Raw genomic sequence first — 57,380 nt, 5'->3', positions numbered from 1 at the left:
GGCCACGAACTCATCGGCGTGGTCGAGGCCACCGGCGACGCGGTGCAGGCGCTGTCCACCGGCGACTTCGTCATTGCCCCGTGGGCCATCAGCTGCGGGGAGTGCCCACCCTGCCGCAACGGCGTGCAAACCTCCTGCGAACGCCGGGCCAGTTGGGGAGGCCGGGACGAACACGGCCTGCCGGTCGACGGCGGGCAGGGCGAAGCCGTGCGGGTGCCCCACGCCGACGCCACTCTGGTTGCGGTGCCCGGCGTGACCGAACCGGGGGAGGAGTTGGCCAAGAGCCTGCTCACGCTCTCCGACGTGATGGGGACCGGACACCACGCGGCCATCAGCGCCAAGGTCGGCCCGGGACGCACCGTCGTCGTCGTGGGTGACGGCGCCGTCGGGCTGTGCGGAGTGCTGGCAGCCCGGCGGCTGGGCGCCGAGCGGATCATCGCGATGTCCCGCTACGACGACCGGGCGGCACTGGCGCGCGAATTCGGGGCGACCGATGTGGTGGCGGAACGCGGGAAGGCCGCCGCCGAAAAGGTCAAGGGGCTGCTCGGCGGCGTGCTGGCCGACTCCGTGCTCGAGTGCGTGGGCACGGCGGAGTCCATGGACCAGGCGTTGCGCTGCACCAGGCCCGGCGGTTCCGTCGGGTTCGTGGGGGTCCCCGCCGGCGGCGCCGAACTGCCCATCGGCGTGCTGTTCTCGAAGAACATTGCCGTCGCCGGCGGCGCCGCGCCCACCCGCGAATACCTTCCGGAACTCCTCGAGGACGTCTTGGCCGGGAAGATCAACCCCGGCAAGGTCTTCGACGCGGTCATGCCCCTCGGCGACGCCGCGGAAGCCTACCGGGCCATGGACGAGCGCCGCGCGATCAAGGTGATGCTGCGGCCCTAGCCGCGGCCGGGCGTCCCGCCAGCGCGGACGGCCGGCCGCGCCGGGCTTCCCGCCAGCGCGGGCCTAGCCGCGCAGGCGTTCCATGCCGGGGTCGACCAGCGGCTCGGCGGCGACGGTGGCCGGGATGCGGCGGCCGAAGTATTCGATCTCGACGCCGTCTCCCTCCCCGATGTCCGCAGGAAGCCAGGCGTACGCGATCGGCCGTCCCACCGTGTGGCCGAAGGCCGCGCTGGTGACGTAGCCGGACGGGACGTCGTCCACGTATACCGGCTCCTTGCCCAGCACCACCGACCGGCCGTCGTCGATGGTCAGGCAGCGCAGCCGGCGGGCCGGCGCGCCCGCGGCGGCCAGCGCGGCGGCGCCGACGAATTCGCCCTTGTCGGCCTTGACCGCGAACCCGAGGCCCGCCTCCTCCGGCGTGTGCTCGGTGGTCATGTCGGTGCCCCAGAGCCGGTAGCCCTTTTCCAGCCGCAGGCTGTTGAATGCGGCCCGGCCGGCTGGGACGATCCCGTGCTCCTGCCCGGCGTCGAACAGCGCGTCCCAGAGCCTGAGCCCCTGGTCGGCCGTGGTGTACAGCTCCCAGCCCAGCTCGCCCACATAGGAGAGCTGCATCGCAGTGACGGAGAGGCCGGCAATGCGCACCTGGGCCGTTCGGAAGTACTTGAGCGAGTTGTTGCTGAAGTCGTCGCTGCTGACCTTGGCCATCACGCCGCGCGCCGAGGGGCCCCAAAGCCCGATGCAGCAGGTGCCGGCGGTGATGTCCTTGACCCGGACCCACTGGGCCGGGTCGGCCTGCGATTGTGCGGCCACCTCGCCGCGCAGGTACTCGTAGTCGGCGTTGTTGTTGATGCCGGCTTGGAACCGCTCGGGCGCCAGCCGCGCCACCGTGATGTCGCTGCGGATGCCGCCGCCGGAATCCAGCAACAGGCAGTAAGTCACCGCCCCCGGTTTCTTGTTGAGCTGCCCGGTGCCCAGCCGCTGCAGCAGGGCCAGGGCGCCCGGCCCGGACACCTCCACCCGCTTCAGCGGCGTCATGTCGTACATGGCGACGGCGGTGCGCGTCTTCCACGCTTCGGCCGCGGCGATGGGGGAGTGGTATCGGGCGGCCCAGGCGTCGCGCTCCGGTTCCCGCCAGTCCTGCGGCAGCGCCGCCAGCAGCGCCGCGTTGGCCTCGTACCAGTGCGGGCGCTCCCAGCCGCCGGATTCCAGGAAGACCGCGCCGAGCTCTTGCTGGCGGCCGAAGAAGGGGCTGGTGCGCAGGTTCCGCGGGGATTCGCGCGGTTGCAGCGGGTGCAGCACGTCGTAGATCTCCACGAAGTTCTGCTGCGACGTCTCGCTGATGTATTCCGGGGCCAGCTGCACGTCTTCGAACCGGCGCACATCGCCTTCGTGCAGATCCGTCTGCGACCGCCCGTCCACCAGCAGCTCTGCAACCGCCTTGGCCACTCCCGCCGAATGGGTGACCCACACGGCTTCGGCCAGGTAAAAGCCGGCGACGTCCGGGGACTCCCCGATCACCGGGGCGCCGTCGGGGGTGAAGGAAAAAACGCCGTTGAAGCCGTCGGTGATGCCCGCGCCGCGGAGGGCCGGCAGCAGCCGCTGGCTTTCCCGCCAGGACGGTTCGAAGTCCGCCGGCGTGAAGCCCAGCCGCGAGGGCATGCGGTCGTCGGAAACGTCCGCCGGCGCGACAGCCGGCAGCCCGTCCAGGTCCACCGGCATGGGCCGGTGCGCGTAGGAACCGATGCCCAGCCGGTCGCCGTGCTCGCGGAAGTACAGGTCCGCGTCCTGGTGGCGCAGGATCGGCAGCCGGGCGCCGTTGGGCAGTTCGTTCCGGCCGGCCAGCACCGGCAGCGCCGAGGTCTTGACGTACTGGTGAGCCAGCGGAAGCAGCGGCACCGTCATGCCGACCATGGCGCCGATCTTCGGCCCCCAGAACCCGGCACAGCAGACCACGACGTCGGCGGGCACCCTCCCTGTGTCGGTCTCCACCGCGGTGACCCGCCCGCCGTCGTGCTCAATGCCCGTCACGGTGGTGGAACCGCGGAACTCGACGCCGGCGGCGGAGGCGCGGGCGATCAGCAGCCGGACGGCGCGGGCCGCGAGGGCCAGCCCGTCGGAGGGGATGTGCAGGCCGCCGAGCACGTTGCCGGCCGGCAGCAGCGGATGGTGCTTTTCGCATTCATCCGGGTCGATCAGCCGGGCCTCCACGCCCCAGGAGGCGGCGAAGCCGGCCCTGCGCTTGAGCTCTTCGAACCGGGCGGGCGTGGTGGCCACCTCCAGCCCGCCCACCTGGTTGAAGCAGGAGCTGCCGTCGGCCGTGAGCGAGCGCATTTTGCCCACGGTGTAACGGGCGAATGCGGTCATGGTCTTGGACGGATTGGTTTGGAAGACCAGCCCGGGTGCGTGCGAACTCGACCCGCCGGCCAGGTGCAGCGGGCCCTGCTCCAGGACGGTCACGTTCGTGCGGCCGCGGGCGGCCAGTTCGTCCGCCAGATTGGCGCCGACGATCCCTGCTCCGATGATGACGATGCGCGGGGAAGTGCTCATGCGGTAATGCTCCTTCAGGTAGCAGGGCGGGGCAAGAGATGCGGGGCCATGCGTTGTGGGGCGGTGAGTTTGGGGTGCGGCGGGTGGCCCGGTTGCCCCGGCCGCCCGCCGCAGGGCGGCCTAGGCGGGCGGTGGAGCAGCTGCCGGGCACTTCCCTTCGGGACAGGTGTCGTCGCATTCGTGTTTGGTGACCAGGTCGAACCTGCTGCCGCCGTGCTGGCCCACCCCGGATCGGATGGCGCGTTCCACGACGGAGTCGGCCAACCGGCGGCGCAGCGCCAGCGGATCACGGCGCAGGTCCTTGGCCAGCGCAATGCACATCAGCAGCATCACCAGGACGAACGGCAGCGCGACCACGATGGTGATGTTCTTGAGCCCGTTCAGGGCCTCGGCCGGCTGGTCCCCGCCGGCCAGCAACATCACCGCAGCGACTCCGCCGGTCAGCGCGCCCCAAAAGATCACGACGCCGCGGGAGGGCTCTTCGGCCCCGTTGGAACTGAGGGAAGCCATCACCAGCGAGGCCGAATCGGCGCCCGTGACGAAGAAGATCCCTACCAGAACCATCGCCAGGATCGCCACCGCGCCGGCCAGGATGTTCGGCAACGGCAGGTTTTGCAGCAGATCGAAGAGGGCGCCGTCGAAGGAGATGGTCGGTTCGCCGTCGACCATGTCGACCAGCCCGTCGCCGGTATCCGGTGTGGCGTCTGCCGCGGCCTGCACTCCAAAGCTGGCGCCGCCGAAGATCGCGAACCACGCGACGCTCACAACGCTTGGCACCAGCAGCACGCCGGTGACGAACTGGCGGATGGTGCGGCCGCGGCTGATCCGGGCAATGAACATGCCGACGAACGGTGTCCAGGACACCCACCAGGCCCAGTAGAAGACCGTCCAGCCGGACATCCAGCTGCGCAGCGCCTCGTCGCCCACCGCTTCGGTGCGGGAGGCCATCTCGGCCAGGTCGCGGGCGTAATCCCCGACGGCGGCCGGCACCAGGTTCAGGATGAACAGCGTGGGGCCGGCAAGGAACACGATCAGCGCCAGAAGAACGGCCAGCACCATGTTGATGTTGGCCAGCCACTGAATGCCGCGGCGGATTCCGGAGACGGCCGAGGCGATGAAGCAGGCCGTGAGCACGGCGATGATGACCACGAGCACGCCGGTGGCCAGCTCGCCCACCCACCCGTTGAACGCCAAGCCGCTGCCGATTTGCAGGGCGCCGAGGCCGAGCGACGCGGCCGTGCCGAAGAGGGTGGCGAAGATGGCCAGGATGTTGATGAACTTCCCGGCCGGTCCCTCCACCGTCTTGCTGCCGAACAGGGAGGTGAAGATTGCCGAGATCAGCTGTTTGCGGCCCAGCCGGTAGGTGCCGTAGGCCATGGCGATGCCGACGACGGCGTACATCGCCCACGGGTGCAGCGTCCAGTGGAACAGCGAGGTTGCCATCGCCGTCTGGATTGCCTCCGGCGTCTGCCCGTCCACGGTGCCGGGCGGCGGGGCGATGTAGTGGTACATCGGTTCTGCCACGCCGTAGAACATCAGGCCGATGCCCATGCCGGCGGCGAACATCATGGAGATCCAGGAGATGGTGCGGAACTCCGGCTTTTCGCCGTCCTTGGACAGCGGGATGTTGCCGAACCGGCCGATCGCCAGCCACAGCACGAAAACCACGAAGAGCGAGGCCAGCAGGATGAAGAGCCAACCGGTATTCTCCATCACCCAGTTCAGTACGGTGACCGAGGTGGTGCCGAGATGCTCGGTGGCCAGGAAACCCCAGGCCACGAAAGCGACGGCGAGGGCGCCGGCCACGGCGAAGACTGTCTTGTCCAAGCCTCCGCTCGTCCGCTGGCGGCCCGCCAGCGCCTGCTCGTTCTCGCTCTCCCGAAGCTCGGCCAGGATCCGGGCGTCCTCCTCGGTGCCCGCTTGATCCGGCGGCGCATTGGCCGGTCTGTCGGAGGGCTCCTGGGCCAGCACCCGCTGCACCTCGTGGTCGGGTGGGCCATCATCAACTGCAAGATCGTTGTTCACTGACATCTGGTTCCTTTGGTGGATGACGAAGGCCCGGCTACACGAACCCGTCGACCTGCAGGCCGGGCGGGAGATTCGGGGCCTCTTCTGATTCCTGGACCATGATGATGCCGTCCACGACGGAGACACCGTGGACGCGGACCGGGAGTTTTGCCGGCGGCGCGTCAACGACGCCGGTACGCAGATTGAACTTCGACGCGTGCAGCGGGCACTCGACTTCGCAGCCCTCTACCCAGCCGTCCGCCAGCGAGGCGTCCTGGTGGGTGCACGTGTCGTCAATGGCAAAGAGCTCGCCCTCTTCCGTGTGGAAGACGGCGATGGGAGGCGAAGTGTCAAGCCGGATGGCGTCGCCGGGGGTTAGCTGGCTTAAGGGGCAGGCCTGATGCATGGGGGCGCCTTCTTTCGCAACGACACAGCGTGCCAAGTTCCGTCGTGAACAACGGCGTTCACGATAGGCAACAGTGTGCCGGGTCACATTCCGTTGTCAAGGGTTTGGAGAAATTCTTTTCTGCGGGTCCTTACCCCTTGACACACGCGGAATCCGTCTTCACGCTGTTTCACATAGCGCGTCGTGTTGCGTCAGGCGCTGCTTCTTCGGAAAACGTGGACCCTCATGCTGTGAAAGGCCCTATCCATGCAGACCCTTGTTGTCATCGGAGCTTCGCTGTCCGGGCTTTCTGCGGCCCGGGCGGCACGGAACCAAGGTTTTGCCGGCCGCCTGATCGTCGTTGGAGCGGAAGTGCATCCGCCCTACGACCGTCCGCCGCTGTCCAAGGACTTCCTGGCGGGCCGGGTCTCGGAGGCGGACCTGGCATTAGTCGACGGGGACGACGAGTTGGCCGCGGAATGGATTTTGGGTGTGACGGCCATAGGCCTCGACCCGGAGTCGATGACCGTGTCGCTCAGCGACGGACGGAGCCTCGCCGCGGACGGACTGGTCCTGGCCACCGGGTCCTCCGCCCGGGTACTCCCCGAAGTCGATGGCTGCGCGAACGTTTTCACCCTCCGCACGTTGGACGATGCCCGTGCGCTCCGCGGTCATCTGCTTCCCGGCCGGAAAATGGTGGTGATCGGGGCAGGCTTCATCGGCGCCGAGACCGCTTCGACCGCCCGTGACGCGGGCCTCGACGTCACCGTGGTGGAGCGGTCTCCTGCCCCACTGTCCGGCGCCCTGGGCGTCGAGATGGGTGCGGCCGTCGCCGGGCTGCACTTGGCCGGCGGGGTGGAGATGCTGTGCGGCACATCTGTCCGGTCCTTCCGCACCAGCGGCGGAAACGTCAGCCACGTGGTGCTCGACGACGGGCGGGAACTTCCCGCCGACATCGTCTTGGTGGGCATCGGCGGGCAACCGAACACCGACTGGCTGCTCGGCTCCGGAATAGAGTTGGGCAACGGCGTGCTCTGCGACTCGGCGGGCCGCACCAGCGTCTCCTCGGTGGTGGCCGTCGGGGACTGCGCGGCCTGGTGGGACCCGCGGGCAGGGGCGCACCAGCGGGATGAGCACTGGACCGGGGCCTTGGAGCAACCTGCCGTTGCAGTGGCAGCGCTGTTGCAGGACACCGCGACCCTGCCGCCGGTCAATCCGCCCTATTTCTGGTCCGACCAATACGGCTCGCGCATTCAGTTTGCCGGCCACGTGCACGGCCACGACCGGGTTGAAATTGAACACGGCTGCCTCGAAGACAACAGCTTCCTCGCCGTCTACTATGCCGGAGCCGACCCCGTTGCCGTGCTGGGTGTCAACCAGGTCCGCCAGTTCACCAGGTGGCGCAAATTCCTCAACCGGGAAGCCGAACGGCACCTGGGCGTACTTTCAGCCGAATTCGCCGCCGCATCCTGAGCAACGCACCCATTCTCCCGCTGCCAGTTCTGTTCAAAGGAGTTCGCATGACCGCCGAAATGGTTTCGGATAGCCTGATCGCCACCCTGCCCGGCCATACCTATGTTGACGATGACGTCTTTCGGGCCGAGCAGGAACGCATCTTCGAGCAGATGTGGTTCTGTGCGGTCAGGTCCGCCGACCTTGACAAAGCCGGCGCCTATCGGACGGTGCAGGTTGGCCGCGAATCGGTCATCGTGACCCGCAACCGCAAAGGCACCGTCCGTGCGTACTACAACATCTGCCGGCACCGCGGCGTCAAACTTTGCATGGAAGAGAGCGGTGAGGCGGGACGTTCGTTCCAATGTCCCTACCACGCCTGGACATACGACTTCGATGGCAAGCTCATCGCGGCGCCCAATCTCACCAAGATGCCCGATATCGACCGGCAAAAGTACGGGTTGGTGGATGTTCCGGTGCGCGAATACCTGGGTTACGTGTGGTTGTGCCTCGCGGAGGAACCGCCGTCGTTCGACGACGACGTGGTGGGGGCGATCGAAGAGCGCCTGGGCGACGCCGGCGCGATCGACGGCTACGACATCGCCAACCTCAGCCTGGGCCGGCGGATCAGGTACGACGTGAAGGCCAACTGGAAGCTGATTATCGAGAACTTCATGGAGTGCTATCACTGCGCGACCATCCATCCGGAGCTGACGGAAGTGCTGCCGGAGTTCGCCGATGGACTGGCCGCGCAGTATTTTGTGGGCCACGGCGCCGAATTCGGCGAGGACGTTAAGGGCTTCACGGTGGACGGGTCGGAAGGCCTGGAACGGATTCCGGGCATCGCCGACGACCAGGACCGGCGCTATTACGCGGTGACCATCAGACCCACGGTCTTCCTGAACCTGGTGCCGGACCACGTGATCATCCACCGGATGTTTCCGTTGGCCGCGGACCGGACAGTGGTGGAGTGCGACTGGCTGTACATGCCCGGCGTGGTGGAAGCCGGAAAGGACCTCACGGCCTCCGTCGAGCTCTTTCACCGGGTGAACCAGCAGGACTTCGACGCGTGCGAACGCTGCCAGCCGGCGATGGGCTCCAAGATCTACGCCAACGGCGGCGTGCTGGTTCCCAGCGAACACCACATCAGCGCGTTCCACGAGTGGGTCACGGCCCGACTGGCCGGAGAGCCCGCCGCCGCCGTCGTCAAATGACAGCCGGGCGCCGGCGTCGTCATTGGGTAGCCGGCGGCGGTCAGCTGTCCCGGGAGTAGCCCATCCGGGCGCTGATGTCCTGCCCGGCCTGCTTGATGTCCTCGACCAGCCCGTCAATCTGCTCGGGCTTGAACCGGAAGGCCGGGCCCGAAATGCTGACGGATCCGATAACGGTTCCCAGGTGGTCCCATACCGGAACAGCAATGGAATTCAGGCCGATCTCGAATTCTTCCTTGACGACGGCGTAGCCCTGGGCGGAGACCTGGAGCAGCTCCTTTTCCAGTTTCTGCCGGGAGGTGATCGTGTTCGCGGTCTGCGCCGGCAACCGGGTTTGCTTCACGATCTTGAGCCGGTCTTCGGAGGTGAGCCCCGCCAGCAGGACCTTACCGCTGGACGTGGCGTGGAGGGGCGTCAGACTGCCGATCCAGTCGGACATCGCCAGAGTGGAGGTGCCCCGCGCCTGGTCCACGTTGACGGCATAGTTGGAACGCAGGACTGCCAGGTTCACGGTCTCCTTGTACTGTTCCGCCAGTCGTTCCAGCACGGGCCGTGCCTCGCGCACCAGGCTCAGGTTCCCCGGGATCGAGTTCGCGAGCCGCAGGATGCTAAAGCCGAGCTGGTATTTGCCGCGCTCGCTGTTCTGCTGCACCATGCCGCGCTGGTCCAAGGACGCCAGCAGCCGCGACGCGGTGGACTTGTGCACGCCCATTTCCTCGGCGATGTCGCTGACGCCGGCGGCGCCACGGCGCGCCAGGATCTCGAGCACGGTGATGGCGCGGTCCACAGACTGCACACCGCGGTTCAGGTTCTCAGGCGACGCCTCGTCGTCGAACTCTTCAGGATCGGCCATAGGACCATAATCTCATTGCGGCAGGGCGCGGTGGGCCCGCACGGCGAAGCTGGTCCTACAGTGCCGCGACGGATTCAGGGTCGGCGGCGCGTGCCTGCGCCACGGTAGGGGAGAATTCGCGGGACAGGGCGGCAGCCATGCCGGCCGATGCCCGCTCGAGGAGGATTTTGCCCTTGCCGGCGGTCGCCTCGGCCGCGGAGGAAAGGCAGCCGGAGGCCGGTGTCAGTTCGGGGTTGACGGGCAGGACATCGTAGTTCGGCAGGACGGCGGGGGGAGCGTCGACGACCTTGTCCATGCGGACGCGCTCCGGGTAGAGGTGCAGCATGAGCGAGGTTTCCAGCACGCCGCCGTGCTCCAGGTCCCAGCCGGTGAAGCCATCCGGGTACAGCTCGGTGATGGTCCGCTCGTCAACGAAGTCCCAGTAGGAGAGCAGCACTACCTTGACGTCCTGGACGCCGCTTTGGTGCAGTTCGCGGAGCGCCAGGTCGACGCCTTCGTACAGGAACTGGTAGTTCTCGAAATGGCCGTTGATGAAGGCAATGTTCCGGGCACCGTGCCGGGCAAATTCCAGGGTGAGCGTCTTGGCGATGGAAATGACCGTCGCGGCGTCGAGGCTGGTGGTGCCGGGGAGGTGGTTGCCGCCCCCGGAGCGTTGCTGGGACTTGTACCCGTAGACGACGGGAGCGGCGACAACACCGCCGATGGATGACGCCGTCGCACCGGCCAACGCCGTAGACAGGAGAACATCCACGTTGAGCGGCATATGCGGCCCGTGCTGCTCAATGGAGCCGACCGGGATCAGCACGACGGCGTTGTCGTCGGCGATGCGTTCCCGATAGGTAAAGGCGTCGAGTTCTTCCATGTACACGCTGGCAGGCATGCTTGCTCCAAACGATCGTTGTGCGGCTCATTCGCGATGGGCGGTGGATTGCAGGTGGCGCTGCCGGGGCGGGACCAAACGGCCCCGCCCCGGCAGGTCGGGTCAGGCCTGGATGATGTTGTTCTCGGGGCCGAAACCGAACTTAGTGATGTTTTCCACGCTGTCTTCGCCGATGACGAGGATGTCGTGTTCGCGGTAGCCGCCGGCACCGGGTTCGCCGTCGGCGACGGTGATCATCGGCTCCATGGAAACGACCATGCCCGGTTCCAGGACGGTGTCGATGTCCTCGCGCAGTTCCAGGCCTGCCTCGCGTCCGTAGTAATGCGAGAGGACGCCGAACGAGTGGCCGTACCCGAACGTGCGGTTCGCCAGCAGCCCGTGGCCGATGTAGATCTCGTTCAGCTCGGCGGCGATGTCCTTGCAGACGGCGCCGGGCTTGATCAGTTCCAGCCCGCGGCGGTGCACCTCTACGTTGATGTTCCACAGCTCGAGCGAGCGTTCGTCCGGCTCGCCCAGGAACAGGGTCCGTTCCAGCGCGGTGTAGTAACCGGAGGTCATCGGGAAGCAGTTCAGGGACAGGATGTCCCCGCGCTGCAGCTTGCGGGTGGTGGCCCAGTTGTGCGCACCGTCGGTGTTGATGCCGGACTGGAACCAGACCCAGGTGTCACGGACTTCGCGGTGCGGGAAGGTGCGGGCGATCTCGTGGACCATGGCCTCGGTGCCGATCAGTGCCACTTCGTACTCGCTGATGCCTTCCCGGATGGCCGCCTTGATGGCCTCGCCGCCCAGGTCGCCGATCCGTGCACCGTGCTTGATGACCTCGATTTCCTCGGCCGACTTAATCATCCGCTGGCGCATCGCGTCCTGCGAGACGTCGAGCAGTTCGGCGCCGTCGAAGGCGGCCTGGATACGCTGGCGGGTCATCAGCGGCAGGGCATCGTCTTCGACACCGAGGCGGCGTGCGCTGACGCCGCGCTGGCGCAGGGCTTCCTGGAGTCCGAAGTAGAAGTTGTCGCGCTTCCAGTCCGTATAGACGATGTTCTCGCCGTAGCTGGTGCGCCACGGCATGCCGGCGTCGATGTTGGCGGTGACCGTGACCGAGTCGTCTGCGGTGACGACCAGGGCGTAGTTGCGGCCAAACGTCGTGTACAGGAAGTCCGAGTAGTACTTGATGCCGTGGTAGCTGGTCAGGATGACCGCGTCGAGCTCCTTGGCGGCCATAATCTGCCGCAGCCCGGCCAGGCGGCGTTCGAATTCCGCGTCGGAGAAGGTCAGCTGCTGCTTCTCACCGTTGTGCAGAACCTTCAGACGCTCGAGCTCGGACACGCTGTTGGCGGAGGGGGAGGCGGGGGCGATGGTCATTGGATCTCCTTCGTGGTGTTTCTGTGTGCGGGAAAGGTGGCTTTGAGGTTGGTGCGGCCACGCATGTTGATGCGTCGGTCCGCCGGCTAGGCCGTGGGTGCGGGGGTGCGGTCCTCCGGGGCATCCGGGGCCTCCGGTGCCAGCGCGGCAACGGAGCCTGCGGGATGGTCGGCCTCGACCAACGCTGTTTCGCAGTCGCCGTGGTCCTTCAGGAATTCCTCGTCGGAGCTGTCCTGCTTGAGGCCGAGCGGAATGCCGGCGGCAATCCGAGAACGGAACCGGGAGTATCCGAGCAGGAAGTACACCGTGGCCGAGGTGATGGTCCCGCCCAGCCACGAGAAATCGATGCCTCCGACCGCGGTCGCGATGGGTCCCTGGAGGACCGGAACCGAGCCGTACATGCACATCCAGGTCATGAAAATGCCGGCGAAGAAGGCGATGAAAGCCGCCGGGTTGAAGGCCTTGAGCTGGGTGTCGGACGGCGAGCGGAAGAGGTAGCTGAAGTTCTTATGGTGGCGCTCAAAGACGAAGTAATGAACGGCCATGATCCCGCCCCAGGTCGCGACCCACGCTGCAATCGCGATGATCCAGTTGTGCAGCATGTGGGCAAAGTCAGTCGCGAACATGAAACCGATGACCGCCGCCATTGCCAGGCCGCCGACGACGATGGACAGCTTCTTGCGGGAGATCTGGATGTCCAGGGCCTGTGTGGCGACGCCGAACGTGTACATGTTGATGATGTTGGTTGCGATGGGTCCGTGGATGACCAGCAGGATCACCGGAATGGCGAACGCTCCGTAGCTTTCCACGATCAGCTGGCCGGGATCGGCCGTGCCGTTCTTTGTCGCCAGGCTGGCGCCCAGGACGCCGAGCCAGACCACCGGGAGGAACTGCCCGAGGACGCTGACGACATAAAGCTTTGCGGGCCGGATCTTCTTGCTCACGAAGCGGGAGTAATCGGGAGCGTAGGTAAACCAGCCGATGCCCCAGCCGATGCCGATGGCGGTCATGATCGAGGACATGGCAGCGATCCTCGGCATGCCGGTGAGAACCTCGCCCACGGGTCCCTGGTAGCTCCAGTCGATGTCCAGCTGCGTCCAGGCCACGATTGACATGGCAATGAGGACCAGGACGGTGGGCGGCATGGTGATCCGCTCGAAGCGGGAAATGGCGCGGTAGCCGCGGTAGCAAATGGCCACCTGGATCGACATGATGACGGCAGCCGTGCCGATGCGCCACCCCAAGTTGGTGGCCGCAGGATCAACCCAGCCGATCATTCCGAACAGCGCCATGATCAGGTCCAGGATGACCCACGTGTTGACGGCGGACCATCCGATGGCGATCACGGCCTGGATGGCTGCGGGTAGGTAGGCGCCCCTGCGGCCGAACGCTCCGCGGGCCAGCAACATGCCGGTAGCTCCGGTGCGCTGCCCGAGGATTACGAAGAAGCCGAAGCCAAGCATGCCGATGACGTTGCCGGCAATGAGCACGGTGAGGGTATCGGCAAGGCTCAATCCGAGGTGGATGCCCAGGGCACCCAGGATCCAGTTGATCGGGGCGACGTTGGCGCCTGCCCAGATCCAGAACTGGCCGGACAGCTTTGTGGTACGGGCCGATTCGGGAACCGGCTGCAGGATGTCTTCTACGTGTTGGGTGGCCTGTTCGGATTTCGTGGCGGATCTCTGGCTCATGGCGGGTCTCCTGATGATTTGCAACGCGAGGCGGAGCAGGACTTCACCCAGACTAGGAGGTGATGCAGCTCACAGCGTATAGTCGGACCGTAACCACTTAGGTGCACGGAGGGTGACGGACTGTCCCCCCTACACCGGTCGGGCTGCTCAGAGGCGGGATTATCCATGGTCGTGATGTTGTCGGATGTGCTTGGGCTTGAACTGATGCAGCGCGCCAGTCCGTTGGTCCGGGCCGGCAAAAGCCAGATTCCCGGCGGCAAGGTCAGATGGGTGCATTCGAGCGAAGTTTTGGAAATAGCGCCGCTGCTGCGCGGCCAGGAGCTGCTGCTGAGCGGCGGGGACGCCTTGTTGAACCTCCGGCCCGCCGCACAACACGAGTACATCCGCAGCCTGGCGGCCCGGCACGTGACGGCCTTGGCGATCCAGACCGCAGGCTCCGGCCGCTCCCTCTCGGCCGAGCTTGTGGAGGCAGCCGAAGAGGTGGGGCTGCCGCTGATCGAGCTGCGGCGCGTGGTCCCGTTCGTGGAGATTGCGGAAGAAGTCAATCGGAAAGTCGTGTCTGAACATGTCACGGCCCTGCAAACCGCCGATTCCATCTCGCAGCGCTTGGCGGAACACCTGGCTTCTTCCGGTCCGGCACTGAGCCCCCTGATCGAGATTGTCTCGCAGTCGCTGCGGATCGAGGCGGCGCTGCTGGACCCCAGCGGGACCGTCTTGGAGTTCGCCGGCGGCTTCCCGCCCGACCCCACCTCCGTGAATGTGGAATCGGACATTTTCGTTGGCAGCCTGGTGTCGGCGCGCCTGCGGCTGCAAAGCCGCCGGGATGTTGCCCCGGAGCTGCTGAGGACGGTGGGGGAGCGGATCGGCGGCATTCTGGCGCTCGCCGTGTCGCAGCAGCACAGGCCGACGGCGCAGCAGATTGCCCACACCGCCCTGATGCGGGCCGTCATCAGCGGCGCCGGCGCCTCCCACATCCACGAGTTGTGCACCGCCGCGGGCCTCTCGACAGTGCAACCGGCCTTCGTCATGGTGTTTCGCCGGATTGGGCTGACCAGCGTACGCGGAGTGGCCGAAAGGATCCTCAAAAACCGGTGTCCCGACGCCCGGACCTATCTGGACGGCGAGAGCCTGTGCGCCCTGGTCCAGCTCAGCATCAGCGGCACGCGCCAGGAGCGGCGGGAAATCCTGGCCGGATTGCGTGAGGACTTCCGCGGCCTGGCGGTGGCGGGTGCGATCGGGCCGACGGTTGCCACGCCGTTGCACGCCCACTCGTCCCTGGTCGAGGCCAGGCTGACCCAAGCGGTGGGGCCCCCGGACGACCTGGAAAGCAACATCCGCGACTGCGAGGACTTTGTCCTGGAGCGGCTGGCGGCCCGCGAGCTCTCCGGACCGGTCGCCGGACGAATCACCCAGGAACTGCTCGGCGAGCTGTTGGACTACGACCGGAAGCGGGGGACGCGGCTGCTGGACACCCTCGACGCCTGGCTCATGAGCGGCTGCAATTCCGCAGAGACTGCGCGGATCCTGTTCGTGGAACGCCAAACGCTGCATAAGCGGCTGCGCAAGATTTTCGATCTCATCGGCGAAGACCCCCGGGGCACGCCCAAGATGTCCGGGCTCAACCTGGCGGTCCGCCTGGCCAAGAACCCCTCGCCCGCCGAAATCGGCGGCTGAACGTTCCGCCAAAGACACCTTCCCCGCGCTACAACACCGCGCGGATGGCCTTTTCGAAGCCGGTGATGTGCTCGAGGGCCAGGCCGGCAGCGTGGTCCGCGTCGCCGTCGACAATTGAGTCCAGCAGTTCCACGTGCTCGGTGATGTGGCCGGCGACGGACGGCACCTTATCCAGCACGAGGCACCAGATGCGGGTGGCCAGGTTGTCCAGCCTGATCAGGGTGTCCTCGAGGTAGGGATTGCCCGCGGCGCGATAGATGGCGCGGTGCACGCTGAGGTCGTAACGCATCAGGTCGTGTTTGGCGGGCCGGGCGTCGTTGAGCTTCCCGATGTCCCGCGCCAGCTGCGACAGTTCTGCGCGCATGGCCTCCCCGGCCGACTCCGCTGCCTTGCGGGCCGCCAGGGGTTCCAGCACGCGGCGCAGTTCCGACACGGCGGCCAGCTCGGTGATGTCCACGATGGTCGCGAAGGTCCCGCGGCGCGGATAGGAGACGACCAGGTGGTCGATCTCCAGTTTCTTCAGGGCCTCGCGCACCGGGGTGCGGCCGAAGCCGAGTTCCGCCGCCAGTTGCCCGTCATTGATGGGCGCGCCGGGGCGGATATCCAACATGATCAGCTTGTCCCGCAGCGCCCGGTAGGCCTGCTCGGCCAGCGACAGGTGCTCGGTCCCGGCATCGGTTTCCGCGGTGATGCTCATGATGCTCCTAATGGTCCGCTGACCTGGTCGGGGTCCTGCCGGCCGAAAACTGGATGCCGGAAGGAACCTCTTGACGGGGTGTGATCTCCCCCATACTATTGCAATCAGTTCTGATATATCAGTCACACATTAGTTGTGATTGATCACGTTCTTCGAAGGAGAAGTCGGATGGTGAACACGCTGACAACCGGATTGGCTGCGGCCGATCCCGAGGTGGCCGGTGCCATTGCGCGGGAGCTGGAACGCCAGCAGTCCACGCTGGAGATGATCGCGTCGGAAAACTTCGCCCCCACCGCGGTGATGGAGGCCCAGGGGTCGGTGCTGACCAACAAGTACGCCGAGGGCTACCCGGGCCGGCGCTACTACGGCGGCTGCGAGCACGTGGACGTGATCGAGCAGCTGGCCATCGACCGGGTCAAGGCACTGTTCGGCGCGGAAGCCGCCAACGTCCAGCCCCACTCGGGTGCCCAGGCCAACGCCGCGGCCATGTTCGCGCTGCTGTCCCCGGGTGACACCATCCTGGGCCTGAACCTGGCACACGGCGGGCACCTGACCCACGGCATGAAGATCAACTTCTCCGGCAAGCTCTACAACGTCGTGCCCTACGGGGTCTCGGAGTCCGACCACCGGATCGACATGGCAGAGGTGGAGCGCCTCGCCGTCGAGCACAAGCCCAAGCTGATCGTGGCCGGCTGGTCCGCCTACACCCGCCAGCTGGACTTCGCGGAGTTCCGCCGCATCGCCGACAAGGTCGGCGCCTACCTGATGGTGGACATGGCGCACTTCGCCGGCCTGGTGGCCGCCGGACTGCACCCGAACCCGGTGCCGTACGCCGACGTCGTCACGACCACCACGCACAAGACGCTCGGCGGCCCGCGCGGTGGCGTGATCCTGTCCAGGCAGGAGCTTGCCAAGAAGATCAACTCCGCGGTGTTCCCCGGCCAGCAGGGCGGCCCGCTGGAACACGTGGTGGCAGCCAAGGCGGTGGCCTTCAAGTTTGCCGCCTCCGACGAGTTCGCGGACCGCCAGCAGCGGACCCTCGAGGGCTCGCGGCTGTTGGCCCAGCGGCTGCTGGCCGACGACGTGGCGGCCGCCGGCATCAGCCTGGTCAGCGGCGGCACCGACGTGCACCTGGTCCTGGTGGACCTGCGCAACTCGGAACTGGACGGCCAGCAGGCCGAGGACCGGCTGCACTCCATCGGCATCACGGTCAACCGCAACGCCGTGCCGTTCGATCCGCGCCCGCCGATGGTTTCCTCCGGCCTGCGGATCGGCACCCCTGCCTTGGCCACCCGCGGCTTTGGCGCCGCCGAATTCGCCGAGGTGGCAGACATCATTGCCGCCGCGCTGACCCGTGCACCGGACGAGGAGCTGCTCACCGAGCTCCGCGGCCGCGTGGCCCTGCTGGCGGAGAAGTTCCCGCTGTACCCCAACCTGAACGCCGAGCCGAACGGAGCCGAATAATGGCCGATCTGCTGCCCGAGCACCCGGACTTCCTCTGGCGGAATCCGGAGCCGAAATCCTCGTACGACGCCGTGATCGTCGGCGGCGGCGGCCACGGCCTGGCCACCGCCTACTACCTGGCCAAAAACCACGGCATGACCAACATCGCGGTGCTGGAGCGCGGCTGGCTGGCCGGCGGCAACATGGCCCGCAACACCACGATCATCCGCTCCAACTACCTCTGGGACGAGAGCGCGGGAATCTACGAGCACTCGCTCAAACTCTGGGAGCAGCTGCCGGAGGAACTCGAATACGATTTCCTCTTCTCCCAGCGCGGCGTGATGAACCTTGCCCACACCCTGCAGGACGTGCGCGAGAGCATCCGCCGGGTGAACGCCAACCAGCTCAACGGCGTGGACGCCGAGTGGATCACCCCGGACCAGATCAAGGAACTGTGCCCCATCATCAACACCGGGGACGACATTCGCTACCCGGTGATGGGGGCGACCTATCAGCCCCGCGCCGGCATCGCCAAGCACGACCACGTGGCCTGGGCCTTCGCCCGCAAGTGCGACGAGATGGGCGTGGACATCATCCAAAACTGCGAGGTCACCGGATTTATCAAGGACGGCGACCGTGTGGTCGGCGTCGACACCAGCCGCGGCCGGATCAACGCCGGCAAGGTCGGCCTGGCCGGCGCGGGACACAGCTCGGTGCTCGCCGAACTGGCCGGCTTCGAGCTGCCCATCCAGTCGCACCCGCTGCAGGCGCTGGTCTCCGAGCTGCACGAGCCGGTCCACCCCACGGTGGTCATGTCCAACCACGTCCACGTCTACGTCTCCCAGGCACACAAGGGCGAACTGGTCATGGGCGCGGGCATCGACACCTACAACGGCTACGGCCAGCGCGGCGCCTTCCACGTCATCGAGGAACAGATGGCGGCCGCCGTCGAGCTCTTCCCGATCTTCGCCCGCGCCCACGTGCTGCGGACCTGGGGCGGCATCGTCGACACCACGATGGACGCCTCGCCGATCGTGTCCAAGACGCCGATTGACCAGCTCTACGTGAACTGCGGCTGGGGAACCGGCGGCTTCAAGGGAACGCCGGGCGCCGGCTACACCTTCGCCCACACCATCGCCACGGACGAACCGCACCCGCTGAACGCCCCGTTTGCCCTGGACCGGTTCGAGACCGGACACCTCATCGACGAACACGGCGCCGCCGCCGTGGCCCACTAGGAAGGAAGACCGAGATGCTTCTGATCGAATGCCCCTGGTGCGGGCCGCGCGACGAGACCGAATACCACTACGGCGGTCAGGCCCACGTCGCCTACCCGGCGGACCCGAACCAGCTGAGCGACGCGGAATGGGCGAAGTTCCTCTTCTACCGCGCCAACCCCAAGGGCCTCTTCGCCGAACGCTGGGTGCACAGCACCGGCTGCAGGCGCTGGTTCAACGCGGTGCGCGATACCGTCAGCTACGAATTCAAAGCCGTGTACAAGCCCGGCGAGAAACCACCGATCGAACTCGGCAGCCTCGCGGGTGCCAAGGCCCAGCCGGCCGAAGGAGGAGCGAAATGACCGCCACCGGCAACATCGCCAACCAGTCCCAGCGGCTTGCCGCCCCCGCCGCTGCCCGGATCGACCGAAACAAGCCGCTGAACTTCACGCTCGACGGCGACACCTACACCGGCTACGCCGGGGACACGCTGGCCTCCGCGCTGCTCGCGGCCGGGAAGGTCACGGTGGGCGACTCGCTCTATCTCGGCCGCCCGCGCGGCATCATGTCGGCCGGCGTGGAAGAGCCCAACGCACTGGTCAAGGTCAGTGCCCGCTACGCCGGGCACGTTGACGAGTCCATGCTGCCGGCGACGGCCCTGGAGCTGACGGACGGCATGGACGCCAGGCTGCTGAGCGGCCTGGGCCAGCTGGACCCCCGCACCGACGAGGCCGTCTACGACCGCAAGTACGTGCATACCGACGTGCTGGTGGTCGGTGCCGGCCCGGCCGGCCTGGCCGCGGCACGCGAGGCAGCCAGGAGCGGTGCGCGCGTGATCCTGATGGACGAGCAGCTGGAGGCCGGCGGCTCCCTGCTGTCGGGCCGCGGCGAGACCATCGACGGCCTGCCCGCGCAGGAGTGGGTGGAGCGGACCGCCGCGGAGTTGTCCGCCGCCGAAGAGCTCACCTACCTGGCCCGCACCACGGCATTCGGCAGCTACGACAGCAACTTCATCGTCGCCGTCCAGCGCCGCACCGACCATTTGGCCGGCGAGCTGGGAGCCGGCGTCTCCCGCGAGCGCATCTGGCACGTCCGCGCCAAGCAGGTGGTGCTCGCCACCGGTGCGCACGAACGTCCCATCGTCTTCGCGAACAACGACCGCCCCGGCATCATGCTGGCCTCCGCCGTCCGCAGCTACCTCAACCGATACGCGGTGGCCGCCGGCAACCAAGTGGTCGTCGCCACCAACAACGACTCGGCGTACCAACTGGTCGCCGACCTGACCGCGGCCGGCATCACCGTCGCCGCCGTGGTGGACGCACGTCCCGCTATCGGCGGCGCCGCGGCCGAGACGGTCCGCGCGGCCGGCACCCGCCTGATCACGGGTAGTGCCGTGGTGGACACCGAAGGCCGGAACGACGGCGGACGGATCAGCGCCGTCGTCGTCAGCGGTTTGGATGCCGAGGGGCAGCTGACCGGGGAACCGGAAACCATCGAGACGGACCTGCTGGCCGTCTCCGGCGGCTGGAGCCCGGTGGTGCACCTGCACAGCCAACGCGAACGCCGCCTGTCCTGGAACGACGACCTGGCGGCCTTCGTGCCCGGCCACGCGGTCAAGGACCAGCAGACCGCCGGCGCCTGCAACGGAACCCTGGATCTGGCCGGCAGCCTGCGCGAAGGCGCCGCCGCCGGCGCTGAAGCGGCCACCCGCGCCGGCTTCGGCGTGGACCCGCAGGTCCCCGCGGCCGCCGCCGAAACCGTCTCCCCGATCCGGCCGCTGTGGCTGGTTCCCGCACTCGACGGCGAGGCCGCCGGCTGGAAGAACCACTTCGTGGACTTCCAACGCGACCAGACGGTCGCCGACGTGCTGCGTTCGACCGGGGCCGGGATGCGCAGCGTGGAGCATGTGAAGCGGTACACCTCGATCAGCACCGCCAACGACCAGGGCAAGACCTCCGGCGTCAACGCCATCGGCGTCATCGCCGCGGCGCTGAACAACCCGGACGTCGGCAGCATCGGCACCACCGCCTACCGCGCCCCCTACACGCCGGTGGCATTCGCCGCACTGGCGGGCCGGCAGCGCGGGGAGCTCTTCGACCCGGCGCGGCTAACCTCGATCCACCCCTGGCACGTCGCCCACGGCGCGCTGTTCGAGGACGTCGGGCAGTGGAAGCGGCCCTGGTACTTCCCGCAGCCGGGCGAGGACATGGACGCCGCGGTCCTGCGCGAATGCGCCGCCGTCCGCGAATCCGTCGGCTTCATGGACGCGACCACCCTGGGCAAGATCGAGATCCGCGGCAAGGACGCCGGCGAATTCCTGAACCGGATGTACACCAACGCGTTCAAGAAACTGAAGCCCGGCCTGGGCCGCTACGGGCTGATGTGCACCCCGGACGGCATGATCTTCGACGACGGCGTGACGCTGCGCCTGGACGAGGACCGCTACTTCATGACGACCACCACCGGCGGCGCCGCCAAGGTGCTGGACTGGCTGGAGGAGTGGCTGCAGACCGAATGGCCGGAACTGGACGTCGTGTGCAACTCGGTCACCGAGCAGTACACCACCGTCGCCGTCGTGGGCCCGAAGTCCCGCGCGGTCATCGCCAAGCTGGCGCCCGAGCTGGACCTGGACAACGACGCCTTCCCCTTCATGGCGTTCCGGGAGACCACGCTGGCCTCCGGCATCCCGGCCCGCATCTGCCGGATCTCGTTCTCCGGCGAGCTGGCGTTCGAGATCAACGTGTCCTCCTGGTACGGCCTGAAGGTCTGGGAAGACGTGGCCGAGGCCGGCGCGGAGTTCAACATCACCCCGTACGGCACCGAGACCATGCACGTGCTGCGCGCCGAGAAGGGCTTCATCATCGTCGGCCAGGACACGGACGGCACGGTCACCCCGCAGGACGCCGGGATGGACTGGGTGGTCTCCAAGGCCAAGGACTTCGTGGGCAAGCGCTCCTACACCCGCGCCGACAACCTGCGCGAGGACCGCAAGCAGCTGGTCGGGGTCCTGCCGGTGGACAAGTCGTTCCGCCTGCCGGAGGGCGCACAGCTGGTCAACCAAGGCACGCGGATCGCGCCGGCCGAGGCGCCGGTGCCGATGGAGGGGCACGTGACCTCCAGTTACCACAGCGCCGCGCTGGGCCGCAGTTTCGGCCTGGCCCTGATCAAAAACGGCCGCAACCGCATCGGCGAGACGCTGCAGGCACCCCTCAACGGGCAGCTGGTGGACGTCGTCATCGCAGAACCCGTACTCTACGACCCCGAAGGGAGCCGTCGTGATGGCTGAACAGGTCTTGACCAACATCGAAGCACTGCGCCGCAGCCCGCTGGCGCACCTGACCGAGGCAATCAGCCAGGGCGCCGTGGCCGGCGAACGCGGCGTCAGCCTGCGTGAAATCCCGTTCCTGAACATGGTCGCCCTGCGGGCGGAGCCCGGATCGGCCGGCGCCAAGGCGCTGGAGGCCGCCGCCGGGCTGCCGTTGCCGGCCGGCCACGGCCAGGTTTCCGGTAGCGCGGACTCGACCGCCATCCTGTGGCTGGGGCCGGACGAGTTCCTGCTGGTCGGGCCCGAAGGCACGGACGCCACGGCGGACCTGACCGCCGCGCTCGGCGGTGAGCCGGGCGCCGTCGTCGACCTGTCCGCGAACCGCACCACGCTGGAACTTGCCGGACCCTCGGCCCGGCTGGTGCTGGAGAAGGGCTGCCACGCGGACCTGCACCCGCGGGCGTTCGGTCCGGGCACGGCGATCACCACCCAGCTGGGCCCGGTGCCGGTGCTGCTGTGGCAGACCGCGGACCACGACGGCGGCCAGGTCTACCGGATCATGCCGCGGGCCTCGTTCGCGGACTACACCGCCCGCTGGCTGCTGGACGCCATGACGGAGTTCGCCGCGCCCGAGGTGGACTGAGATGGCACTGAGCGCGCTGGACCTGTTTTCGATCGGCATCGGGCCGTCGTCGTCTCACACGGTGGGCCCCATGCGGGCCGCCCGGCAGTTTGCCGCGTCGCTGGCCGGCGACGGGCTGCTGGAGTCGGTGGCCCGGGTGAAGTCGGAGCTGTTCGGCTCGCTCGGTGCCACCGGGGCCGGCCACGGGTCGGACAAGGCCGTGATCCTGGGCCTGCAGGGCGAGGACCCGGAAACCGTTGATCCGGATGCCGCGGACGCGCAGGTGCAGGAGGCGGCGGCCGCGCGGAAGCTGAGCCTCGCCGGCACGCACCCGGTGGAGTTCGACCTGGCGTCGGACGTGGTGCTGCACCGCCGCCGCTCGCTGCCGGCGCATCCCAACGGGATGACCTTCACCGCGTACGACGCCGGCGGCTCACCGCTGCGCGCATCCTCCTATTACTCGGTGGGCGGCGGGTTCGTGGTGACGGCCGAGGAGGCTGAACGTGCGGCGGAAGAGACTGCGCGAGCCGCCGGCGCAGGGGAGCGCGACGACGGCTCCACCGCGCGCGACGCCGGTGCGGCGAGCTCTGCCGGGGAGGGGGAACGGCTCCCGTACCCGTTCTCCAGTGCCGCGGAACTGCTCGCCCGTTGCCGCGAGGCCGGAACGTCGATAGCCGGCGTGATGCTGGCCAACGAGCTCACTTGGCGCAGCGAAGCCGAACTGCGGGCAGACCTCCTGCGGATCTGGGCAGTGATGCAGGAGTGTGTGGAAAACGGCTGCACCCGCACCGAGGAGACCCTGCCCGGGTCGCTGCTGGTCCGCCGTCGCGCCCCGGGGCTGCGGCGAAGGTTGCGTGCCGCCGAGGAGGCACGGGCGGCGGACGGCACGCCCAACGCCGACCCGCTCTGGGCGATGGAATGGGTCAACCTGTACGCGCTGGCGGTCAACGAGGAAAACGCCTCCGGCGGGCGGATCGTCACGGCGCCCACCAACGGGGCGGCCGGGATCCTGCCCGCCGTGCTGCACTACTACACGAGGTTCGTGCCCGGCGCGGACGACGACGCAGTGGTGGATTTTCTGCTCACCGCGGCAGCCATCGGCATCCTGTTCAAGACCAACGCCTCGATTTCCGGGGCCGAGGTCGGCTGCCAGGGCGAAGTCGGGTCAGCCTGCTCGATGGCGGCCGGTGCACTGTGCGCGGTGCTCGGCGGGACACCGGAGCAGGTGGAAAACGCCGCCGAGGTCGGAATCGAGCACAATTTGGGCCTGACCTGTGATCCGGTGGGCGGCCTGGTGCAGATTCCCTGCATCGAACGCAACGCCATCGCCAGCGTCAAGGCGATCAACGCCGCCCGGCTGGCACTGGCCGGCGACGGCGACCACCGCGTGTCCCTGGACATGGCCATCAAGACCATGCGGGAGACCGGGGCGGACATGATGTCCAAGTACAAGGAGACGTCGCGCGGCGGCCTGGCCGTCAACGTCGTCGAATGCTGAACAGCCAGCGCTGAACAGCCAGCGCTGAACCGCCAGGCGCACGGCAGTCCCGACGAGACCGCCGCACGAAAAGCCAGACCGAAACGGGGTAGCAACCATGCCGATCCACCACGAGCACATCCTGACCCTCGACTGCCCGGAGCGGTTGGGGATCGTCCACGCGGTCTCCGGTTTCCTGGTCGAGCACCGCCAGAGCATCCAGGAGCTCAAGCAGTTCGACGACCGGGGGGCCGGGCATTTCTTCATGCGCACCGACTTCGCCGGGGAGAACGGCGGAACCAACTCCACGGAGCGGCTGCGCGAGGCGTTTGCCCCGTTGGCCGAGCAGTACGGCATGGCGTGGCAGCTGGAACCCAAGGGCCGCAGGCGGCGGGTGCTGGTGATGGTGTCGAAGTTCGGGCACTGCCTGAACGACCTGCTCTTCCGCTCCCGGATGGGGGAGCTGCCGGTGGAGATTGTCGCCGTCGTGTCCAACCATCTGGACCACAAGGGGCTGGTGGAATGGCATGAGGTCCCGTATTACCACGTGCCGGTCACGCCGGACACGAAACCGGCCGCCGAGGCCGAGCTGCTGCAACTGATCGATGCCCACAACGTGGAGCTGGTAGTGCTGGCCCGCTACATGCAGGTCCTCAGCGACCACCTGAGCCGCGAGCTGACCGGGCGCACCATCAACATCCATCACTCCTTCCTGCCCAGCTTCAAGGGGGCCAAGCCCTATCACCAGGCCTACGAAAAAGGAGTGAAAACCGTGGGGGCCACCGCGCACTACGTCAACGCCGAACTCGACGAAGGCCCGATCATCGCCCAGCAGACGGTGGAAGTCGACCACACCTTCGGGCCGGAGGACCTGGTCGCCGCCGGCCGCGACACCGAGTGCAAGGCCCTGACCAACGCGGTCAAGTGGCACTGCGAGGGCCGGGTCATCCTGCACGGCAACCGCACCGTGGTGCTGCGGTAGGAGCGCGCGGTTGGTTGGTTTCTTACCGCTGAGCTGCCACGGATGCCACCGATCCTCTCCTTCGTTTGCCGGTGTGACGTTGCTCAACTTCTTGCAGGAATGAATGTTTGCACTTGTGCAAAGAGCGGGAGCGCTGGCACACTGGTTCGGTGAGTCAACTAATTTCCCTGCGTGAGCGCAAGCGGGCCGAGTGCTGGGCCGCCCTGCACGACGCCGCGGCGGAAGCGGCTCTGGAAGACGGAATCGAGGCCGTCACCGTGGATGCGGTGGCGGTCTCCGCCGGAGTTTCCCCGCGCACCTTCTTCAACTACTTCACGTGCAAAGAAGACGCGGTGCTGGGCCTCCGCGAGCCGGTGCTTGACGATGCCATGCTGGCCGAATTCGACGTCCACGCCAATCTGCTGGACGAAGTCGGCAAGTTGATGCTGGCGGTCACCCGCTCCATCCACGGCGGAGACGATGCCACCCGCCACCTGATCCTGCGCAAGCACCCGCACCTGCTGCACCGCCGCGTCCAGTACATCGTCAAGGTGGAGCAATTGGTCACCACCGCAGTCACCGAACTGCTCGCCGGCTCCGACCGGCTCGCGGACGCTGAACGAATCCTGGCCGCCCATCCCGTCGGCGGGCAGTACACCGCCGAAGACGCCGCCCGCATGCTGGTCATGACGGCAGGCGCAGCAATCCGCTTTGCCATGCAAAAAACCATGTCCCAACCCACCCTGGAATCGCAGACCGAGGCCCTGGAACACAGCCTGGCCTTGCTGCGCGCAGTTCTGAAGGAATCCGAATGAACAACGAAAGCCGACAGGCGCTACAGCGCCCACCGGCATCCGCGACGTCCCGGCCGGAGCACCATGGCCACAGCCATGGCAACCTGCTGCTGGTATTCGTTGCGCTGATGATGGCCATGTTGCTGGCCGCCCTGAACCAGACCATCCTGGCCACCGCACTGCCCACCATCGTGGGCGAGCTCAACGGCGCCAACCTGATGCTCTGGGTGATCACCGCCTACATCCTGGCCGCCACGGTCATGATGCCCATCTACGGCAAGCTGGGCGATCAGATCGGCCGCAAATACCTGCTGGTCGCGGCGATCATTATGTTCCTGATCGGCTCGGTCATCGGCGCCCTGGCGCCGGACATGGGCTGGCTCATTGCTTCCCGTGTGGTGCAGGGGCTGGGCGGCGGCGGACTGATGATCCTGTCGCAGGCCATCATTGCCGATGTGGTTCCCGCCCGCGAACGCGGCAAGTACATGGGCGCCATGGGCGGAGTCTTTGCGTTCTCCTCCGTGGTCGGACCGCTGCTGGGCGGCTGGTTCACCGAGGGACCGGGCTGGCGCTGGGCCTTCTGGTTCAACCTTCCCGTGGGCGTCTTGGCCTTGATTGGCGCGCTGTTCTTCCTGAAGTCCCGTCCCGTCAAGGTGCGGCCGAAGCTCGACCTCTGGGGCATGCTGCTGATGGCGGCCGCGACCACCGGCCTGGTCCTGGTGAGCAGCTGGGGCGGCAGCACCTTCGCCTGGTCCGACCCGGTGCTCATCGCCCTCATTGCAGGCACCGTGCTGGCCGCCGTCGGGTTCGTGCTGGTGGAGCGCAAGACCGCCGAACCCATCATTCCCATGTCCATGTTCCGTGACCGCAACTTCATCATGACCACCATCGCGGGCCTGCTGATCTCCGTGGCCATGTTCGGGGCCCTCGGCTACATGCCCACCTACTTCCAGATGGCTGCCGGCGTGTCGGCGACGGCGGCCGGGATGCTGATGATTCCCATGATGGCCGCGCTGCTCGCGTCGTCCATGATCTCCGGAATCCTGGTCTCAAGGACCGGCCGTTACAAGTGGATGCCGGTGGCCGGTTCGGCGGTGATGGCCGTGGCCCTGCTGCTGATGTACTTCGTGCGCGCGGACACGCCCGTCTGGGTGCTCTGCGTTTATCTGGGCCTGCTGGGCCTTGGCCTGGGCCTGAACATGCAGATCCTGGTGCTGATCGTGCAGAACTCCTTCCCGCTGCGGCAGGTGGGCACGGCGACGGCGGCCAACAACTTCTTCCGCCAGATCGGCGCCACGCTCGGCTCGGCCGTCGTGGGAAGCCTGTTCGCCCACCGCCTGGTCGACCTCCTCAATGACCGCCTGCCGGCAGCCGCCGTCGCGGCCACCGGAGGCGGGAACTCGCTGACGCCGGACATGGTCGCCGGCCTGCCCGCACCGGTACACGACGTTATTGTCGAGTCCTACAACGAAGCCCTGATGCCGCTGTTCCTGTTCATGGTGCCGATGGCCATTGCCGCCACCGTGTTGTGCATGTTCGTGGTGGAAAAGCCGTTGGCCACCTCGCTGGAGCCGGACGTCCTGGCCGAGGCGGCCTCGGAGGGGAATCTCGCGATCACCTCCGCGACCGAGGGCAACCCGCCGGCGCACACGGACCTGCGCCAAACCGAAGCCAGCAACAGGTAGCGCCGCGACCGCCGCGGGCAGCTTCGAGTCGACGGTTATGCTGGCTGCATGGGAGCGTCAGCGGCACTGCACAAGGAACCGCGCGTCGTCGAGATTGAGTCGCTCGAGCACTTCGACCGGCTCGTCGCCCAGGCTCCTCGAGCCGGGGCAGCGGGCGACGGCGGACGCCGGCCCGCCAGCCATGCGAGGCCTTCCGGCGAACCACAGCCAGGCGGGGGACCGGACGGCCTGAGGCCAGACCGCCGGCCGCGGCCCGAGCGGCGGTCGGCGACGGACGGCGGGCCGCCGTCGATGAACGGCTGGCACTTCCAATCGGTGGATCTCAGCGGCCGCACGGAGGCCCTGCTCAGCATGGACCCGGCCGGCTCGGTGTTCCTTGGGTGCACGTTCGAGGCCGCCACGGAGGACTGGCTGCACCGCAACGGCGCGCTGATCTTCCCCACGCTGCCCGGCGTCCCGTTCGACCCGTACCGCGGCCAGGTTTACACCGCCGCCGAGCTCTACAGCGGGCTGGACACCGGACCCTACGAAGGGACGCTGGACGCGCAGGTCTACGCCTGGTCGTCGCGGTCCGCCACCCGCCATGACCTGGACTCCACCCTCGCGGCAAGCCTGCACGACCATGCCATCGGCGACGCCATGGAGGCGCTGTTCTCCACCGTGTTCGCCGGCCGGAGGATGGTGGGGGTGATGGGCGGGCACGCTGCCGAGCGGGGCAGCACCCTTTACGACGGCGCCGCCCGGCTGGGCAGGCTGCTCGCCAGGGAGGGGTATGCCGTGGCGACCGGCGGCGGCCCGGGCGCGATGGAGGCCGCCAACCTGGGCGCGCGACTCTCCGCGTCCGGCGACGACGAGTTTGCCGACGCGCTGGACCGGCTGGCCGGGGTCCCCGGCTTCCGGCCGTCCGTCACCGACTGGGCCCGCGCGGCGGCCGACGTGCTCGCCGAAGCCGGACCCGGCGTCGCGAATCTGGGCATCCCCACCTGGCACTACGGGCACGAGCCGCCGAACCTATTTGCCACCCACATCGCCAAGTACTTCGGCAACGCCCTGCGCGAGGCCGTGCTGCTGCAGCGCTGCGACGGCGGAATCGTGTTCCTGCCCGGCGCCGGCGGCACGGTGCAGGAAATTTTCCAGGACGCCTGCGAAAACTACTACGCCACCCCGGAAGCGCTCTCGCCGATGGTGCTGGTCGGGCGCACGTACTGGACCGAGGAAATGCCGGCCTGGCCGTTGCTGCAGGCGCTGGCGCGCGGGCGGTCCATGGAAGGCTCCGTGCACCTCGTGGACACCGTGGAACAGGCCCTCGAGGTTCTATAGCTCGGGCACGCACTCGCCCTGGCCCAGCAACGCCAGGCCGGTGAGGTCGCCGTCGGTAAAGGTGAGGATGTCGTGCGAGGCCTGCGCGTACATCAGCTGGCTGGGATCCTCAACGTGGTCCAGGCCGATCAGGTGACCCAGCTCGTGCATGATGATCGCCCGGGCGGCGCCTTTGCCATCGGGGGCACCCAGCAGCTGGCGGAACTGCGGGGTGTCCAGTTCGATCTGACCCGATACGTAAGCGGAAACCCCGCCCCGCGATGCCCAGCCGCTGCCGCCCAAGCCGATGGTCGGACCGGCCAGGGAGGGGCTCTGCTCCGGGTCCGACCAAGCGATCAGCACCGGCGCCCAGCGCTCGCCGTAGCGTTCTGGCTGGTAGGACCGGCGCCGCTCGGCGGGCCGTTCGGTCGTGGTTCCTTCGTAAATGAACTGCAGGCCGGTGGCCTCCGAGACGTGGTCCACCGCCTCATGGACCAGCTCGATGTTGCCCGCGGGGGAGTCGGCAGTGCGGACCACATACCGGATCGGGCGGCACGGGTCGTAGGCGAGGTAGTCCTGCTTGGACGGCGAGGGCAGGAATCGGTAGGAACTGCTCTCCTCATTGAGGGGTGCGGGCACTCCCAGCGGTTCGTCCGCGGCGTCGACTCCCGACGGCGGAAAGCCGCCATGGCCCGGACCCTTGACAGTGGAGCCGGCATCGAACGGTACCCCATTCAGGGCGGCGGCCCCGCCGGATTGCACAGCCGGGGCTGGCCCCGGTTGGGCCATCCAGATGAAGGCCCACGCCGCCAGTGACGCAGCGGCGGCCAGCAGGATGAATTTGCCGAACGGTGACGGGCCCCGGTGGTCCGGTTCCCTCCGGGCGGCCGGGGCCTGCGGGACCCGTGTCAGTGTGGGCATCTGCACGGGAGCGCGCGCCGGCCGCGCTGTCGGGTTGATCCAGACCTGCCCCTGGTCGGGCTGCGGCTTCCGGGGCTCGGCGGCGTCGGTGGCGACCCGCTGGGGGTCCTGCCCCGTCCCGGCTTCCGGCACAGGCCGGGCCCCGCCCGGCGCATGGCCCGGGCCCTCGGTCGGCGGCCAATTCATGGTCCCCCTCGGCATGGCGGACGGCGGTGCATCGTTGCCCCGCTTGCCTCAGGGTAACCAAGCCGTGAGACAAACGGTAGGGGTCTGTCCGGTGGCCCGCGGGTGAACAGGACGGGCGGCCGGCGGGGTCAGAGCGCTGTGGTGCCGAACAAGGAACCCAGCAGGTAGGTGGCCAGCGCCGCACCGAAGCCGATCGCCAGCTGCCGCAGGGCCCGCTTGAGCGGCGAGGCCCCGGACAGCAGCCCCACGATTCCGCCGGTGACAAGCAGTGCCACGCCGACCAGCACGAGCGCGACTACCACGGCCGCGGTACCCTGCATGCCGAAGATGTAGGGCAGGATCGGAATCAGCGCCCCGCTCGAGAAGAACAGGAAACTGGACAGGGCGGCATTCCAGCCGGTGCCGATCTCCTGATAATCGTTAATGTACGTTTCCGGCGGCTGCAGGGAGAGGCTCGGATCGCAGTCGCAGTCCAGGTAGCCCATCCGTTCGGCGGCACGGTGTTCGGCTGCTTCTTGGGTCATGCCCCGCGCACGGTACACGAGCACGAGTTCATTCGCGTTCAGGTCCAGGTCCGGCGCTGCCTGCAGGGTGATCTGGGTGGGGCGGGTGGCGGAGAGCAACTCGCGCTGGGAGCGCACGGACACGTACTCACCGGCGCCCATGGACAGTGCGCCGGCGAGGAGGCCGGCGAAGCCGCTGAACAGGATGAATCCACTGGAGACCCCGGTGGCACCGATGCCCATGATCAGGGCAAGGTTCGAGACCAGTCCGTCGTTCGCGCCGAAGACCGCCGCACGGAAGTTGCCGGAGAGCCGGGCTCGGCCGCGGGTGGCCAGGCCGCGGATGACCTCTTCGTGAATCAGTTCATCGGCGGCCATGGCCTCGGTCGCCGCAGGCTCACTGCCGTAGGGGGAGCGGCTCTCGGCCCGTTGCGCCAGGGCCAGCACGAACACCGAGCCGAAGCTGCGGGCCAGGAACCGCAGCACCGTCCGGCGCAACGAGGGCCGCAGCCTTTGTCCGGCGTGCTTGCCCAGCAGATCGCGCCAGTGTTTTTCGTGCCGGCCCTCGGCGTCGGCCAGGGCCAGCAGGATCTCGCGTTCCTCGCCCTCGCGGCGCCTTGCCAGATCGCGGTAGATGGCGGCTTCGGCGCGTTCGTCGGCGAGATAGCGGCGCCACAGCCGGATGTCGGATTTCGTCGGCGATGCCTTGCCGTCGGTGTGGGCGTCCATAGGGTCGGGGCCGGCTGGATCGGGGCTCGTTGTCACGCTGCTCCTGAGTCGGACCGGAGACGGTTCGATGATCTCCGGTCAGTTAACCATCAACTGACCGAAGGTCTCGCTCGCCCGGGCGCAGCGGAACAGGCGGTACCTGCCCTGCGCTCAGGTGGACTGCCGGGCCGCTAACGCTGGCCAGTGTGTCGACAGGCCTCCACGCCCAGTGCGCGTTAACCGCGCGGCGGTGGAGCTACTCCCCTTCGCAACCTCCATTGTAGCCGGTCGGGGCGGTCCCTTGAGGACCGCCCCGCCGTCACCGTCTCCTAGCCGGACCCAGGCACCAGCGTCAGCAGCCGTTCGGGCAAGGCGCCAGCCTCAGCTGCCGTTCGGGGCAGAGCCCACGCCAGCAGACGTAGGTGGCAGCGCACCGCGTCAGCGCGTGGCGACCTCGTCGGGGCCCTCGACCGGGACTTCCTCCGTTGCCTGCCCCGCCACCCGGCGGTCCCACGCCTGGCGCACGGCGGCATCGGTGGGCTTCGTGAGCAGCGACACTCCCACGTAGACCAGCGCGGAGGCGATCAGGCCGTAGTAGATCGGCTCGTTGGCGTAAACGCCGGCATATTGTTCCTCGGCGTTAATCTCCAGCACGATCATGGTGGTCAGCGTGACGATGGTGCCGGCCGCCATGGACCACGCGGCGCCCAGGCCGGTGCCGCGCTTCCAGACCAGGCCGCCCAGGATCGCGACCAGTAGGCCGCCCACCAGGATGTCGTACGCAATGGTCAGCGCGGCGACCACGTCCTGCACCACGATGGCCAGCAGGATGGAGACAGCACCCAGGCCGAAGACCCACCACCGGTTGCCGGCCACATCGTGTTCGGTGTTCTCGTGGTCGTAATGGACGTGCTTGCCGAACCAGGAGGCCACGAACGGCACCACGTCGGCGCGGGCCACCGTCGCCGCGGCAATCAGGCAGCCGGACGCCGTCGACATCATCGCGGCCACGGCCGCGGCCAGCACAATGCCGCCGATGCCGATGGGCAGCAGGTTCATGGCCACGTCCGCGTAGACGTCGTCCTCGACTTCGATGGCCGGCAGCGCCACGGAGGCCGCCATGCCGATCAGGGCGCCGGCTGCTCCGTAGAGGATGCAGTAGATGCCGGCCGTCGCGCCGCCCCAGCGGGCGACCCCTGGGTTGCGGGCGGTGAAGACGCGCTGCCAGATGTCCTGGCCGATCAGCAGGCCCAGCGTGTAGACCACGAAGTAGGTGATGATGGTCTGGACGCCGATGCCGGTCAGCGAGAAGAACTCCGCATCGACGCGCGAGCGGATGCCGTCCAGGCCGCCGGCGGCCGACCAGGTGAACGGCAGCATCAGCAGGAAGACGCCGACAGTCTTGATGATGAACTGTGCCATGTCGGCCAGCGTGATGGACCACATGCCGCCGACCGTGGAGTAAATCAGCACAATGGCGCCCCCGACGGCGATGGACAGCCAGCGCTCCCAGCCGAAGAGCACCACCATGATGGTGGCGTACGCCCCGGTGGACGTGGCGCAGAGCATGAGCGTGTACGCCAGCATGACGATGCCCGACACCTTGGTGGCATGCACGCCGTACCGCAGCGTGAGCATTTGTGCCACGGTGTAGATCTTCAACTTCTGCAGGGTCGGGGCGAAGAGCAGGCTCAGCAACAGCACGCCCGAGCCGATCGCGACCACCAGCCACATCCCGGAGATGCCCCACTTGTAGCCCAGGCCCACCCCGCCGACGGTGGAGGCTCCGCCCAGAACGACGGCGGCCATCGTGCCGGTGTAGAGGACGGGGCCGAGACGGCGGCCGGCCACCAGATAGTCGCTGGTGTTCTTGGTGCGGCTTTTGCCCCACCATCCGAAGAGCAGCATGGCGGCCAGATAGGCCACCACGATCACGACGTTGACGATTTGATTGTCCAAGGGAGACTCCAGGGGAGAATAGCGCGGAACACATGCCGAAGATTGCCTGTGGGGCAACAAGTGTTGAGTGTTAAGCTAAATGTGGCACGCGGCACAGGTCAACTCGGCCACGCTGCCGCTGGTTCCGCAGGGGTGGTTCGGCCACCCCTGCATGCCACCTCCGTCAACTCTGCACCGAGAAGGATGATTAGTGAAGGCACTGCCAGTCGAGCCCAGCAATGACCCGGTGGCCATAGGTTCGCGGATCCGCGCCGCACGGCAGGGTCAGCGCATGACCATCGAACAGGTGGCGGATTCGACGGGGCTGACCAAGGGATTCCTCAGCCGGGTGGAGCGTGACCTGACCTCGCCGTCGGTGGCATCGCTGGTCACCCTGTGCCAGGTGCTGTCCATCTCCATCGGTGACCTCTTCTCGATGCCGGAAACGCACGTCTCGCGCGCGGGGGAGGGGCCGCGGATCAATCTGGGCGGCGAAGGCATCAAGGAGGAGCTGCTGACCGCCCGGCACGAGCGCCGGTTGCAAATCATCCGTGCCGTGATCGAACCGCGGGGCCGCGGGGAGGCCGATCTCTACTCCGTGGACTGCGACGTGGATGTCCTGCACGTGATCGCCGGCAGAATCACGCTGGTCTTTACCTCCGAGCGCTACGAACTCGACGCCGGTGACACCATCTCCTTCTCCGGGCGGGAGCCGCACACGTGGATCAATGAGACCGACGAAGAGGCCATCGTCACCTGGACGCTGGTCCCGGCCGCCGCACGCTAGTGCCCGTGTCGCGCTAGCGCCCGCGCCGCGCCGGTGTCCGTGCCACACGTACCGCGGTCTTGACTGTTATCCCCACCACAAATAACATCACAGGCAACAGATGTTGCACATGAGGCAACCGTCGGTCGGTCGTTCCAGTACGGCATGCAGCCATCCGCGGCTCCGAATGGCCGACCCCCAGCCCGCCGCCCGCACCCCTCAGAGGAGAACCATGGAAGAGCTACGTGTGGAAGCCAACGGCCATCTTGGCCCGATCGATTCGTCCCGCGTCCCGCGGTACGCCGGAGCCGCCACCTTCGCCCGGCTGCCCCGCCTGGACCAGGTGCAGCAGGCGGACATCGCCGTCGTCGGCGTACCCTTCGATTCCGGCGTGTCCTACCGCCCCGGCGCCCGCTTCGGCGCCAACCACGTCCGCGAGGCTTCGCGGCTGCTGCGGCCGTACAACCCCGCGTGGGACCTGAGCCCGTTCGAAGAGGTCCAGGTGGCCGACGCCGGCGACATGGCGGTGAACCCGTTCAACATCAACGAAGCCATCGAGACCATTCAGCAGAACGCCCTCGACCTGACCGCAGCCGGCACCAAGCTGGTCACCCTCGGCGGTGACCACACCATCGCCCTGCCGCTGCTCCGCGCGGCCGCCGAGCGGGCAGGCGGTCCGGTCGCCATGCTGCATTTCGATGCGCACCTCGATACCTGGGACACCTACTTCGGTGCCGAGTACACGCATGGCACTCCGTTCCGCCGGGCCGTGGAGGAAGGCATCCTGGACACCGAGGCCATTTGCCACGTGGGCACCCGCGGCCCCCTCTACGGCAAGAAGGACCTCGACGACGACCATCGTTTCGGTTTCGGCATCGTCACCAGCTCGGACGTCTACTACGAGGGCGTCCGCGACGTGGTGGCCAAGCTGCGCGACCGGATCGGCAACACCCCGCTCTACATTTCGGTCGACATCGACGTACTGGATCCGGCCCACGCACCCGGCACCGGCACCCCGGAGGCCGGCGGCATCACCAGCCGCGAGTTGCTGGAAATCATCCGCGGGTTCCGCGGCATGAACCTCGTCGGCGCCGACGTGGTGGAAGTGGCCCCCGCCTATGACCACGCGGAGATGACAGGGGTTGCCGGCAGCCACGTGGCGTACGAACTTGTCTCGCTGATGGCCGATACCGCGGCACGTGGGTCCGGCAACGGCTACAGTGCTCAGGCGCTGAAGCGCGCGGGCGCCACCGTCGGCGGCGGCAAGGGATCGGATCAGGAGTCCTTCAAATGACAGCAGCAGGGAAAGCCGACTCCACGGCCCCGGCCGAACCGACCGTTCGCAACGGCGGGGACCTCGTCGTCGAAACCCTCAGTGCGTTGGGCGCGACGACGGTGTTCGGGATCCCGGGGCAGCATGCCTTGGGATTGTTCGACGCGTTGTCCCGTTCGCCGTTGCGCTTCGTCTCATCCCGGGTGGAGAACAACTCCGCCTTCGCGGCGGACGGGTTCTCGCGTGCCACCGGCGAGGTCGGCGTGCTGTTCCTCTCCACCGGCCCCGGCGCCCTGACCTCGTTGGCCGGGCTGCAGGAGGCCTATGCCACCGGCGTGCCGATGGTGGTCATTGCCAGCCAGATTCCACTGGAAGGCCTGGGCGCGCGCCGCAAGGGCATGCTGCACCAGCTCGATGACCAAAAGGCATCGGCGGCCAACGTCACCAAGAGCCAGCGGTTGATCCAACACGCGTCCGGCATCCCGTCGGCCATTCAGGACGCGTGGACCGAAGCGATCTCGTCGCCGCAGGGACCGGTCTGGGTGGAGGTGCCGCAGAACGTGCTGCTGGACCCGATCATGGTGCCGCCGGTGGAGGACGCGCTGGCCGAGGCGTTCGACAACCCGCCGCGGACCGAGCTGGTCAAGGAAGCCGTGCACTGGCTCTCCGAGGCCAAGCGGCCGGCCATCATCGCCGGCGGCGGCGCCCGCCGGGGCAAGGCAGAACCGTGGCTGCGCTCCATCGCGGAAAAGCTGCGTGCCCCGGTGGTCTGTTCGCCGGGCGGCAACGGCGCGTTCCCGTGGAACCACGAGCTCTCGCTGCAGTCCTGGGTCGAGGACCGGTACGTCACGGACCTCCTCGAAGAGGCGGACGTCCTGTTGGTCGTGGGCTCGTCGCTGGGTGAAGTGACGAGCAACTATTTCACCATGGAACCGCGGGGCCGGATCATCCAGATCGACGCCGAACCCCGCGTCCTGGAGTCCAACGGCCCGGCCCTGGGCATCCGCGCCGACGCCGGCCAGGCACTGCAGGCGCTGGACGCTGCCTTCTCCGGCGATCCGGGTAACGGACCCGACTGGCACGGCCAAACGCCCGAGCAGCTGGTCAAAAACACCCTGACCAAGGTCCAGGCCCGCCTAAACAGCCAGGACCTGGCCAAGGAGCGGACCTTCATGGCGGACATCCGCGAGGCCGTGCCGGACGACATGCAAACCTTCTGGGACATGACCATCTCCGCGTACTGGGCCTGGAGCTGCTGGGACTCGCGCGACGGTCAATTCCACTCGGCGCAGGGCGCCGGCGGCCTGGGCTACGGTTTTCCCGGCGCCATCGGCGGCAGCGTCGGCCTGGCCAGCCAGGGAAAGCCCGCGCGCGTGCTGGCCGTCTCCGGCGACGGCTCGGCCATGTATTCGATCAGCGAGCTGGCAACCGTCCGACAGCATGACCTTCCGGTCACCTGGCTGATTGTGGACGACGGCGGCTACGGCATCCTGCGCGAATACATGGAAGGCGCGTTCGGACGGGCGACGGCAACGGAACTGGCGCGGCCGGACTTCGTGGCGCTGGCACAGGCCTTTGGTGTGCCGGCACGCCGGGTAGCGCCGGAGGATGTCGGCCCCGCACTCCGGGAGAGCTTCGCCGCCGAGGGACCGAACGTCGTCGTCGTCGAGACACTGCTGAAGATGTTCGCCCCCACGCACCTCTGACCCAACCCGGACGGGGGTCCACCCATTGCCGCGTTCCCCCTGGCCAACAGCCCCTCCACCCCGGGATTTTCCCCTCGGGCGGAGGGGCTGTTGCCAGTGGGCCGGCTCAGGCGAGGAAAGCGACCAGTTTGTCCTCGAGCGCGGCCAGATCGCCGGTCTTTTTGAACTCGCACTCCCAGACGGTCAGGACCTGCCAGCCGGCCGCCTGCAGCGCCGACCGTTGGGCTTCGTCGCGGGCAGCCGTACGCGTCCGCTTGGCTTCCCAGAAGCCGGCATTGGACTTCGGCGCATGCCGGCCGGCCCTGCAGTCATGGGCATGCCAGAAGCAGCCGTTGACGAAGATCACTTTCCGCCGTCCGGCGAAAACCAGATCCGGTTTGCCCGGCAGCTTCCCGCCGCGTGCGCTGCCATGCAGGCGGTAGCGGTATCCCTTGGCATGCAGCAGTTTCCGGACCAACAGCTCGGGTTTGGTGTTCTTGCCGCGGATTTTGGCCATGTTGGCGCTGCGCTGCTGCGGGGTCAGCGAGTCGGCCATACGTAAAGTCTAGGGGAGCGAGCTACTGCCCGGCGGGGCTCCCGACCGCCAGGCTGCGCCGTTCCCGCGTCCGGGGAGCCCGTCCGCCGCTGCTAGGTTAAACGTAAGCGGCATGCGAAGGCCGCCCCTGACCTTCGAAAGGACCTTCGATGCGCTTGATCGGCACTTCGGACATCAAGATCTTCCCGCTCGCTCTGGGCGGCAACACCTTCGGCTGGACCTCGGACGAGTCCGTTTCACAGCAGGTGCTGGATGCCTTCACCGAGGCCGGCGGCAACTTCATTGACACCGCGGACAGCTACTCCGCGTGGGTTCCGGGTAACCGCGGGGGAGAATCCGAGGAGATCATCGGCCGCTGGATGGCCGAACGGAAAAACCGCGAATCGGTCGTCATTGCCACGAAGGTCGGCGGCCATCCGGAGCTCCAGGGACTGTCGGCGGTGAACGTGGCTGCTGCCGCCGAGGCTTCGCTGCAGCGGCTGGGCACCGAATACATCGACCTGTACTACGCCCATTACGACGACGAGGGCACCCCGTTGATTGAGGCGGCCGCCGCGTTCGACGCCCTGGTGAGGGAGGGCAAGGTTCGCCAGATCGGCTTGTCCAACCTGTCTCCCGAGCGCATCGCCGAGTGGATGGACATCGCCCAGCAGAACGGATTCGCGCTGCCGGTCGCGCTGCAGCCGCACTACAACCTGGTGGCCCGCAAAGACTACGAACAGGGCTATGCTCCGTTGGCCCGCGAACACAACCTCTCGGTGTTCCCGTACTACTCGCTGGCCGCCGGTTTCCTGTCCGGCAAGTACCACTCGACGGATGACGCCGACAGCAGCCCGCGCGGCGGCATGCTCCGTGATTACCTCACGATCGAGGGCTTCGCGGTCGTCGACGCGTTGGAGACCGTCGCCCAGTCGCGCGGCATCTCCCTCACGACAACCGCGCTCGCCTGGCTGCTGACCAAGCCCGGCATTACCGCTCCGCTGGCCAGCGCCCGGACGCCCGAACAGCTGCCGGAGCTGATGGCCGCCACGGACGTGGAGCTGACCGCCGACGAAGTTGCCGCCCTGGACCGGGTGTCGAGGCCCTTCGCCTGACCCGCCCTTAACGACGACGGCGATGCCGCGTGGGCATCGCCGTCGTCGCTGGCGGAAGGTCCGCCGTCGTCAAGGGTGGGTTAGAGCCAGCCTGCCGGATCCACCAGTTGACCGTCCTTGACAACCTCAAAGTGCAGGTGGCAGCCGGTGGAGTTGCCGGTGGTGCCCAGCTGGCCGATGGCCTGGCCCTTGGCCACCTTCTGGCCCAGCGAAACGCCGATCGACTGCAGGTGGTTGTAGGTGGTCTTCAGGCCGCTGCCGTGCTGAACCACGATGCGGTTGCCGCCGCCGCCAACCTGCCAGCCGGCCTCGACGACCTTGCCGCCGTCGGCCGCGTGGACAGGGGTGCCGCAGGCCATGGCGTAGTCAATGCCGGTGTGCAGCTCGCCTGCAGCACCGGTGATCGGGTTCTGGCGGTAGCCGAAGCCGGAGGTCTGGTTCATGTTCGGGATCGGAGCGGCCAGCTTGCCGGTGGCAAAGCCGACGGTCTTCGCCTTGGCTGCGGCGGCCTTCTTGGCTGCGGCCGCGGCCTTTGCCTTCTTCTCCGCTGCAGCCTTCTTGGCCGCAGCTTCGGCCTTCGCCTTCTTCTCGGCCTCGGCCTTCTTGGCGGCCGCCGCCTTTTCGTCGGCCTTCTTCTTTTCGGCGGCCTCGGCGGCAACCTGGGCTTCCTCCGGCGTAGCCTTGCTGGCTACCTTGGCCCGGTCAAAGCGGATTTCGGCCTCCTGGGCCGCCTGAATCTGCACGGGGCTTTGCTCGGAGGCGCGGTCGGAACCAACGTCGGTAGTGCCGCCGGCTTGGGCCACCGGGACCACTGCCGCGGCCAAGATGCCGGCGGCAACGGCAGCCAGGCCGGTCTTGCGGGCGAGGGAGTAGGCCGCCGGGGATGCTTCCCCTTCGCGGCGGGCAGGGGAGCCCTCGCTGGAACGGGTGATCTTCGCCAGGGCGGAACGCGAGATCTTGGACAGGGCATTCGTGGGGGTGTCGGAACGGCGACGACCGCGCACAGGGTTGTTCACAGGGTTTCCTCTCTTGCGCCTGCGAAGTTAGCTGTCGGATTCGAGCGAGAGTTCACTCGGTCCTGCCGGCAGTCGGATTTCAGAGTGCGACTGTGCCGGTGAGGACTTCACCCCGAGGTGCCCCCAAGCACCGTAAGTGGTTCCTCCGCCCCTGCCTTCGATGAAAAGCTCGATTCTTGCGGTCCGCTGGCAGGGTTAGACGGGCGGACCGGATGCCTACCTAGATAGATAGGAACAAATTAAAAATTACCGGAGCGACACGCGGCGTTACAAATTCGTTATCCGTGTTCCTTGTCACCAGAAGTTCCTCGGTCTGAGGTGATTCCTTTAATTGGGCGGAGTGTGCATCCGCCTTGGATTCGCGGCGCTGCTTGGCCGTTAGCGGAGCCCCGCGCCGGGGAGTGATCGGAGGTTGCACGCCGGTCCCGGGCCGTTAGTGGAGCCCCCGCGCCGGGGAGTGAGCGGAAGTTACACGCCGGGGAGTGTTCGGAGGTTACACGCCGTTCCCGGGCCGTTATCCGCGCCCCGCGCCGGGAGTGTTCGGAGGTTACACGCCGTTCCCCGGCCGTTATCGGACCCCCGCCCGGGAGTAACGCCTCCGCCGGGCAGCCTCCAGTTAGCATTGGCGGCCCGGCGCGCACCAAGCCTTCGCAGCGCTGCTCTCGGGGAAGTGCGCAGTGAATCGTGGCGGCGCAGACTGCGGACGCGGTGAAGGCCTGCCGTGATGAACGCAACAAGCAGGGGCAGGCATCCGGATGTAGCCGCGTACCGGTCAGTTCGGCTGGCGCAGCAGGCCAAGCCCGGCGAGCAGGCGCCGGATCCCGGCCGGCGGCCCGGTCCCGACGATCAGGCGCTGACCCGGACTCGGGTCCGCGGCCCGGTGCCGATAATCAGGTGTTGACCGGCTCCGGAGCCAAAACTAGACTGCCGCCGCTCCGGCCTCCGCCACCGATTGGTCCTGCTCTCCGGAGCCGCCGCTGACGCCGATCGAACCGACCACCTGGCCGTCGCGGGAGAGCGGGATCCCGCCGGCAAAGATCATGATGCGGCCGTGGTTGCTGGCATGGATGCCGTAGAACTGATTGCCCGGCTGCGAGTTGTCGCCCAGGTCCTTGGTCTGTATGTCGAACGCCCGCGAGGTGAAGGCCTTGTTGATCGAGATGTCGATGCTGCCCAGCCACGCCCCGTCCATCCGCACGTGCGAGACCAGGTTCCCGCCCGCATCGGCGACGGCGATGTTCATCGGCTGGCCGATGTCGGCGGCTTTGGCCTCGGCGGCGGCAATGACCCGGCGGGCGTCTTCCAAGGTGACGGTGTCCATGTTTGCTCCTAGGTTCAAGGCCCCGTCGCGGGGCCTAGCTGATGTAACCGTTGGGGTTGAGCACGTATTTTGTGGCGGCACCGGCGTCGAACTCCGCATAGCCCTTCGGCGCGTCCTCCAAGGGGATGGCCGTGGCGTTCACGGCCTTCGCTATTTGCACCCTGTCGTGCAGGATGGCCATCATCAGGCCGCGGTGGTACTTCATCACCGGGCACTGCCCCGTGGTGAAGGAGAGCGACTTGGCCCAGCCCGTGCCCAGCGAGAGCGAGAGCGAGCCTTTCTGCGCGGCCTCGTCGATTCCGCCCGGGTCGCCGGTGACGTACAGCCCCGGGATGCCCAGCGCCCCGCCGGCCGCAGTAACCTCCATCAGCGAGTTCAGCACGGTGGCCGGAGCCTCTTGGGCGTCCTTGCCATGCCCGCGGGCCTCGAAACCCACCGCGTCCACGCCGCAATCCACCTCCGGGACGCCCAAAAGCTGTTCGATCTGGTCCCTGGGATGGCCCTGGGAGACGTCCACGGTCTCGCAGCCGAAGCTGCGCGCCTGGGCGAGGCGGCCCTCGTTCATGTCCCCGACAATCACGACGGCGGCGCCGAGCAACTGGGCACTGGCCGCAGCGGCCAGCCCCACGGGGCCGGCGCCGGCAATGTACACGGTGGATCCAACCCCCACGCCGGCGGTGACGGCGCCGTGGAAGCCGGTGGGGAAGATATCGGAGAGCATGGTCAGGTCCATGATCTTTTCGAGCGCCTGGTCCTTGTCCGGGAACTTCAGCAGGTTCCAGTCGGCGTAGGGGACCAGCACGTACTCGGCCTGGCCGCCCACCCAGCCGCCCATGTCCACGTAGCCGTAGGCGCTGCCCGGGCGCTCGGGATTCACGTTCAGGCAGATGCCGGTCTTCCGCTCCTTGCAGTTCCGGCAGCGTCCGCACGCGATGTTGAAGGGGACGGAGACGATGTCGCCGACCTTGATGAACTCCACGTCGGAGCCGACGTCGACGACTTCGCCGGTGATTTCATGGCCCAGGACCAGGTTCTTCGGGGCAGTAGTACGGCCCCGAACCATGTGCTGGTCGGAGCCGCAGATGTTGGTGGCAACCGTGCGCAGGATGACTCCGTGCGACACCTGCCGGCCCACGTTGTCCGGGTGGACCCCCGGACCATCCTTGAGCGTGAAACTTGGATAGTCGATGTCGATCACTTCGACCTTGCCGGGTTCCTTGTAAGCCACTGCTCGATTGCTGCTCATGGGGATTCCTCTGATCCGAAAGTCATGGATGGTGGGTGCCACGGTAGCCCTCTTGGATGGGGGCTGGCTAGGGTTGAGGCAGCCTTAACCCTGCAGTCCAACACCTCTTGTGGCCGGTCGAAGGCGGCTCGTGTGCTTCTTGCGGGCCGACGCCCGCGGCGGAAGCATGGCGACCCCGCCCTCCGCCGTCGGCTCGCCCCGGAATAATCTTCGCGGTGCCTTGGTTGACCCATCTAGATGCGATTGCATGAACAAACCAGGAGGGTCTCAGTGTCAGAGCGCAAGATCGTTGTTATATCCGCCGGACTCGGCGTTCCGTCCTCGAGTCGGATGCTGGCTGACCAATTGGCTGCCTCTGCCGTGGACCAGTTCCGCCTGAAGGGCGTCGAGGCCGAGGTCCGACTGGTGGAGCTGCGTGACTACGCCGTCGATATCGCCAACAACATGGTGACCGGCTACGCCGCGCCGAAGCTGGACGAAGTGCTCAAGGCAACCGTGGCAGCCGATGCGCTGATCGTGGTGACCCCGGTCTTCAGCGCCTCCTACAGCGGGCTGTTCAAGTCCTTCTTCGATGTGGTCGAGCCGCGCGCGCTCGCCGGCAAACCGGTGCTGATGGGCGCCACCGGTGGCAGCGCCCGTCACTCGCTCGCCCTGGACTACGCCGTCCGTCCGTTGTTCAGCTACCTCCGTGCCCGCACGGTACAAACCACGGTCTTTGCCGCACCGGAGGACTGGGGCGCCGGCGAGGCGGGAACCGGCGGGCTGTCCGAGCGCTCGGACCGGGCGGCCGCCGAACTGGTCGACCTGGTGGAGGGCGCTCCGGTAACCGAGCGCGGCCGTGGCGGCGTCGAATCCAAAAGCTTCGAGGAGATCCTCGCCAGCGTCGGCCACTGAATGAGCGCCTACCGCTGAGCAAGACGAAGGCCCGGTCGGGAGTGGTCCAGCGATGCGCACCCGCGCAGCGTCACCACCCCGACCGGGCCTTTGCCGTGGCTAAAAACGTTCCGGTTGGTCATCGCTGCTGATGCCGTCGGCCTCGAACAAGTCCTGGTCGTTGACCGTCGATTAGGTCGGCTTGGTGCCCGGCGCCGTGCGCAGGACGAGCCTGCTGTCGGGGCGGCCAAAGGAAGTCATCGACACACATCTTTAACGATGAGGCACCGCCGTTGGGCCGGTTGTCCGGCCCAGCGGCGGTGCCTGGGTCATCTCCGTGCCTGAGCACGGTTGGCCAGTGTTACTTGGCCGGGGTGATCAGCGCGGAAGCGCCGGTGCGGGCGGAGTCGAAGCGGGCTGCGACGTCGGCCCAGTTGACGATGTTCCAGAACGCCTTGACGTAGTCGGCCTTGACGTTGACGTAGTCGAGGTAGAAGGCGTGCTCCCACATGTCCAGCATCAGCAGCGGAATGGTGCCTACCGGGATGTTGCCCTGCTGGTCGTAGAGCTGCTCGATGACCAGGTTGCCGCCCAGGGGTTCGTAGGCCAGCACGGCCCAGCCCGAGCCCTGCAGGCTCAGCGCTGCGGCGCCGAAGTGGCCGCGGAACGCGTCGAAGGAACCGAAGTACTCATCGATGGCGGAGGCCAGTTCGCCGGTGGGCTTGTCGCCGCCTTCCGGGGAGAGGTTCTTCCAGAAGATCGAGTGGTTGGTGTGCCCGCCGAGGTGGAAGGCCAGGTCCTTAGACAGCTTCGGCACGTTGCCGAATTCGCCCTTTGAGCGGGCGTCGGCCAGCTGCTCCAGCGCGGTGTTCGCGCCGGCCACGTAGGTGGCGTGGTGCTTGGAGTGGTGCAGCTCCATGATCCTCGCCGAGATGTGCGGCTCCAGGGCCGCGTAATCGTAGTCGAGCTGGGGCAGTTCGTACTTGCTCATGTTCTTCCTCTCGTCGGAATTACTGTGCGGAAACTACTCAGTGCACACTTCCAGCCGGCACGGACAACGGGTGGTTGGCCCGCCAAGCTGCCAATCCTCATTCAAACATGACCGAGGCTGGCACCGTAGCGAATTTCGCCACTGACGTAGCCCCGCATCCGCAGCCTGTCGGGCGGTTTGACCCCCGAAGACGACATTCCACCTCCAGAGAGCGGACGCGGTGAGGTTAGTTCGTGCAGTCGCAGAGCCCCGCGAACGCCCCCAGCTCCTCCAGTCCGGCGGGCCGTGCCGGCAGGTAGTCCGTGAGGGCACGGGAACGCACGATAACCGCCCGCCACTGCCCGCGCGAGACAGCCACGTTGTTCCGGTTCCGGTTAAGCACGAATTCCATTCCGCGCGGCGCCTCGGACGCGGCGGACACCGCGGTGGAAACGATCACAACCGGCGCTTCCTGGCCCTGGAACTTGTCCACCGTGCCCACCCGGACCTCCGCCAGCCCGGCGCCGTCCAGCACGGAACGGATCAGCTGGACCTGCGCGTTGTAGGGTGCCACCACGAGGATGTCCGTTCCGGCCAGGGGGCGCGGCCGGGCCGTGCCGTCCGCGCGCCAGGGCAGGCCCAGATGCCGGCGGACCTGGGCCAGTACCTCGGTGGCCTCTTCGGGCGACGACGTCGCGTTGCCGTGGTGGTTCACGTACACGCATTCCACCCCGGGCGGAGCTCCTTCCAGCCGTCGCAGCGAGGCGGCCGGCGCCGACTTGAGCCGCCCCTCGTAGGCCAGGACGGAGACGGCCCGGCACAGGCCCGGGTGCATGCGCCAGCTCAGGGCGAGGAAATAGCCCAGCTCCGGCGGCAGCGTGGCATGGCCGTCAGAGAGCCACCCGAGTGCCGACTCGTCGACCGGTTCCGGATGCGTTCCCTGGGTCACTTGGGGCAGCTGCTGCGGATCACCCAGCAGCAGCAGGCGCCTGGCGGCCCGGGAGACGGCCAGCGTGTTGGCCAGCGAGAACTGGCCGGCTTCGTCGATGACCAGCAGATCCAGCGACTTCGGCGGGACAGCAGACCCCGTCATGGTCCACGCCGTGCCGCCAATCAACGCGCCCCCGGGGGAGGCGAGCAACCGGGCCACATCGTCCGTACTCCGGTTGGGCCACGGCAGGTCGTGGTCGCCGTTGGGTTTTTTGGCAACGACTTCCGGCGGCACGCCGGCCTTCTCGATGGCGGCGCGCAGCATGTTGTCGACCACGGCATGCGACTGGCCGACGACACCGACCTTCCAGCCCCGGGCCACCAATCGGGCGACGGCGTGCGAGCCGACGTAGGTCTTGCCGGTGCCCGGCGGTCCCTGGACCGCCAGGTAGGAATCGTCCAGGTCGGCGACGGCGGCGGTGATGGCGTCCACGTAGCCGTCCGGGTGGTCCTGGACCTCGGGCAGCCGCGCCAGCGTTGCCAGCCGCGGCGGGCGACGGCGCAGCAGGTCCAGCGCCGGTTCGGCCGGGAAGCCGGGCAGTGTGCCGGCAACCGCAGCGGCGAGGTCTGCGAGGGCCTGCCGGATGGAGGTGGTGGGCAGCGGCTGGTCGGGTGTGAGCGCCACCGGCGGCTCGCTGTACTCGTCGGCACCGCGGGGCAGCCGCTCCTTTACCAGGAGCGTGTCCTTCTCACCGTCCGCACCCAGTTCCAGCACTTCCGCGCCGAAACAAAACGCGCGGTGATTGACGCCGTCGTTCTGGTCGCAGAGGAACTCCGGGAAGGGCTGGTCGTAGAGCCGGCAGAGCAGGCTGCCTTCCTTGATGGTGGATCCGGGTGCCAGCCTGCCGGTGAGCCGCAGCACGCGGACCGGGTTGCTGCGCGACGTCGGCTTTTCCCACCCGGAAACCACGCGCGCGGAATCCACGGTGAAGACGTCGCGGGTATCCGCCCAGTCCTCCAGCGGGGCGTCGAGCCGGTCGAAATGCGCCCACCAGTATTGCTTCGCTTCCCGCCGGTGGTAGCCGACCGAGGCCGCGACCATGGCGACGGCTTGTTCATCGGCGGACAGCGTTTCGCTTCGGCGGGCGGCCCTGTCGGCGGCAGCCTCGACGTAGTCGTGCAGCCGCCGCTCCTCCGGCGGCAGCGGCTCGTCGTCGGCGGCCAACGTCCCACTCGCGGCAGAGGCAGCGGCCGCCGCGGGGGTGGCAGTGCGCCCCGGCACGACTCCGCGCTCGGCCGCCAACCGCAGGAGCCAATTGCGCAGTTCCAGCGTGGAGAGGCAGTCGTACTCGTTGTAGTCGGCAATGCTTTTCAGGACCGTGTCTGCCTCGGCGTCGTTGCCGGCGTCCCTGGCCGTACAGTAGCGGGCGTATGCGACCACGGAGGCTCCGGCGTCCTTGACGTCTCCGGACCGCAGGTTGTCTCCCATGTACAAGGGCTCGAGCTTCTTGATGCTGTAGGAGTTTTCCGAGATCCGCAGGCTGTGCCGGACCGTGTCGTAGAGGTCCACCAGGATGCCCTCGCGCAGCAAACCGTCCACGGTTTCCTCACCCACCAGATGCTGCAGCGACAGCCGGCGTAATGCGGCCTTCTCGTAGTTGGCGTAGTGGTAAATGTGCATTCCCGGATACCGGCGCCGCCGATCGGCGACATATTCCAGGAAGTCCGCCAGCGCCTGCCGTTCGCCGGCGCGGCTGTGCGCCCAGAAGGGCTTAAACGGCGGGGCCGTGCCGGCAGCCGGCGGATTTTCCACCACGCCGAAAAGGTACTCCAGCCCCCACTCGCCGTCCTCGTCCTGCCACAGCGGGTCGCCCTCGAAGTCGAAGTAGATGTCGCCGGGGTTGGGCGCAGGCAGGCGGGACAGTGTGTGCTGCTCCAGCACGCGGTACGAAACCTCGTGTTCCGTGCCGTCCTTGCGGTAGGTCACCCGGCCGTCCGGCGTGGCGGAGCCGGTCTGCATTCGTGCCTGGTCGCGGAGCCGGGCCAGCGCGCCGTCTGTCGGTTCACCGGGTGGAAGTTCCAGGGCGGCCAATTGGTCGATGGTGAAGATCCCGGCCGCTCGCAGCTTGCGCCGGCGCAGCGTGCTCATGTTCGCGACCAGCAGCAGGTCCCGGTGCAGCTCAACCTGTTCGGAGCAGTAGTTGCAGCGTCCGCACGCGGTGACCCTTTCGTTCCCCCAACGGACCGGGTCTGGCTGTTCGCGGTGTGCGGTAACGAGGTTGAGGAACCTGGTGCGGCGTTCGCGGAAGACCGGCAGCAGGTCGGTGAGGCTGTGGTTGCTGTGCCGCCGGTCGCCCAGCACCAGCGTCACGGTGGGAGCCACGGCGATGCCGGCTTGGAGGAGCTGGTCCCCGTACGCGGCCAGCTGCAGCAGCGCGGTGACCTTGGCGTGTCGGGCCAGCTTGGTGTCATAGACCGCGTAGGCGGCAGCTCCGCCGTCGTTGTGGGTTTTGACCAGGAAATCGGACCGTCCATGGAACCGGCCGTCGAAGAAGGACGCCTGGAACACCACGTCTGCGCCGGAGCGCAGCGCGGCGATCGACTCGTCGTGCTTGGCCTGCAAATCCTGCCGCGTGTAGCTGCGGGTCTCGGCAATCTCCGCCACGCCGGCGCCGAAGGTGTCGCGGAAGTGCTGCAAGACCCGGTGCTCGTGCAGATCGCCCAACTCCGCCGTGCGCTCGAGCATCTCGTCGCGGCCAAAATCCGCCACGGGGGAGCGCCCCAGCTTCTCGTCCAGCTTGCGCAGCAGCTGGTACTCGCACTGGGCGGCGACGACGAGGTCGCTGGCTGTGTAGACCAGGTCGCGGTCAGCCCCGTCGACTTCGGAGTCGAGCAGAAACACGGTGCCTCCTTCAAACAGGTGCGCAGGTGCCAACCCGGCCGGCGGCGGGTCCCCCCAACGATATCCCGCCGCCAGCTGGTGCCTGCCGGCAGTTATAGGTCTACCGTCCGGCACCGACATTTTCGCGAATGGGGCATGGGTGCCGCCCCTGGATTCCTGTTACGCGATGTGACCGCGGTCTCCGGCGGTCAGGCGGCCGCTCTGGCTATACTGCCAACAGCTTCAAGAACTGTGGCCGCCAAGCTCCGACTTGGCCACATACCAACCCCACGCTCGTTGGGTGGTTCGGATGACGAAGCGGCCCGCATCAGCCTCGGCTACCGATGCGGGCAAGAGCACGCGAAAGGACGCGGCGCCCGGCGCCGGCTGCCATGGACATCCCTCACTCCCCGCAACTGCAGGTCTTGAGCCTGGCCGACTATGAACAGGTTTCCGCAGCGCGCGAGGCCTTCGTAGACTTCCTGCTGGATGCCGCCCGGCAGCCCCGCGGCCAGCAGCGCGACATCGCCGCGGCGCAATGACCACGCGGACCGTGCCGACGGCGAAGGCCCCCGCGGTCGCGCAGGCGACGGCCGCGCCCACGCCTCAGACTCCCGCAGCCGCGCAGGCGCCGACCGCAGCTTCCAACCCGCGGCGGGCCCGCGGGCTGCTGCTGGACACCGACGTCGTGGTCGAGCTCAGGCGCGAAAGTCCGGACCCCGCCGTCGTCGACTTCCTGCGGCGGCGCCGCCGCTCCCGGGTCTACATCTCCGCCCTGACCCTGGGGGAGCTGCGCGCGCTGAGTACCCAAGACGCCGCGCTGACCGGGCAGGCCGACGCGTGGCTGGTCGAGCTGACCGCGCGGTTCTCGGCCTTTATCCTGCCGGTGGACCAGCAGGTGGCCGAGGCTTGGGCGCCGCTGGCCATTCAGGACCTGCCGGCCGTCGAGTCGCTGATCGCCGCGACCGCCTCCAGGCACTGCCTGACCGTCGTGTCCGGCAACGCCGAGGCCTATCGGCGGCTTGCGGTCGAAGCCTGCGACCCCTGGGCGCCGGCCCGGCGTTAGGCCTGCAGCGGCCATGGGCGGGAGCACCACACCTCGAGCACCCCGCGGCCCGCACCCCCAGCACGGCACCCCGAGGACCGACCCCGTCCGACGCCACCACCGACCCCCGTGATCAACCGCAGCGCCTATGCGAACGGCCACAATCGCACGCCACTTTCCCGCCGAAGGGTGCCTGTGTTGCGCCGAACGGTTCCGCGAGTGGCCCCCTCGGCTATTTACCGACCGGGCGTTCAGAACGCGTGAGAAACTAGACGGGGTCCGGTGACGGGCGGCACTCTTGCCCCCTCTTTCTGCGGACAAGCTCCATCACGGTAAGGAATACATGGCTCATGGCCACTGAGAACAATGCCCCGGGCACGCTCGATGCCGCTGCACGGGTGGATAACGACGGCGGCGCTCCCGCCAAGTGGAAGATCGTCGGTCCCGGTCTCGTTGTCGCCGCCACAGGCGTCGGCGCCGCGGACATGGTGGCCACGCTGGTGGCGGGCTCCCGGTACGGCTACGGGCTGTTCTGGGCGGTGATCGTCGGCGTCATCCTGAAGATCATCCTGGTTGAAGGTGCCGGACGCTTTACCCTTGCAACGGGCAAGACGATCTTCGAAGGCTGGCGCTCGCTGGGCCGCTGGACCACCTGGTACTTCGGTCCGTACATCATGATCTGGGGCTTCGTCTACGGTGCCACGGCAATGTCATCGGCAGCGCTGCCGCTGGCCGCGATGTTCCCGGTGCTGCCGCTGTGGGCCTGGGCGATCCTGATGGGCCTGGCCGGATTTGTCATGGTCTGGTTCGGCAAGTACGCCACCTTCGAGAAGATCACCGCCTTCTTCGTCGGGCTGATGTTCGTCACCGTCGTCGGGCTGGCCATCATCGCCGTGCCCAACATCCCGGAGATGATCGGCGGCCTGGTGCCCATGATCCCGCAGGAAGAGGGCGCGGTGTTCTACACCCTGGCGCTCGCGGGCGGCGTGGGCGGCACCATCACGCTGGCGGCCTACGGCTACTGGCTGCGCGAAAAGGGCTGGCACACACCCAAGTGGATGCGCGTCATGCGCATCGACAACTCCGTGGCCTACGTCATGACCGGCATCTTCGTCATCGCCATGTTGATTGTCGGCGCCGAAGTGGTCCGCACCGCGGGTGTTTCACTGAGCGCCGGCGACGAAGGACTGCTGGACCTGTACGAGGTACTCAAGGATGAGTATGGAGACGTGGTCGGCACCGGCTTCCTCGTCGGTTTCTGGGCCGCCTCCTTCTCCTCCATCATCGGCGTCTGGAACGGCGTGTCCCTGATGTTCGCCGACTTCTGGGGCAACATGCGCAAGAAGGAGTCCGGCCACCCGGACACGCGCGTGGGCGGCAAGTACTTCAAGTTCTACGTCCTCTGGCTGACGTTCCCGCCCATGTTGCTGTTCATGCTGGGCAAGCCGATCGCGCTGATCCTGCTGTACGGTGCCCTGGGGTCGTTGTTCATGCCGTTCCTGGCACTGACGCTGCTGGGCCTGCTCAACGGCAAGCGGATCCCGAAGGAATGGGCCAACCGCCTGCACACGAACATCGCGCTGGGCATCTGTGCCCTGCTGTTCGTGGTCCTCGGTGTCTACCAGTTGTGGAACTCCGTCTCGCCGCTCTTCGGCGGCTGATTTCCCGCAGGCTCCGCTGCCCCGTACCGTTTCGGTGCGGGGCAGCGCCTGTTTAACAACGACGACGGCGGGCGCCCGGTTTTGAACGCTCGGCGGCGGTGGCGCGGTTTTGAGCGCTCGACGGCGCCGGCGCGTCGACTGCCTGCGCGTCGACTGCCTGCGCGGTCGGGCGCCGCGCGGCGACGGGCCCGCCTACTGCCGGCCGGTCCGGCGTTCGCCGTCGTGGCGTGAATCGTCGTCGCCGATGATCGAAGCCAGGAGTTCGTCCGCCTCGCCCAGCCCGCGTACTGCCTGCACCAGGATCGCCCGGGCCTCAGCTTCGGGTGAGCGATGGTGGGTATCGGCCAGGATCCGGAGTCCTTCCATGGTCCGCGCGTCCAGCCCGGGCACCGTGAGCGATTCCATGACAGTCACCTTTCCGTGGAGCATTGCGCTCCACGTGCCGCCCATATTAGTCCCGCCCCGACGAGCTGTCAGCGGGCCGTCGGCGGGCCGTCGCCGGGGGTCAGCGCAGCGGGTCGAACGGCCGGATCTCGTCGGGCACCCGGCCGGTGACAATCTGTTCGGCCAGCAGCTTGCCGGTCGCCGGGCCCAGCACGATGCCCCACATCCCGTGCCCGCCGGCTACGTACACGCCGGGGGAGCGGGTGGCGCCGATCAGCGGCAGCCCGTCGGGCGTGACCGGGCGCGGGCCGACCCAGAGATCCTCGAGGTTCTCCAGGTCCATGTTGGTGAACAACGGCCGCACGGCGGCCAGGATCGCGTCGATCCGGCCGGTCTGCAGCGGTTCGTCCGGGCCGCGGAACTCCATGGTTCCGGCGATGCGCAGCCGTCCCTCGTACGGGGTGCAGGCCACGCGGCGCGCCGGGAAGTAGATGGGGAACTCGGCCGGCTGGTCGGTGGCCACGCTGAACGAGTATCCGCGCCCGGCCTGCACCATGGTGCGAACACCCAGCGGCTTGGCGAGATCGGGCAGCCAGGCGCCGGTGGCCAGGACCACGACGTCGGCGTGGAACGGCTCATGCGCGTAGGTCTCCACCGAAATCCCGGTGTGGCCGTGGCGCAGGGAGCGCACTTCGGCACCGGAAATGATCTTCCCGCCGCGTGCCACCACGGATGCGGCAAGGGCCTCGACGAACGGGCCGGGCTCAAGGAACCGCTGGCCTTCCAGTTCGAACACCGTCGAGACACCGGCGGACAGCTGCGGCACCTTGACCTGGGGGTTGTCCAGGCGGCTCAGCGGGACGGACTGGCCGGCCTTCTCCACGTTGGCCAGCTCGTGGACAAAGTGGCGGCTTTCCTTCTCCGCCTCGAAACCGACGATGAAGGGTCCCTTGCGCGTCCACGATTCGACGCCGTTATCGGTCAGCTCATCGAAGCTCTCCAGCGCCATCTTGTCGATCGGCGTCAGCGCGGCCATGGTCCGGTCCCAGGCCTTCTGCGTGCCGTGCAGCGCGAAGCGAGCCAGGAACTTCCACAGCTGCGGGTCCAGGCGGGCGGGAATGTGCAGCGGCGCCGTCGGGTCAACCAGCGCCTTGGGCCCGTAGGTCCAGACGGTCGGATCCGACAACGGCATGGCCATGCCGGGCGTGAGCCAGCCGGCATTGCCCCACGAGGCGCCGGCGGCGACGCCGGATCGGTCCAGAACGGTGACTTCCACGCCGCGTTCCTGCAGATGCCAGGCGGTGGCCAAGCCAACCATGCCTGCACCCACGACGACGGCGGTGCTCGGGGCGTGTGCGCGAGAGTACATCGTGTGCTCCTCGGGTCGACTCTTCTCTCGGACCCATCCTGAAGAATGTTTACCCGTTTCTCAAGCCGTTAGGAGAAGATTCTGTAAGAGTGAGGCATGCAGGCAGTAAGTTCAGAAAGTGGTGGTGATCACATGGTCGAATCGAATGATCTTCGACGCCCGTTCGGGGCTCCCGCGGGGTCGGGGCTGGACCGCATCGACCGGTTGATCGTCGAGATGCTCCAAGCCGACGCCCGAACCCCTAACAACGCGATCGCGGCGGCCGCCGGCATCGCCCCCTCGACGTGCTTGAGCCGGATCCGCTCCCTGCGCGAACGCGGCGTGATCCGCGGTTTCCATGCCGACGTGGACCCTGCGGCCGTGGGGCGCGGCCTGCAGGCGCTGATCTCCATCCGCTTGCAGGCGCACGCGCGGTCGAACCTGACCCAGTTCAAGGACTTCCTGTCGGGCCTGCCCGCGGTGGAGGGGATCTTCTTTGTGACCGGCGACCGCGACTTCCTGATCCATGTAGCCGTGGCGGACTCCAACGCGCTGCGCGACCTGGTCGCGAACAACCTCAGCGTCCGCCCCGAGGTTGCCGGCACGAATACCACGGTCATCTTCGAACACGTCCGCCCGCCCGGCAGTTCGCTCGCTCCCTGATGGGGGAGAGGGTGTCCTCGTGGGGTTCGGTCTCGCCATGTTGGCGAGGGGAGGGTTGCCCGGAGGCGTGTCTGGCACCCTATTAGGGGAGCCGGCTTCTATGGGCACGCCCGTACCCTGGCTGCGGAACCCCGGAAGAGCCCGCCTCTCCGCCGCGCCGGCCCGGATTCAGTCCCGGATTCAGCGCGATTTCAGTCGCCGCACCCATGCCCCGGAGCGGGCAGCCTTGCCCTTTGTTGACATGTCATTCTTTGGCCGGATAGGATAGTTGAAAGCTCAAGCAATCTATCGAAGGCTGCAATGTCCTGGTTTAAGAATCTTTTCAGCAAGTCCAGCGCCCGCCGGTCTGCCGCCAACCCTGCGGCCTCCGCTGCGGAGCCCCGCACGGATGCACCCGTCGCCCAGCCGGCCGAGGCCGCTCGCAGCGAAGCCGCCGCCAGCCTCCCCAAGATCGCCATCATCACCGGCAGCACGCGCCCCGGCCGGGTCAATGACTCCGTCGCCAACTGGGTCGCCGCCGAACTGGCCGCTCGGACGGACGCCACCTTTGAGGTCGTCGACATCGCCGACTTCAACCTGCCGCTGCTGGACGAGGCCTACCCGGCCGCGTACCAGAACTACCAGGCCGACCACACCAAGGCCTGGTCGGCCAAGATCAGCGAGTTTGACGGCTACATCTTCGTGGCCAACGAATACAACCACACGGTCTCGTCCGCCCTGGCCAACGCGTTGTCCTACCTGAACGTCGAGTTCAACAACAAGGCTGCTGGCATCGTTTCCTACGGCTCGATGGGCGGCGTCCGCGCTGCCGAACACCTGCGCAATATGCTGGCCGAGCTGCAGGTGGCCGTGGTCCGCAACCAGGTGATGTTCTCGCTGTTCACCGACTTCGAGAACTTCTCCGAGTTCAAGCCGACCGAACAGAATGCCGGAACGCTGGCCCCGATGGCCGACCAGCTTGTGCTGTGGGCACAAGGCTTCGCCACCATCCGCACTCCGCAGAACGCCGCCGCTTAGAACCCCAAGCCCGGCACGCCCGCCGGCCTCCGTTCGGCGGGCTGTCCTGCCGCCGGCCTTCGGGCCGGCCAGCACCGCCCCCGCCGTTTCCCCATCAGGCGGGGGCGGTGCTGTTCTCTGGGGCGTTCCGTCGGCTGAACCCGCCGAAGCAAATCGGTGCGGCACCGTTCCTTCGGCTGAACCCCGCCGCAGCAGTAGGTGGGCTACCCGCGCTCGGCCGCAAGGATGGTGGCCATGGAGATGACGAAACCGGGCGTGCAGGCCGCAGCCAGCACCACCAAAGCGATGCGTCCGCCCAGCAGTACCCTCCGCTGCAGCAGTTCTTCCCGCCGCTCCGGGCCCGCAGGCCGCCCGCCGGACGGGTCTGCGAAGAGCTTCACCCTGAGGGCGGCAAGTGCCCAGCCCACCGCGACGGCGGCGACGATCCAGGCCGCGACCACCACGCTGGCGCCGCCCAGCGGGACGAGTAGGAGCAGCAGCGGAAGGTACCACTGCAGGTCCTTGGCCGTCCGCAGCAGCGGGACGCGACGGGACAGCCAGGCCGTGGCCACCGCGATGAGCATGCCGTGGGCAATGGCGAGCGCGGAGAAGGCCGCGATCGACAGCCAGCCCGGGCCCACCACCTCAAAGTCCCGGCTGTCCGGCTCCAGCGGCCCAAGCACGGTACCGAGAACTAATAACAACAACAGCCCGAAGGCCGCTCCGCCGGCCCGGCCGGCCGGCAGCCACCACCGCACCAAGCCGTAGAGGAGTGCCGTCCCGCAGCCGATGGCCACGCCGAAAAGGACGAAGCTCCCGGTCCCTTCCAGGCTGATCTCTCCGATGGTCTGGTTGTTATCGGTCAGCCTTCCGTCGTCTTCCGGCGACGTCACCGCCAACAGGCGCATGATCAACCGGCCGCCGGCGCCCGCCATGCACAGCCCCGCCACCCCGCCTGCGACCAGCAGCACTGTCGCCCACCACAGCACCCTGCGCGCAACGTGCGCCAGGAGTGCACCGCCGCCGCTCGGCAGGGCGCGGCCGCGGCGCAGAAGCGCTCCTTCGTCGTTCCCGGGGATATCGCCCTCGGGCACGTGGGCGTGGTCATCCACGGGGGTGTCGCCAGCGAGCACGAGCCCCCCGTCGTCGTTCCCGGGGGCGCCGCCGTCCAGGACGAGCACACCGTCGTCGTCCACGCCTGTGCCGTAGTGCACGAGGGCTCCCTCATCGTTCCCGGGGGTGTCACCGTCCAGGACGAGCACACCGTCGTCGACGGCTGTGCTGCCGTAGTGCACGAGGGCTCCCTCATCGTTCCCGTAGGTGCCGCGCTCGAGGACGAGGGCCCCGTCGTCGTTCCCGTCGGTGCCGCGCTCAAGGACGAGTGCCGCGTCGTCGTTCCCGTGGGTGCCGCTGTCGAACACGCGCGTGCCGTCGTCCCGACGCAGGTCCTCGTCACGGCCCGGCGGAGGCTGGAACCGCTCCCCGCCCCGAAAGGCCACCGCGGCCAGCCCGGCGACCACCAGCACGCCGCACAGGATCATGAGTGTCACGGAGCCAGTATCCGACGGCCCCGGAAGCCAGCGAACCCCAGTCATGTCGACTGGGGTCCGCAGCAAACCGTCCGCCGGAAACCGGCGGGACGGCTTCGGTTAGCGTGTTTCGCGCGCCTCGTCCCGGTGGCGCACCATGTAGGCGATGGCCAGGGCCAGCATCACGGCGCCCAGGACGAAGTTGAGCCAGGTGGTGGCTGCATTGGTGGACAGGAAGTTGGCCGCTGATTCGCCGGGGCCGACGATCAGGCCGTACAGCCACATCGCCAGGTACAGGATGCCCGCTCCCATGAGGAAGTCCCGGGCACCGCTGGTGGTGCGGCTCATGATGTAGCCCACCACGCCTACCACCAGGTAGACGATGTTGAGCAGCATGGACACTTGGAATGCGTTGATCAGCATGGCGCCGGAGCCGCTGGCGAAAGCCATTTCTCCGTACTTCATGGTGATGCCGGGGATGAAGCCCAGCACACCGATCACCAAGAGAACAATTCCCGAAGTCATCGCGGCATTCCGCACATTTCCGCGCGAGACGTGTGCGTGATGCGCATGCGGTGATGCGGTAGTCATTTCTCCTCCCAGACAATGAGTTCGAAACTTCGTCGAGTAACAACTCGGCTGTTGGTAGGGGCGCATCTGACGTCAGAACCAGCGCTTTCAGTTTACGTCCGCCTGGCCGCGGCGGCACGGAAAAATGACGACGGCGGCGGGCCGGCCGGTCCTGTCGGTGCGGCTGCCCGGGTGGTCCGGAACCGGGGGTCGGTTTAGGCCTCGAGCAGCCTCTTGAGCGTGTGCAGGTCCCGGTCCACGGCGGCGGCATCGGCTTCGAACGCCGCCTCGTCCATGCCGTCACGGTGGTAGAGGGTGAACACCACCTCTGTCCCGTCGCCGTTGCCGAGCACGCGCAGCGGGTTGTAGACAGCTTCGCCCGACGGCAAGGTCACGTAGTGGTCCAGCACGCCGAAGTCATTGCGCTCGGTAAACGTGACCCGCACCGGTCCACTGTCGGTCTCGGCGACCCAGGCGTCGTCGACCACACCGATGGAGGAGCTGAGTCCGGCGGCCCACTGCGGCATGTTCTCGGGTTTGGCGGCGAACTCGTAGACCTCTCCAACGGGTCGGTTGATGGCGATGCTGATGTGCCGCGATGCAAACGTCATGTGGCCAGTCTTCAGGTTCGCTCCGACGCGGGCAAGACCCGCGGAGCGCCCGGCACCGCCGGGAGGATCGGCGGGCTGGCGATGCCGTCGGGAGGACCCGTGGTTGGCGCGCGGCGGGGCGCGCTGCCGCAGGTTCGAGCCGGTTAGCGTGTGCATGACAGACTTGGACCATGGCATCCCTTACCGGCAACGGCGACGATCTCCATGAAAAGGCAGCCCAAATCGGCATGCGCCTTGAAGACCGCTGGCAGGCGGTCCGGGAACGGCGGGCACGGCAGCGCGGCGACGTGGCCACCGTCATGCCGTTTACCGGCTACGGCACCGACGGTTGGATCCGCGTGCTGGCCCGGGTGGTGATGGCGCGGCCCGGGGCCTTCGACAACGGCCGCATGCCCTCCAAGCTGGTGGCCGACGGCATCCGCGGCTGGCGGAATTTCATCAGCCCGCCGGTGGCCAACGCCCGGGTGACGATCCACGCCGACGGCATCGAGCACCAAGTGGTGGCCGACCGCGGCGGAGTGGTGGACGCCAAGGTTTCGGTGAGCCTGGCTCCGGGCTGGCACACCGTCACGCTGCGCTGCGAGGACTCGGAACCGGTGGAAGCCGCGGTCTACGTGGTGCCGCCGGACACCCGGTTCGGGGTGGTGTCCGACGTCGATGACACGGTCATGGTCACGGCGCTGCCCCGCCCGATGCTCGCGGCCTGGAACACATTCGTGTTGGATGAACATGCGCGCAACGCGACGCCGGGCATGGCCGTGATGCTGGAGCGGGTCACGCGCGAGCATCCGGGCAGCCCGGTGTTGTATCTATCCACCGGTGCCTGGAACGTTGCGCAGACGTTGACGCGGTTCCTGTCCCGGAACATGTATCCGGACGGTGCGCTGCTGCTCACGGACTGGGGGCCGACGAAGGACCGCTGGTTCCGCAGCGGTCAGATGCACAAGGTGGATCAGCTGCGGCGGCTGGCCGAAGAATTCCCGCAGATCAAGTGGCTGCTGATCGGCGACGACGGCCAGCACGACGAAGCCATTTACGCCGGCTTTGCGCTGCGTTATCCCGACCACGTGGCGGCCATCGCCATCCGCCAGCTGTCGGTCAGCGAAGCGGTGCTGGCCGGCGGCCGTTCCCAGGACGGCCCGGTCGGACCCGCGCGCAGCATCCCGTGGATCTACGCCTCCGACGGGAAAGGCCTGGCGAACCAGCTTCAGCAGCTGGGAATCCTCTAACGACGGCGGCGGCCCACGGCTGGGAACCTCTTAACGCCGACGGCGGCCACCGCTGGGAATCCTCTAACGA

The 57,380-nt window shown here is 67.7% G+C and carries 47 protein-coding genes and 2 riboswitches (1 of these 49 cut by a window edge); of the genes, 25 read left to right on the top strand and 22 right to left on the bottom strand.

What is annotated here, in order from left to right; all coding sequences use genetic code 11:
* A protein-coding gene (locus AC5RVG_RS16245; protein ID WP_494014664.1) for a zinc-dependent alcohol dehydrogenase family protein crosses the window boundary here: on the top strand, positions 1-885 show its 3' portion. The gene continues 171 nt to the left of window position 1, outside the view; 885 of the gene's 1,056 nt are visible here — the last part of the coding sequence; its start codon lies off the left edge, out of view; it ends in the stop codon at positions 883-885.
* 63 nt (positions 886-948) lie between these two features.
* On the opposite strand, the gene AC5RVG_RS16240 is transcribed toward AC5RVG_RS16245, so the two are convergent.
* The 3 genes from AC5RVG_RS16240 to AC5RVG_RS16230 form a co-directional block, all read right to left on the bottom strand.
* Complete coding sequence (locus tag AC5RVG_RS16240; RefSeq protein WP_494014663.1) at positions 949-3,432, bottom strand: GcvT family protein; 2,484 nt, start codon at positions 3,430-3,432, stop codon at positions 949-951.
* A gap of 120 nt (positions 3,433-3,552) precedes the next feature.
* Positions 3,553-5,463, bottom strand: a complete 1,911-nt coding sequence (locus tag AC5RVG_RS16235) for a BCCT family transporter (RefSeq protein ID WP_494014662.1) — start codon at positions 5,461-5,463, stop codon at positions 3,553-3,555.
* A gap of 31 nt (positions 5,464-5,494) precedes the next feature.
* Positions 5,495-5,845: a bifunctional 3-phenylpropionate/cinnamic acid dioxygenase ferredoxin subunit gene (locus tag AC5RVG_RS16230; protein WP_494001748.1), complete on the bottom strand. Its 351-nt coding sequence runs from the start codon at positions 5,843-5,845 to the stop codon at positions 5,495-5,497.
* Between the two features lie 246 nt (positions 5,846-6,091).
* On the opposite strand from AC5RVG_RS16230, the gene AC5RVG_RS16225 reads away from it, so the two are divergent.
* Positions 6,092-7,297, top strand: coding sequence for an NAD(P)/FAD-dependent oxidoreductase (locus AC5RVG_RS16225; RefSeq protein WP_494014661.1), 1,206 nt, complete (start codon positions 6,092-6,094; stop codon positions 7,295-7,297).
* 47 nt (positions 7,298-7,344) lie between these two features.
* A complete protein-coding gene (locus AC5RVG_RS16220) occupies positions 7,345-8,490 on the top strand; it encodes an aromatic ring-hydroxylating oxygenase subunit alpha (RefSeq protein WP_494014660.1) in 1,146 nt (381 codons plus the stop codon).
* A gap of 40 nt (positions 8,491-8,530) precedes the next feature.
* On the opposite strand, the gene AC5RVG_RS16215 is transcribed toward AC5RVG_RS16220, so the two are convergent.
* The 4 genes from AC5RVG_RS16215 to AC5RVG_RS16200 all read right to left on the bottom strand — a co-directional run bounded on the left by AC5RVG_RS16215 (position 8,531) and on the right by AC5RVG_RS16200 (position 13,273).
* Complete coding sequence (locus tag AC5RVG_RS16215) at positions 8,531-9,340, bottom strand: IclR family transcriptional regulator (protein WP_494014659.1); 810 nt, start codon at positions 9,338-9,340, stop codon at positions 8,531-8,533.
* 55 nt (positions 9,341-9,395) lie between these two features.
* On the bottom strand, positions 9,396-10,220 hold the full coding sequence (locus tag AC5RVG_RS16210; RefSeq protein ID WP_494014658.1) for a creatininase: 825 nt from the start codon (positions 10,218-10,220) through the stop codon (positions 9,396-9,398).
* 102 nt (positions 10,221-10,322) lie between these two features.
* Complete coding sequence (locus AC5RVG_RS16205; RefSeq protein WP_494001743.1) at positions 10,323-11,582, bottom strand: M24 family metallopeptidase; 1,260 nt, start codon at positions 11,580-11,582, stop codon at positions 10,323-10,325.
* Between the two features lie 86 nt (positions 11,583-11,668).
* Positions 11,669-13,273 carry a purine-cytosine permease family protein gene (locus AC5RVG_RS16200; RefSeq protein WP_494001742.1) on the bottom strand — a complete coding sequence of 535 codons (1,605 nt, stop codon included), beginning with the start codon at positions 13,271-13,273 and terminating at the stop codon, positions 11,669-11,671.
* A gap of 165 nt (positions 13,274-13,438) precedes the next feature.
* Here AC5RVG_RS16200 and AC5RVG_RS16195 point away from each other — a divergent pair, with 165 nt between their 5' ends.
* On the top strand, positions 13,439-14,947 hold the full coding sequence (locus AC5RVG_RS16195; protein ID WP_494014657.1) for a PucR family transcriptional regulator: 1,509 nt from the start codon (positions 13,439-13,441) through the stop codon (positions 14,945-14,947).
* Between the two features lie 28 nt (positions 14,948-14,975).
* Here the strand turns inward: AC5RVG_RS16195 and AC5RVG_RS16190 are convergent, their stop codons facing one another.
* Complete coding sequence (locus AC5RVG_RS16190) at positions 14,976-15,644, bottom strand: GntR family transcriptional regulator (protein ID WP_494014656.1); 669 nt, start codon at positions 15,642-15,644, stop codon at positions 14,976-14,978.
* A 168-nt stretch (positions 15,645-15,812) separates the two neighbouring features.
* Here AC5RVG_RS16190 and glyA point away from each other — a divergent pair, with 168 nt between their 5' ends.
* The 10 genes from glyA to AC5RVG_RS16140 all read left to right on the top strand — a co-directional run bounded on the left by glyA (position 15,813) and on the right by AC5RVG_RS16140 (position 28,428).
* Positions 15,813-17,108 (top strand): serine hydroxymethyltransferase, encoded by a 1,296-nt coding sequence (gene glyA, locus AC5RVG_RS16185; protein ID WP_494014655.1) that lies wholly within the window; start codon positions 15,813-15,815, stop codon positions 17,106-17,108.
* Positions 17,108-18,325, top strand: a complete 1,218-nt coding sequence (locus AC5RVG_RS16180; protein ID WP_494014654.1) for a sarcosine oxidase subunit beta family protein — start codon at positions 17,108-17,110, stop codon at positions 18,323-18,325. Before glyA ends, AC5RVG_RS16180 begins: the two co-directional genes overlap by 1 nt.
* A 14-nt stretch (positions 18,326-18,339) precedes the next feature.
* Complete coding sequence (locus tag AC5RVG_RS16175; protein ID WP_494001737.1) at positions 18,340-18,666, top strand: sarcosine oxidase subunit delta; 327 nt, start codon at positions 18,340-18,342, stop codon at positions 18,664-18,666.
* Between the two features lie 14 nt (positions 18,667-18,680).
* On the top strand, positions 18,681-21,590 hold the full coding sequence (locus tag AC5RVG_RS16170; RefSeq protein WP_494014720.1) for a sarcosine oxidase subunit alpha family protein: 2,910 nt from the start codon (positions 18,681-18,683) through the stop codon (positions 21,588-21,590).
* Complete coding sequence (locus tag AC5RVG_RS16165) at positions 21,583-22,212, top strand: sarcosine oxidase subunit gamma (protein WP_494014653.1); 630 nt, start codon at positions 21,583-21,585, stop codon at positions 22,210-22,212. Before AC5RVG_RS16170 ends, AC5RVG_RS16165 begins: the two co-directional genes overlap by 8 nt.
* 1 nt (position 22,213) lies before the next feature.
* Positions 22,214-23,689 carry an L-serine ammonia-lyase gene (locus AC5RVG_RS16160; protein ID WP_494014652.1) on the top strand — a complete coding sequence of 492 codons (1,476 nt, stop codon included), beginning with the start codon at positions 22,214-22,216 and terminating at the stop codon, positions 23,687-23,689.
* A 97-nt stretch (positions 23,690-23,786) separates the two neighbouring features.
* Positions 23,787-24,650, top strand: a complete 864-nt coding sequence (purU, locus tag AC5RVG_RS16155) for a formyltetrahydrofolate deformylase (RefSeq protein ID WP_494014651.1) — start codon at positions 23,787-23,789, stop codon at positions 24,648-24,650.
* Between the two features lie 149 nt (positions 24,651-24,799).
* On the top strand, positions 24,800-25,444 hold the full coding sequence (locus AC5RVG_RS16150) for a TetR/AcrR family transcriptional regulator (RefSeq protein WP_494014650.1): 645 nt from the start codon (positions 24,800-24,802) through the stop codon (positions 25,442-25,444).
* Entirely contained in the window at positions 25,441-27,108 is a 1,668-nt protein-coding gene (locus AC5RVG_RS16145) for an MDR family MFS transporter (protein ID WP_494014649.1), read from the top strand. The genes AC5RVG_RS16150 and AC5RVG_RS16145 overlap by 4 nt, the downstream gene beginning before the upstream one ends.
* A gap of 48 nt (positions 27,109-27,156) precedes the next feature.
* Complete coding sequence (locus AC5RVG_RS16140; protein ID WP_494014648.1) at positions 27,157-28,428, top strand: LOG family protein; 1,272 nt, start codon at positions 27,157-27,159, stop codon at positions 28,426-28,428.
* Here AC5RVG_RS16140 and AC5RVG_RS16135 read toward each other — a convergent pair.
* The 3 genes from AC5RVG_RS16135 to AC5RVG_RS16125 form a co-directional block, all read right to left on the bottom strand.
* Entirely contained in the window at positions 28,423-29,514 is a 1,092-nt protein-coding gene (locus AC5RVG_RS16135; RefSeq protein ID WP_494014647.1) for a matrixin family metalloprotease, read from the bottom strand. The genes AC5RVG_RS16140 and AC5RVG_RS16135 overlap by 6 nt on opposite strands.
* Before the next feature lie 128 nt (positions 29,515-29,642).
* On the bottom strand, positions 29,643-30,746 hold the full coding sequence (locus AC5RVG_RS16130; protein WP_494014719.1) for a VIT1/CCC1 transporter family protein: 1,104 nt from the start codon (positions 30,744-30,746) through the stop codon (positions 29,643-29,645).
* A gap of 417 nt (positions 30,747-31,163) precedes the next feature.
* A complete protein-coding gene (locus AC5RVG_RS16125) occupies positions 31,164-32,633 on the bottom strand; it encodes a sodium:solute symporter family protein (RefSeq protein ID WP_494001882.1) in 1,470 nt (489 codons plus the stop codon).
* A 241-nt stretch (positions 32,634-32,874) separates the two neighbouring features.
* On the opposite strand from AC5RVG_RS16125, the gene AC5RVG_RS16120 reads away from it, so the two are divergent.
* The 3 genes from AC5RVG_RS16120 to AC5RVG_RS16110 all read left to right on the top strand — a co-directional run bounded on the left by AC5RVG_RS16120 (position 32,875) and on the right by AC5RVG_RS16110 (position 36,408).
* Positions 32,875-33,450: a helix-turn-helix domain-containing protein gene (locus tag AC5RVG_RS16120; protein WP_494001729.1), complete on the top strand. Its 576-nt coding sequence runs from the start codon at positions 32,875-32,877 to the stop codon at positions 33,448-33,450.
* A 211-nt stretch (positions 33,451-33,661) separates the two neighbouring features.
* The gene (gene speB / locus AC5RVG_RS16115; protein ID WP_494014646.1) at positions 33,662-34,723 is read left to right on the top strand and encodes an agmatinase; all 1,062 of its coding nucleotides are present in this window, start codon (positions 33,662-33,664) and stop codon (positions 34,721-34,723) included.
* Positions 34,720-36,408 carry a thiamine pyrophosphate-binding protein gene (locus AC5RVG_RS16110; protein ID WP_494014645.1) on the top strand — a complete coding sequence of 563 codons (1,689 nt, stop codon included), beginning with the start codon at positions 34,720-34,722 and terminating at the stop codon, positions 36,406-36,408. Before speB ends, AC5RVG_RS16110 begins: the two co-directional genes overlap by 4 nt.
* 106 nt (positions 36,409-36,514) lie before the next feature.
* Here the strand turns inward: AC5RVG_RS16110 and AC5RVG_RS16105 are convergent, their stop codons facing one another.
* The gene (locus tag AC5RVG_RS16105) at positions 36,515-36,943 is read right to left on the bottom strand and encodes a very short patch repair endonuclease (RefSeq protein WP_494014644.1); all 429 of its coding nucleotides are present in this window, start codon (positions 36,941-36,943) and stop codon (positions 36,515-36,517) included.
* A gap of 149 nt (positions 36,944-37,092) precedes the next feature.
* Here AC5RVG_RS16105 and AC5RVG_RS16100 point away from each other — a divergent pair, with 149 nt between their 5' ends.
* Positions 37,093-38,037 carry an aldo/keto reductase gene (locus AC5RVG_RS16100; protein ID WP_494014643.1) on the top strand — a complete coding sequence of 315 codons (945 nt, stop codon included), beginning with the start codon at positions 37,093-37,095 and terminating at the stop codon, positions 38,035-38,037.
* Between the two features lie 80 nt (positions 38,038-38,117).
* Here AC5RVG_RS16100 and AC5RVG_RS16095 read toward each other — a convergent pair whose 3' ends face one another.
* The 3 genes from AC5RVG_RS16095 to fdhA all read right to left on the bottom strand — a co-directional run bounded on the left by AC5RVG_RS16095 (position 38,118) and on the right by fdhA (position 41,620).
* Positions 38,118-39,053, bottom strand: coding sequence for a M23 family metallopeptidase (locus AC5RVG_RS16095; protein WP_494014642.1), 936 nt, complete (start codon positions 39,051-39,053; stop codon positions 38,118-38,120).
* 3 nt (positions 39,054-39,056) lie between these two features.
* Positions 39,057-39,233: riboswitch (cyclic di-AMP (ydaO/yuaA leader) on the bottom strand.
* A gap of 739 nt (positions 39,234-39,972) precedes the next feature.
* Positions 39,973-40,374: a GlcG/HbpS family heme-binding protein gene (locus tag AC5RVG_RS16090; RefSeq protein ID WP_494014641.1), complete on the bottom strand. Its 402-nt coding sequence runs from the start codon at positions 40,372-40,374 to the stop codon at positions 39,973-39,975.
* A gap of 34 nt (positions 40,375-40,408) precedes the next feature.
* Positions 40,409-41,620, bottom strand: coding sequence for a formaldehyde dehydrogenase, glutathione-independent (gene fdhA / locus AC5RVG_RS16085; protein WP_494001723.1), 1,212 nt, complete (start codon positions 41,618-41,620; stop codon positions 40,409-40,411).
* A 270-nt stretch (positions 41,621-41,890) separates the two neighbouring features.
* Here fdhA and AC5RVG_RS16080 point away from each other — a divergent pair, with 270 nt between their 5' ends.
* Positions 41,891-42,514 (top strand): FMN reductase, encoded by a 624-nt coding sequence (locus AC5RVG_RS16080; RefSeq protein WP_494014640.1) that lies wholly within the window; start codon positions 41,891-41,893, stop codon positions 42,512-42,514.
* 340 nt (positions 42,515-42,854) lie between these two features.
* On the opposite strand, the gene AC5RVG_RS16075 is transcribed toward AC5RVG_RS16080, so the two are convergent.
* The gene (locus tag AC5RVG_RS16075; protein ID WP_494014639.1) at positions 42,855-43,484 is read right to left on the bottom strand and encodes a superoxide dismutase; all 630 of its coding nucleotides are present in this window, start codon (positions 43,482-43,484) and stop codon (positions 42,855-42,857) included.
* Positions 43,485-43,710: 226 nt separating this feature from the next.
* The gene (locus AC5RVG_RS16070; RefSeq protein ID WP_494014638.1) at positions 43,711-47,295 is read right to left on the bottom strand and encodes a TM0106 family RecB-like putative nuclease; all 3,585 of its coding nucleotides are present in this window, start codon (positions 47,293-47,295) and stop codon (positions 43,711-43,713) included.
* 220 nt (positions 47,296-47,515) lie between these two features.
* Positions 47,516-47,637, top strand: a riboswitch (SAM riboswitch).
* 29 nt (positions 47,638-47,666) lie between these two features.
* On the opposite strand from AC5RVG_RS16070, the gene AC5RVG_RS16065 reads away from it, so the two are divergent.
* The 3 genes from AC5RVG_RS16065 (at position 47,667) to AC5RVG_RS16055 (ending at position 49,980) form a co-directional block, all read left to right on the top strand.
* On the top strand, positions 47,667-47,816 hold the full coding sequence (locus AC5RVG_RS16065; RefSeq protein ID WP_494001719.1) for a hypothetical protein: 150 nt from the start codon (positions 47,667-47,669) through the stop codon (positions 47,814-47,816).
* Complete coding sequence (locus AC5RVG_RS16060) at positions 47,813-48,340, top strand: PIN domain-containing protein (protein WP_494014637.1); 528 nt, start codon at positions 47,813-47,815, stop codon at positions 48,338-48,340. The genes AC5RVG_RS16065 and AC5RVG_RS16060 overlap by 4 nt, the downstream gene beginning before the upstream one ends.
* A gap of 329 nt (positions 48,341-48,669) precedes the next feature.
* A complete protein-coding gene (locus AC5RVG_RS16055; RefSeq protein ID WP_494001717.1) occupies positions 48,670-49,980 on the top strand; it encodes an Nramp family divalent metal transporter in 1,311 nt (436 codons plus the stop codon).
* 192 nt (positions 49,981-50,172) lie between these two features.
* Here the strand turns inward: AC5RVG_RS16055 and AC5RVG_RS16050 are convergent, their stop codons facing one another.
* Positions 50,173-50,385 (bottom strand): FitA-like ribbon-helix-helix domain-containing protein, encoded by a 213-nt coding sequence (locus AC5RVG_RS16050; RefSeq protein WP_494014636.1) that lies wholly within the window; start codon positions 50,383-50,385, stop codon positions 50,173-50,175.
* A 100-nt stretch (positions 50,386-50,485) separates the two neighbouring features.
* Positions 50,486-51,733 carry an NAD(P)/FAD-dependent oxidoreductase gene (locus AC5RVG_RS16045; RefSeq protein WP_494001715.1) on the bottom strand — a complete coding sequence of 416 codons (1,248 nt, stop codon included), beginning with the start codon at positions 51,731-51,733 and terminating at the stop codon, positions 50,486-50,488.
* A 132-nt stretch (positions 51,734-51,865) separates the two neighbouring features.
* Between AC5RVG_RS16045 and AC5RVG_RS16040 the strand changes: the two genes are divergently transcribed.
* Positions 51,866-52,375: an Lrp/AsnC family transcriptional regulator gene (locus AC5RVG_RS16040; RefSeq protein WP_494014635.1), complete on the top strand. Its 510-nt coding sequence runs from the start codon at positions 51,866-51,868 to the stop codon at positions 52,373-52,375.
* Between the two features lie 300 nt (positions 52,376-52,675).
* The gene (locus AC5RVG_RS16035) at positions 52,676-53,392 is read left to right on the top strand and encodes an NADPH-dependent FMN reductase (protein WP_494014634.1); all 717 of its coding nucleotides are present in this window, start codon (positions 52,676-52,678) and stop codon (positions 53,390-53,392) included.
* 203 nt (positions 53,393-53,595) lie between these two features.
* On the opposite strand, the gene AC5RVG_RS16030 is transcribed toward AC5RVG_RS16035, so the two are convergent.
* The 3 genes from AC5RVG_RS16030 to AC5RVG_RS16020 form a co-directional block, all read right to left on the bottom strand.
* Positions 53,596-54,921 (bottom strand): hypothetical protein, encoded by a 1,326-nt coding sequence (locus AC5RVG_RS16030; protein WP_494014633.1) that lies wholly within the window; start codon positions 54,919-54,921, stop codon positions 53,596-53,598.
* 99 nt (positions 54,922-55,020) lie between these two features.
* On the bottom strand, positions 55,021-55,425 hold the full coding sequence (locus AC5RVG_RS16025) for a DUF4383 domain-containing protein (RefSeq protein ID WP_494001711.1): 405 nt from the start codon (positions 55,423-55,425) through the stop codon (positions 55,021-55,023).
* A gap of 260 nt (positions 55,426-55,685) precedes the next feature.
* Entirely contained in the window at positions 55,686-56,081 is a 396-nt protein-coding gene (locus AC5RVG_RS16020) for an SRPBCC family protein (RefSeq protein ID WP_494001710.1), read from the bottom strand.
* A 170-nt stretch (positions 56,082-56,251) separates the two neighbouring features.
* Between AC5RVG_RS16020 and AC5RVG_RS16015 the strand changes: the two genes are divergently transcribed.
* Entirely contained in the window at positions 56,252-57,310 is a 1,059-nt protein-coding gene (locus AC5RVG_RS16015) for an App1 family protein phosphatidate phosphatase (RefSeq protein ID WP_494014632.1), read from the top strand.
* The last annotated feature ends 70 nt before the right edge of the window (positions 57,311-57,380 follow it).

It is taken from the genome of Arthrobacter senegalensis, from assembly GCF_059091765.1.
This window is presented reverse-complemented; position numbering and strand designations above follow the sequence as displayed.

Bases quoted from the DNA above. Each gene is read 5' to 3' on its own strand.
- AC5RVG_RS16060 (WP_494014637.1), top strand. From the start codon at position 47,813: ATGACCACGCGGACCGTGCCGACGGCGAAGGCCCCCGCGGTCGCGCAG.
- AC5RVG_RS16205 (WP_494001743.1), bottom strand. From the start codon at position 11,582: ATGACCATCGCCCCCGCCTCCCCCTCCGCCAACAGCGTGTCCGAGCTC.
- AC5RVG_RS16240 (WP_494014663.1), bottom strand. From the start codon at position 3,432: ATGAGCACTTCCCCGCGCATCGTCATCATCGGAGCAGGGATCGTCGGC.
- AC5RVG_RS16040 (WP_494014635.1), top strand. From the start codon at position 51,866: ATGGTCGAATCGAATGATCTTCGACGCCCGTTCGGGGCTCCCGCGGGG.
- AC5RVG_RS16090 (WP_494014641.1), bottom strand. From the start codon at position 40,374: ATGGACACCGTCACCTTGGAAGACGCCCGCCGGGTCATTGCCGCCGCC.
- AC5RVG_RS16020 (WP_494001710.1), bottom strand. From the start codon at position 56,081: ATGACGTTTGCATCGCGGCACATCAGCATCGCCATCAACCGACCCGTT.
- AC5RVG_RS16065 (WP_494001719.1), top strand. From the start codon at position 47,667: ATGGACATCCCTCACTCCCCGCAACTGCAGGTCTTGAGCCTGGCCGAC.
- AC5RVG_RS16200 (WP_494001742.1), bottom strand. From the start codon at position 13,273: ATGAGCCAGAGATCCGCCACGAAATCCGAACAGGCCACCCAACACGTA.
- AC5RVG_RS16105 (WP_494014644.1), bottom strand. From the start codon at position 36,943: ATGGCCGACTCGCTGACCCCGCAGCAGCGCAGCGCCAACATGGCCAAA.
- AC5RVG_RS16100 (WP_494014643.1), top strand. From the start codon at position 37,093: ATGCGCTTGATCGGCACTTCGGACATCAAGATCTTCCCGCTCGCTCTG.
- AC5RVG_RS16190 (WP_494014656.1), bottom strand. From the start codon at position 15,644: ATGAGCATCACCGCGGAAACCGATGCCGGGACCGAGCACCTGTCGCTG.
- AC5RVG_RS16140 (WP_494014648.1), top strand. From the start codon at position 27,157: ATGGGAGCGTCAGCGGCACTGCACAAGGAACCGCGCGTCGTCGAGATT.
- AC5RVG_RS16035 (WP_494014634.1), top strand. From the start codon at position 52,676: ATGTCCTGGTTTAAGAATCTTTTCAGCAAGTCCAGCGCCCGCCGGTCT.
- AC5RVG_RS16165 (WP_494014653.1), top strand. From the start codon at position 21,583: ATGGCTGAACAGGTCTTGACCAACATCGAAGCACTGCGCCGCAGCCCG.
- fdhA (WP_494001723.1), bottom strand. From the start codon at position 41,620: ATGAGCAGCAATCGAGCAGTGGCTTACAAGGAACCCGGCAAGGTCGAA.
- AC5RVG_RS16230 (WP_494001748.1), bottom strand. From the start codon at position 5,845: ATGCATCAGGCCTGCCCCTTAAGCCAGCTAACCCCCGGCGACGCCATC.
- AC5RVG_RS16125 (WP_494001882.1), bottom strand. From the start codon at position 32,633: ATGCTGCTCTTCGGATGGTGGGGCAAAAGCCGCACCAAGAACACCAGC.
- AC5RVG_RS16175 (WP_494001737.1), top strand. From the start codon at position 18,340: ATGCTTCTGATCGAATGCCCCTGGTGCGGGCCGCGCGACGAGACCGAA.
- AC5RVG_RS16195 (WP_494014657.1), top strand. From the start codon at position 13,439: ATGGTCGTGATGTTGTCGGATGTGCTTGGGCTTGAACTGATGCAGCGC.
- AC5RVG_RS16050 (WP_494014636.1), bottom strand. From the start codon at position 50,385: ATGGAATCGCTCACGGTGCCCGGGCTGGACGCGCGGACCATGGAAGGA.
- AC5RVG_RS16025 (WP_494001711.1), bottom strand. From the start codon at position 55,425: ATGACTTCGGGAATTGTTCTCTTGGTGATCGGTGTGCTGGGCTTCATC.
- AC5RVG_RS16110 (WP_494014645.1), top strand. From the start codon at position 34,720: ATGACAGCAGCAGGGAAAGCCGACTCCACGGCCCCGGCCGAACCGACC.
- purU (WP_494014651.1), top strand. From the start codon at position 23,787: ATGCCGATCCACCACGAGCACATCCTGACCCTCGACTGCCCGGAGCGG.
- AC5RVG_RS16145 (WP_494014649.1), top strand. From the start codon at position 25,441: ATGAACAACGAAAGCCGACAGGCGCTACAGCGCCCACCGGCATCCGCG.
- AC5RVG_RS16160 (WP_494014652.1), top strand. From the start codon at position 22,214: ATGGCACTGAGCGCGCTGGACCTGTTTTCGATCGGCATCGGGCCGTCG.
- AC5RVG_RS16215 (WP_494014659.1), bottom strand. From the start codon at position 9,340: ATGGCCGATCCTGAAGAGTTCGACGACGAGGCGTCGCCTGAGAACCTG.
- AC5RVG_RS16235 (WP_494014662.1), bottom strand. From the start codon at position 5,463: ATGTCAGTGAACAACGATCTTGCAGTTGATGATGGCCCACCCGACCAC.
- glyA (WP_494014655.1), top strand. From the start codon at position 15,813: ATGGTGAACACGCTGACAACCGGATTGGCTGCGGCCGATCCCGAGGTG.
- AC5RVG_RS16180 (WP_494014654.1), top strand. From the start codon at position 17,108: ATGGCCGATCTGCTGCCCGAGCACCCGGACTTCCTCTGGCGGAATCCG.
- AC5RVG_RS16055 (WP_494001717.1), top strand. From the start codon at position 48,670: ATGGCCACTGAGAACAATGCCCCGGGCACGCTCGATGCCGCTGCACGG.
- AC5RVG_RS16045 (WP_494001715.1), bottom strand. From the start codon at position 51,733: ATGTACTCTCGCGCACACGCCCCGAGCACCGCCGTCGTCGTGGGTGCA.
- AC5RVG_RS16210 (WP_494014658.1), bottom strand. From the start codon at position 10,220: ATGCCTGCCAGCGTGTACATGGAAGAACTCGACGCCTTTACCTATCGG.
- speB (WP_494014646.1), top strand. From the start codon at position 33,662: ATGGAAGAGCTACGTGTGGAAGCCAACGGCCATCTTGGCCCGATCGAT.
- AC5RVG_RS16130 (WP_494014719.1), bottom strand. From the start codon at position 30,746: ATGGACGCCCACACCGACGGCAAGGCATCGCCGACGAAATCCGACATC.
- AC5RVG_RS16220 (WP_494014660.1), top strand. From the start codon at position 7,345: ATGACCGCCGAAATGGTTTCGGATAGCCTGATCGCCACCCTGCCCGGC.
- AC5RVG_RS16225 (WP_494014661.1), top strand. From the start codon at position 6,092: ATGCAGACCCTTGTTGTCATCGGAGCTTCGCTGTCCGGGCTTTCTGCG.
- AC5RVG_RS16135 (WP_494014647.1), bottom strand. From the start codon at position 29,514: ATGAATTGGCCGCCGACCGAGGGCCCGGGCCATGCGCCGGGCGGGGCC.
- AC5RVG_RS16015 (WP_494014632.1), top strand. From the start codon at position 56,252: ATGGCATCCCTTACCGGCAACGGCGACGATCTCCATGAAAAGGCAGCC.
- AC5RVG_RS16075 (WP_494014639.1), bottom strand. From the start codon at position 43,484: ATGAGCAAGTACGAACTGCCCCAGCTCGACTACGATTACGCGGCCCTG.